The 57,671-nt window shown below is 58.4% G+C and carries 39 protein-coding genes and 2 pseudogenes (2 of these 41 cut by a window edge); 23 read left to right on the top strand and 18 right to left on the bottom strand.

Going from position 1 to position 57,671, the window contains the following annotated elements; translation table 11 throughout:
• Positions 1-85, bottom strand: partial view of a hypothetical protein gene (locus WX88_RS16795; protein WP_046245549.1) — the 5' end (the start) only. It extends 254 nt beyond the left edge of the window; 85 of the gene's 339 nt are visible here — the first part of the coding sequence; its start codon is at positions 83-85; the stop codon falls past the left edge of the window.
• 245 nt (positions 86-330) lie between these two features.
• Between WX88_RS16795 and WX88_RS27855 the strand changes: the two genes are divergently transcribed.
• From WX88_RS27855 to WX88_RS16770, 5 genes are all read left to right on the top strand, one after another.
• Complete coding sequence (locus tag WX88_RS27855; protein WP_052732782.1) at positions 331-1,494, top strand: DUF2806 domain-containing protein; 1,164 nt, start codon at positions 331-333, stop codon at positions 1,492-1,494.
• Between the two features lie 935 nt (positions 1,495-2,429).
• On the top strand, positions 2,430-5,309 hold the full coding sequence (locus WX88_RS16785) for a carbohydrate-binding protein (protein ID WP_046245548.1): 2,880 nt from the start codon (positions 2,430-2,432) through the stop codon (positions 5,307-5,309).
• Positions 5,310-5,501: 192 nt separating this feature from the next.
• Positions 5,502-7,157, top strand: a complete 1,656-nt coding sequence (locus WX88_RS16780) for an RICIN domain-containing protein (protein ID WP_156176207.1) — start codon at positions 5,502-5,504, stop codon at positions 7,155-7,157.
• Positions 7,158-7,166: 9 nt separating this feature from the next.
• Positions 7,167-7,553, top strand: a complete 387-nt coding sequence (locus WX88_RS16775) for a T9SS type A sorting domain-containing protein (RefSeq protein WP_046245547.1) — start codon at positions 7,167-7,169, stop codon at positions 7,551-7,553.
• A 119-nt stretch (positions 7,554-7,672) separates the two neighbouring features.
• Complete coding sequence (locus tag WX88_RS16770; RefSeq protein WP_197076817.1) at positions 7,673-8,395, top strand: DUF92 domain-containing protein; 723 nt, start codon at positions 7,673-7,675, stop codon at positions 8,393-8,395.
• A 413-nt stretch (positions 8,396-8,808) separates the two neighbouring features.
• Here the strand turns inward: WX88_RS16770 and WX88_RS16765 are convergent, their stop codons facing one another.
• The 3 genes from WX88_RS16765 to WX88_RS16755 all read right to left on the bottom strand — a co-directional run bounded on the left by WX88_RS16765 (position 8,809) and on the right by WX88_RS16755 (position 17,181).
• Positions 8,809-14,847: a carboxypeptidase-like regulatory domain-containing protein gene (locus WX88_RS16765; protein ID WP_046245545.1), complete on the bottom strand. Its 6,039-nt coding sequence runs from the start codon at positions 14,845-14,847 to the stop codon at positions 8,809-8,811.
• A 317-nt stretch (positions 14,848-15,164) separates the two neighbouring features.
• Positions 15,165-16,334 carry a zinc-dependent alcohol dehydrogenase gene (locus WX88_RS16760; RefSeq protein WP_046245544.1) on the bottom strand — a complete coding sequence of 390 codons (1,170 nt, stop codon included), beginning with the start codon at positions 16,332-16,334 and terminating at the stop codon, positions 15,165-15,167.
• Positions 16,335-16,410: 76 nt separating this feature from the next.
• Entirely contained in the window at positions 16,411-17,181 is a 771-nt protein-coding gene (locus tag WX88_RS16755; RefSeq protein WP_046245543.1) for an SRPBCC family protein, read from the bottom strand.
• 687 nt (positions 17,182-17,868) lie between these two features.
• Between WX88_RS16755 and WX88_RS16750 the strand changes: the two genes are divergently transcribed.
• On the top strand, positions 17,869-20,358 hold the full coding sequence (locus WX88_RS16750) for a TonB-dependent receptor (RefSeq protein ID WP_082116104.1): 2,490 nt from the start codon (positions 17,869-17,871) through the stop codon (positions 20,356-20,358).
• Between the two features lie 278 nt (positions 20,359-20,636).
• Here WX88_RS16750 and uvrA read toward each other — a convergent pair whose 3' ends face one another.
• A complete protein-coding gene (gene uvrA, locus WX88_RS16745) occupies positions 20,637-23,180 on the bottom strand; it encodes an excinuclease ABC subunit UvrA (RefSeq protein ID WP_046245542.1) in 2,544 nt (847 codons plus the stop codon).
• Positions 23,181-23,427: 247 nt separating this feature from the next.
• On the opposite strand from uvrA, the gene WX88_RS29525 reads away from it, so the two are divergent.
• The 3 genes and pseudogenes from WX88_RS29525 (at position 23,428) to WX88_RS16735 (ending at position 26,867) form a co-directional block, all read left to right on the top strand.
• Positions 23,428-23,613 carry a hypothetical protein gene (locus tag WX88_RS29525; protein ID WP_052732780.1) on the top strand — a complete coding sequence of 62 codons (186 nt, stop codon included), beginning with the start codon at positions 23,428-23,430 and terminating at the stop codon, positions 23,611-23,613.
• A gap of 9 nt (positions 23,614-23,622) precedes the next feature.
• Positions 23,623-24,705 (top strand): annotated as a pseudogene (locus WX88_RS31470) (aminotransferase class V-fold PLP-dependent enzyme).
• Positions 24,706-25,433: 728 nt separating this feature from the next.
• Positions 25,434-26,867, top strand: a complete 1,434-nt coding sequence (locus WX88_RS16735) for a hypothetical protein (RefSeq protein WP_156176205.1) — start codon at positions 25,434-25,436, stop codon at positions 26,865-26,867.
• Positions 26,868-27,027: 160 nt separating this feature from the next.
• On the opposite strand, the gene WX88_RS32125 is transcribed toward WX88_RS16735, so the two are convergent.
• Positions 27,028-27,180, bottom strand: a complete 153-nt coding sequence (locus tag WX88_RS32125; RefSeq protein ID WP_156176204.1) for a peptide-methionine (R)-S-oxide reductase — start codon at positions 27,178-27,180, stop codon at positions 27,028-27,030.
• 585 nt (positions 27,181-27,765) lie between these two features.
• On the opposite strand from WX88_RS32125, the gene WX88_RS16730 reads away from it, so the two are divergent.
• Positions 27,766-28,725, top strand: coding sequence for a T9SS type A sorting domain-containing protein (locus WX88_RS16730; RefSeq protein ID WP_156176203.1), 960 nt, complete (start codon positions 27,766-27,768; stop codon positions 28,723-28,725).
• Positions 28,726-28,867: 142 nt separating this feature from the next.
• Positions 28,868-29,773 carry a nuclear transport factor 2 family protein gene (locus WX88_RS27835; RefSeq protein ID WP_156176202.1) on the top strand — a complete coding sequence of 302 codons (906 nt, stop codon included), beginning with the start codon at positions 28,868-28,870 and terminating at the stop codon, positions 29,771-29,773.
• 155 nt (positions 29,774-29,928) lie between these two features.
• Here the strand turns inward: WX88_RS27835 and WX88_RS16720 are convergent, their stop codons facing one another.
• Complete coding sequence (locus WX88_RS16720) at positions 29,929-30,111, bottom strand: hypothetical protein (protein ID WP_046245539.1); 183 nt, start codon at positions 30,109-30,111, stop codon at positions 29,929-29,931.
• 677 nt (positions 30,112-30,788) lie between these two features.
• On the opposite strand from WX88_RS16720, the gene WX88_RS16715 reads away from it, so the two are divergent.
• The 3 genes from WX88_RS16715 to WX88_RS27830 all read left to right on the top strand — a co-directional run bounded on the left by WX88_RS16715 (position 30,789) and on the right by WX88_RS27830 (position 33,870).
• On the top strand, positions 30,789-31,883 hold the full coding sequence (locus WX88_RS16715; protein ID WP_052732776.1) for a sensor histidine kinase: 1,095 nt from the start codon (positions 30,789-30,791) through the stop codon (positions 31,881-31,883).
• Positions 31,880-32,620 (top strand): LytR/AlgR family response regulator transcription factor, encoded by a 741-nt coding sequence (locus WX88_RS16710; RefSeq protein ID WP_046245538.1) that lies wholly within the window; start codon positions 31,880-31,882, stop codon positions 32,618-32,620. The genes WX88_RS16715 and WX88_RS16710 overlap by 4 nt, the downstream gene beginning before the upstream one ends.
• Positions 32,621-33,006: 386 nt before the next feature.
• A complete protein-coding gene (locus WX88_RS27830; protein WP_197076815.1) occupies positions 33,007-33,870 on the top strand; it encodes an AraC family transcriptional regulator in 864 nt (287 codons plus the stop codon).
• A gap of 39 nt (positions 33,871-33,909) precedes the next feature.
• Here WX88_RS27830 and WX88_RS16700 read toward each other — a convergent pair whose 3' ends face one another.
• The 4 genes from WX88_RS16700 to WX88_RS32010 form a co-directional block, all read right to left on the bottom strand.
• Entirely contained in the window at positions 33,910-35,379 is a 1,470-nt protein-coding gene (locus WX88_RS16700) for an NCS1 family nucleobase:cation symporter-1 (RefSeq protein WP_046245537.1), read from the bottom strand.
• 120 nt (positions 35,380-35,499) lie between these two features.
• A complete protein-coding gene (locus WX88_RS16695; protein ID WP_046245536.1) occupies positions 35,500-36,045 on the bottom strand; it encodes a GNAT family N-acetyltransferase in 546 nt (181 codons plus the stop codon).
• A gap of 58 nt (positions 36,046-36,103) precedes the next feature.
• Positions 36,104-37,675 (bottom strand): ABC transporter permease/substrate-binding protein, encoded by a 1,572-nt coding sequence (locus tag WX88_RS16690; protein ID WP_046245535.1) that lies wholly within the window; start codon positions 37,673-37,675, stop codon positions 36,104-36,106.
• Positions 37,663-38,913 carry an ABC transporter ATP-binding protein gene (locus WX88_RS32010; protein WP_082116097.1) on the bottom strand — a complete coding sequence of 417 codons (1,251 nt, stop codon included), beginning with the start codon at positions 38,911-38,913 and terminating at the stop codon, positions 37,663-37,665. The genes WX88_RS16690 and WX88_RS32010 overlap by 13 nt, the downstream gene beginning before the upstream one ends.
• A gap of 286 nt (positions 38,914-39,199) precedes the next feature.
• Here WX88_RS32010 and WX88_RS32005 point away from each other — a divergent pair, with 286 nt between their 5' ends.
• From WX88_RS32005 to WX88_RS16675, 3 genes are all read left to right on the top strand, one after another.
• Positions 39,200-39,499 carry a DUF1028 domain-containing protein gene (locus WX88_RS32005; protein ID WP_316932334.1) on the top strand — a complete coding sequence of 100 codons (300 nt, stop codon included), beginning with the start codon at positions 39,200-39,202 and terminating at the stop codon, positions 39,497-39,499.
• 7 nt (positions 39,500-39,506) lie between these two features.
• On the top strand, positions 39,507-40,196 hold the full coding sequence (locus tag WX88_RS16680; protein ID WP_316932333.1) for a DUF1028 domain-containing protein: 690 nt from the start codon (positions 39,507-39,509) through the stop codon (positions 40,194-40,196).
• Positions 40,197-40,313: 117 nt separating this feature from the next.
• Positions 40,314-41,966: a M28 family peptidase gene (locus tag WX88_RS16675; protein ID WP_046245534.1), complete on the top strand. Its 1,653-nt coding sequence runs from the start codon at positions 40,314-40,316 to the stop codon at positions 41,964-41,966.
• A 174-nt stretch (positions 41,967-42,140) separates the two neighbouring features.
• Here the strand turns inward: WX88_RS16675 and WX88_RS16670 are convergent, their stop codons facing one another.
• Positions 42,141-43,016 (bottom strand): pirin family protein, encoded by an 876-nt coding sequence (locus WX88_RS16670; RefSeq protein ID WP_046245533.1) that lies wholly within the window; start codon positions 43,014-43,016, stop codon positions 42,141-42,143.
• Positions 43,017-43,445: 429 nt separating this feature from the next.
• Here WX88_RS16670 and WX88_RS28855 point away from each other — a divergent pair.
• Both WX88_RS28855 and WX88_RS16665 read left to right on the top strand, forming a co-directional pair.
• Positions 43,446-43,738, top strand: a pseudogene (locus WX88_RS28855) (alpha-N-arabinofuranosidase); the annotation flags it as partial.
• Positions 43,739-43,978: 240 nt separating this feature from the next.
• The gene (locus WX88_RS16665; RefSeq protein ID WP_046245532.1) at positions 43,979-44,401 is read left to right on the top strand and encodes a BrxA/BrxB family bacilliredoxin; all 423 of its coding nucleotides are present in this window, start codon (positions 43,979-43,981) and stop codon (positions 44,399-44,401) included.
• A gap of 110 nt (positions 44,402-44,511) precedes the next feature.
• Here WX88_RS16665 and WX88_RS16660 read toward each other — a convergent pair whose 3' ends face one another.
• The gene (locus WX88_RS16660; RefSeq protein ID WP_046245531.1) at positions 44,512-45,483 is read right to left on the bottom strand and encodes a hypothetical protein; all 972 of its coding nucleotides are present in this window, start codon (positions 45,481-45,483) and stop codon (positions 44,512-44,514) included.
• A 48-nt stretch (positions 45,484-45,531) separates the two neighbouring features.
• Positions 45,532-45,963, bottom strand: a complete 432-nt coding sequence (locus WX88_RS16655; RefSeq protein ID WP_046245530.1) for an EamA family transporter — start codon at positions 45,961-45,963, stop codon at positions 45,532-45,534.
• 282 nt (positions 45,964-46,245) lie between these two features.
• On the opposite strand from WX88_RS16655, the gene WX88_RS16650 reads away from it, so the two are divergent.
• Positions 46,246-48,642 (top strand): TonB-dependent receptor, encoded by a 2,397-nt coding sequence (locus tag WX88_RS16650; protein WP_072053034.1) that lies wholly within the window; start codon positions 46,246-46,248, stop codon positions 48,640-48,642.
• Positions 48,643-48,942: 300 nt separating this feature from the next.
• Here WX88_RS16650 and recQ read toward each other — a convergent pair whose 3' ends face one another.
• Entirely contained in the window at positions 48,943-51,147 is a 2,205-nt protein-coding gene (gene recQ / locus WX88_RS16640) for a DNA helicase RecQ (RefSeq protein ID WP_046245527.1), read from the bottom strand.
• Positions 51,148-51,461: 314 nt separating this feature from the next.
• On the opposite strand from recQ, the gene WX88_RS16635 reads away from it, so the two are divergent.
• On the top strand, positions 51,462-52,481 hold the full coding sequence (locus tag WX88_RS16635) for a KpsF/GutQ family sugar-phosphate isomerase (protein ID WP_046245526.1): 1,020 nt from the start codon (positions 51,462-51,464) through the stop codon (positions 52,479-52,481).
• Between the two features lie 122 nt (positions 52,482-52,603).
• Positions 52,604-53,686, top strand: coding sequence for a mannose-1-phosphate guanylyltransferase (locus tag WX88_RS16630; protein WP_046245525.1), 1,083 nt, complete (start codon positions 52,604-52,606; stop codon positions 53,684-53,686).
• 40 nt (positions 53,687-53,726) lie between these two features.
• On the opposite strand, the gene rlmB is transcribed toward WX88_RS16630, so the two are convergent.
• Together rlmB and WX88_RS27825 are read right to left on the bottom strand one after the other, a co-directional pair.
• Positions 53,727-54,779, bottom strand: a complete 1,053-nt coding sequence (gene rlmB, locus WX88_RS16625; RefSeq protein ID WP_082116096.1) for a 23S rRNA (guanosine(2251)-2'-O)-methyltransferase RlmB — start codon at positions 54,777-54,779, stop codon at positions 53,727-53,729.
• Entirely contained in the window at positions 54,716-56,020 is a 1,305-nt protein-coding gene (locus WX88_RS27825) for a GWxTD domain-containing protein (protein WP_052732774.1), read from the bottom strand. The genes rlmB and WX88_RS27825 overlap by 64 nt, the downstream gene beginning before the upstream one ends.
• A gap of 307 nt (positions 56,021-56,327) precedes the next feature.
• On the opposite strand from WX88_RS27825, the gene WX88_RS16615 reads away from it, so the two are divergent.
• Positions 56,328-56,825, top strand: a complete 498-nt coding sequence (locus WX88_RS16615) for a hypothetical protein (RefSeq protein WP_046245523.1) — start codon at positions 56,328-56,330, stop codon at positions 56,823-56,825.
• Between the two features lie 440 nt (positions 56,826-57,265).
• On the opposite strand, the gene WX88_RS16610 is transcribed toward WX88_RS16615, so the two are convergent.
• Positions 57,266-57,671, bottom strand: partial view of a glycosyltransferase family 117 protein gene (locus tag WX88_RS16610; protein WP_046245522.1) — the 3' end only. The gene runs 2,603 nt beyond the window's last position; only the last 406 of its 3,009 coding nucleotides appear in the window; its start codon lies off the right edge, out of view; it ends in the stop codon at positions 57,266-57,268.

The following is a 57,671-nucleotide window of genomic DNA, read 5'->3' as shown; positions in this document are numbered from 1 at the left end:
GAATATGCTCAGGATCAGCCTTCCATTTGGTCACCAGGTAGCGTAGAATTCGGTCTTTTGCTTCATAATCTTGTAGTTCGCTCACACTACGAAACTACACAGAAAGCACTGCTTACCAGCGACAGCAAGAACACGAGAAGGTCTCGACTAAAGCAGGCGGAGTTTTCGGCCGTGCGGATATGACCACTAAGCCAACGAGGACTTGGTGAGCAGCAAAGGTCTACTGGTGGGCCAGGGCCGGCAACGGAATTATAGTTAAAGTGTGCTATAGCCCCGGCCCACCAGTCAGAGCTTTTTCGTAGTTTGGTATCCCAATTCTCCATTTAATCCATGTCTGAGGAATCAAAACCTGCCATACTTAACGTCAAGGACTTGGCGGGTCTGAGCGCGCCGCTCACCAAACTGATTGAAACAGTAGGTGCGGGCGGCGGCCGACTTGCGGATGGAGTACGCCGTATTGTGAGTGCGTATTGGCTTGTGAGCAAAGATGCCCGTAACGAAGCAGAGCGCATCCGCTTGGTAGAAGGGGCAAAAACTCAGACGATGAGCGAGCGCGCCAAAATGCTGGGGGCTCTTGCCCGCAGCCCGCAGCGAGAACTAAAAGGCTTGGACATAAACGCGCAGGGCGAAGTGTCGGCGCAACTAGCTGGTATCCCATCGGAATTGCAGGACCTGCATGAGCGCAGCGCACGCCGTGCCGCCTACGAAAATATGGTTCAACAGTTGAACTGGGACGCCGTGACCGGGTTCGCGGCCGAAGCATTATCGCAAGAAACAACGGTTGCTCAGGAACCTGTAGACCAGGATTGGACCACGCGCTTGCGCAGCATTTCACAGGACGTTTCCAGCGAGGAAATGCAGGCCCTGTGGGGGAATATCTTGGCGGGTGAAATCAAACAGCCCGGCTCCTACTCCCTGCGCACGTTAGAGGTTCTTCAGAATTTAACCCAACGCGAAGCCGAGCTGTTCAGAATAGCCGCCAATTTTACTGTTCGTTTCGGAGGTGCTTGTCGAGTCGGTATCTCGCGCTATGGTTACCATGAAATGGTGTCAGCACGTTATGGCTTCGATTATCAAAACCTAATGGCATTGATAGACTGTGGGCTCGTTTCTTCCAATGACGGTAATATTGGTATCCATACAGGGCAGGTTGATGAGTCAACAGGAGCAGTTGACAAACAAAGCGACGAATTCCAGATTGGAAATCAAGTCCTAGTGGTTCAAAGTGACGCACCCGTCTCTACTCATTATAATGTCTACCCGTACACCAAAGCAGGGAACGAGTTGTATGGTTTAGTGGCTAGTAATGCAAAGCTTCCAATTTCTTTCCTGGTTGATTTTACGAAACCCATGCGAACTGAGGGCATGCAAACCTTCTATGCGGAATTAATCAGAGAGACTGAGGATGGGAGCTTCGTATATGCAGAGCCATTAATTGAGATTCCCAAAGAAACGCCCGATGGGGCCCGTCAAGAGGTGCTATCGCATAGCTAGAAATAAGAAGAACAGCCCCGGCCTCTGTCAAGAAGCAGGGGCTGTGTTGCTTTAATCACTCTTGCCCGAAGCCGAGCGACTAAATTTTAGTAGTGAGAACGGCTGGGTTACTGATAAAGGGCCGCCAGTGCGTTACGCCCGCCAACTCGGTAGTCTCGTTCAGTATAAGTTTCAAACCGTCCAGGATACTGTTCAATAGCTGCCCGGTAGGTCGCCACATCAGCCCGTCGACCACCGGGATACCTAAGCTGAAAAGCCAAAACTGATTTTGCTATACAGGCCGCCCCGGCCATTAACAAGCTTTATATAATCAGCGTCACCTCGACCCAGAGTCCAGCGACTCAAATCTACTCCTTTTTGGGCGGCTTGATTAAATCATTAGTACCAACTGCGGACAAGGCTAAAAGCAGTTGATTTGTTAGTGAAGAAAATTGAATTTATACAAGATATTGATGCTAATGTGTAGCAGAGACAAGTACTGATTTACGAATAAGTGGTTGCGAAGTTATTATTATCCTGGATGATAGGAAAGTATTTAAAGTGTTTCAGTTCAGGGAATAAAATTATTGATAGAGGCGACGGGCTAGTATTAAATTAAGTGAGAGAGAGAATTAATCTGCTCTATCTTGCCTAAATTCCCATTCCCAATCAAAAACAAAAGTTGTAATTTAATACGTTAGTCTAGCATGTTTGACCTCGCTGCTGCGAGCCGATGCTTGTAATGCGAATCACACGCAGATAGAAAATAGCACGGATGTGCGCGGGCCAACTCAATATCTGCGGCTGGGCCCAAAACCGGCATCTAGTGCTGAAGCTGTACTACGACTGCAAAACCAGCTGCCCGTGCTTGGTCATGTAGTAAGCTGGCGCTATCTGGACTGAATACTTAATTCCGCTTTACCCATTTACCTACTCACACTCACTTACCCCAACCTATGAAAACAAAACCAACCTTCCTCAGTAAGCTCATCGGCTTGCTTTTGCTCCGCGTGGCTCTTTGCGGCAATGTTTATGCCCAAACGGTCATGTTTGATGACTTTACTTACTCAGGCGTGAATGACAGCCAACTGTCCGCGTTTAACAAGTGGTCCATTGTTAATGGGCGAAGCGGCCCTCCGGAAGGCGCCCAGTACAGCCGCGACAACATCGCCTTTATCAACGACCCGGCCAATGCCAGCAATAAGCTGATGACGGTTAGCACTACCGTGAATGGCTCGACAAAGGCCGTTACCAATGCCAGAATCGAAAACAGTTTTGAGTACTTCACGGGCACGTACGCCGCCCGCGTTTATCTGACGGACCTGCCCAATACCTACTCCGATGGTAATGTGCAGACTTTTTTTACCATCGTAAGCTCCAGCCTGGCCGGCGACGGTAGCAAGTACAGCGAGCTGGATATCGTCGAATACCTGGCCGCTGACAAGTGGGGATTGTCGCCCAACAATCCGGTTTTATACACCACTTCTTACCATAAGTACCAGGCAGTGCCCTGGAAGGCCTATAAAACCTATTTCCACTCGAAGAGGTCGTGGGAGGGCTGGCATACATTTATCGCCTCTTGCACCGATGGCGTGAATGTCAAATACTGGATTGACAATACCTATCTGGGAGCGCACTCGGTTACTGATAACGAGAACCAGGCGGGCTTGCCGGTCTACCCGCGCTCGCCCATGCATATTGCGTTTGCCAACTGGATTATTTCGGAGGGCGGGGTTACCCAAATAGGCAACAGCTCGGCCAACCGTAAGACGACCATGCAGGTCGACTGGACCCTGTTTGTCAAAGACCAGGAAAAAAGCCTGTCGCAGATAAACACGATGGTAAATGGCTACAAAGCTCAGGGATTGCAACGGCGTAACCTAGCGGGGCAAACGGTGGTTACGACTCCTTGCACAGCCGCCACCCAGCCCGGCCCAATTTCGGGTGCTGCTACCGTGGCAGCAGGTAGCACGCAGACATATTCGGTGGCAGTCGTGCCGGGCGCCACAGCCTACACCTGGACGTTGCCGACGGGCTGGGCTGGCACGTCTACCAGCACTAGCATCACGGCTACTGCCGGCAATGCTGGCGGCACCATTTCCGTGAAAGCCAGCAATGCCTGTGGCGCCAGCATTGCTACTACCACCGCCGTAAGCGTCACTCCCTTGGGCGCAGGGAGCACGCTAGTGCAGGCCGAAGCCTATGCCAGCATGAATGCCGTGCAGGTGGAAAACACCACCGACGTAGGCGGCGGCCAGAACGTGGGCTGGATCAACGCCGGCTCCTGGATGGACTATACCGTCAACCTGCCTTCGGCGGGCAGCTATAGCGTCAGCTTCCGGGTGGCGAGTGAACCGGGGGGAGGCCAGTTGCAATTACGCACAAGTGCTGGCACGAGCCTGGCAACACTTAATATTGGGGCCACGGGTGGCTGGCAGTCCTGGACCACGGCATCGGCCACGGTGAGCCTGCCGGCGGGAGCCCAAGCTCTGCGCGTATATGCGCCAGTTGGGGGGTGGAACTTGAACTGGCTCTCGTTTACTGCCAGCCCGACAGGCCCGGCGAATACTCCGCCTACCGTGAGCTTAAGCTCGCCTACCGCTGGCACGACGGCCGTGGCTCCCGCCAGCTTCACCCTCACCGCCAATGCCGCCGATACCGATGGCACGGTGAGCAAAGTAGAATTTTACCAGGGGAGTACACTGTTGAACACGGATACCTCGGCGCCCTACAGCTACACCTGGGCCAATGTGCCGGCCGGAACCTATAGCATTACGGCAAAAGTGACCGATAACCTAGGCGTTGTTGCTACTTCTGCGGCCGTAAGTACTAGCGCTACCACACCCGGCATCAATCAAATTAAAGAGTACACCATCAACAAAACGGCCGGTCCTATCACGGTGGACGGCGTTCTGGATGAGGCTGCCTGGGTAAATACGCCTGCGACCGAGACCTTGCAAAATATGGATGGTACGACGGCGACCCAAAGCGCGAGCGCTAAAATACTGTGGAGCGACACCCACTTGTATCTCGCTTTCACCATTGAGGACAAGAGTATTTGGTCTACCCTGACGGCCCGCGAAGCGGCCCTTTGGACGCAGGATGTATTAGAGATACTGATTGATAGAGACGGCGATGGTGTGAATTATTCTGAAATCGGTTTCGCACCAAACGGCAACATCTACGACCTCGTGATGAACAAGCCGTATTCAGTGGGCGGTATCAACAACAGCGGCTGGGACATTGCCGGGTTATCGGTAAAAGCGTTGGTAACCGGACCCATTAACTCGGCTACCGGTGGGGTGCGATGGACTGTTGAAGTAGCCTTGCCCTTCGCCGGCATCCCCGCTACTCCGGCCACTTTTGGCAAACCGAATGCTGGAGATATTTGGCGGTTGAACATCGCACGAGCAGACCACAACTATAATTCTCCTGCCAGCGAGAAATTATACACCTGGACCTACACCGACGGAGTGTCGAACCACGTTCCGGCCCGATTTGGCAAGGTGATTTTTGCAGGGGCAAACGCCCCTGCCAGCGGCCGACCGACCCAGTTGACGAGCACGAGCAACAAGAGTGTAAGCAGTGCCCTGGCCGAGCCCCGTGTGTATCCCAACCCAGTTGTAGACGGCCAGGATCTGAACATTGACCTGGGGCGGCAGTACGAGGAGGTTGACCTGGTGCTCACCACCCTGACGGGTGCCAAAGTAGCGGCCCAACATTACAAGAAGGTGAACCACGCGGAGCTGTGCTTGCCCACCCTGCCGAAGGGCATATACCTGCTCCAGGTGCGCGCCGGCCAGGAACATTTCGTCAAGCGAATTACCACTAATTAAGGAGCATGCAGGTATGAGAAAAAGGTGAGCCCTACCAATAAATAGGTAGGGTTCCCCTTTTTCCAGACGGACATGACCTTGTGAGGCAGTGAAAATGAAGTAGAAATACTCAGCCTAATTCAGTCTACCATAAAAAAAATAGTTTTACCTCCGTTTATCGCTCCCTGGCGTTGTGTGCTGCTTGCGTTGCTCGTGACCCTTGCGGACACCAGCAATGCCGCTTTCGCGCAAAGCTTTTTGCGCGCTGCGGGCCCTAAAATTGTCAATGCCAGCAACCAAGAGGTTGTTTTAAATGGCATGAACCTCGGCGGATGGGCCGTGCAGGAAGGCTACATTAAGAAGGTGGGGTGGCCCGGCGTCAACGGCAAGCAGACCCAAGGCGCGGTGAAGCGAACCCTCTATAATGCGGGCATGAGTCCTGCCGCCATCGAGACGTTCTACCGGAACTACCGCAACAATTTCATTACCAGGCTCGACATCGATTACATCGCGTCGAAGGGCTTCAACTGCGTGCGCCTGCCTCTGCACTACGACCTGTTTCTGACGCCGGCGCAGCGCGCCGTGCGCGACGGCGTACTTTATGGTACCAACACCTACGCGGCCTACGTTGACTCACTCACCACCTGGTACAATAAGAACCAGCTGTTTGTAGACCCGGCCAACATGGAAGCGTGGCGCATGATTGACAATGCCTTGGCGTGGGCTCAGCCCAACAGCATGTACGTCGTGCTCGACCTGCATGCCGCGCCCGGCTCGCAGGGCACCGATGCCAATATTTCGGACTCGCTCACGCCCCTGGATTTCTTCAACCGGCCCATCTATCAGGACATCACCAACCGGCTGTGGGCCGCCATTGCCCAGCGCTACAAGAACGACGCCCGCATAGCCATGTACGACCTGCTGAATGAGCCCAACAACGTGCCCAGCAACCAGCAGATTCACGATGTATTGCAGCGCCTCATCAATACGGTGCGGGCTCAGGGCGACAACCATTTATTGCTGTTGGAAGGCAATGGCTGGGGCAACGACTACAATTACATGGAGAAGCGCACCTTCACCAACACCGCCAACCTGGTGTATAACTCGCATCGCTACAGCGGTACTGGCTATTTGCTCGACAACAATGTGAACAGTGTGGATGGCGGCAATGCCAATAACCTGCGTACCATCAGCAATCTCACACGCTTTCGCTTTGATAACGACGTGCCCATCTGGGTGGGCGAAACCGGCGAAAACACCGACGCTTGGATGGGCGAAGCGGCCCGCAACCTCAATTCCGTGGGCATTGGCTGGTGCCACTGGACCTACAAGCGCTTTGAGAACATCAGCAACCCGGCCTTTATGCATATCAATCCGCCGTACATCGTGGATGGCAACACCGACTTGAACCAAGTGCTGACCAACATTCGATTTGCCAACTGCGTGCCCAATAGCACCGTGGGAGCCATTTCGCCCAATCAGAACGGTATTGTGAATTACCCCGGCGGCAGCAATTATGATGGCATCACGGTAATTAATAACAGTGGCCCGGCTTTGAGGCGCATTTATGAAATCAGCTCCAAAAACGGTGGGAAAGCGCTGGACATTGCTGCTAACTCGCAGGCCAACGGTGGCCGCCTGCAGCAGTGGACCTGGGGCGGTAGTGCCAACCAGAAATGGCGGCTCGAAGACATGGGCGGTGGTTACGTTCGCATTGTGAACGTGAGCAGCAACAAATCGCTGGACATTCCCGGCCCATCGACGGCCAACGGAGCATTAGTGCATCAATGGGACTGGTTCGCGGGCGACAGCCAGTGCTGGCTAATTCAAGCCGTGGGCGACGGCACCTACCGCATCACGAACAAGTAAAGCAACAAGGTGCTGGATGTGCAGAATGTGTCCACTGCTGATGGGGCCGGCATTCAGCAGTGGGATTGGGTCAGTGGCGACAACCAGAAATGGTGGTTCAGTGACCAGGGAGCGGCCCGCGGCGTAGCGGCTGCAACCGGCGCTGCAACCCATACGATTGCGCCCCGCTTCTACCCTAATCCCGTAGCAAATACCCTGACTTACCAATTGCCCGCCGGCGTGAAAGCACACCGCGTGAGCATCCTCGACCTCACCGGCCGCCAGGTGCGCTCGCAGGCTTACGACAACGTGGGCGAGCAAAACACGCTTGACCTTACAACCCTGAAAAGAGGGTTGTATCTGGTTCGGCTCTCGGGCGTGGGCGTCATTTCCCAGTTCAAAATCAGTAAGCAATAATTTCTGAAGTTCTGGTATCAGTTCCCACTGGCATTTACCGAAATTAGTGGTGGCCCGCAAGATGCCCCATTGTCCTCCGCAGGCCCGTTCTTTGGGCATTTACTTCTGCACGAATACCAATGGCGATGTTGCCTCAACTGGGCTTGGTCCTGCTGCTGCTGGGCTTGGGCATGTTTTACAGCTGGCGGGCCAATAAGCTGACTCCTAATGCTGTCTGGACGGGTGGCGGGTTGGGCCTGCTCATCTACCTGGGGGCTGGGTTTACGGGGCTTGCCCTGCTTGCCTTGTTCTTTGGGCTGGGCACGGCAGCGTCCGGCTGGCGAGTGGCCGATAAGCGCCGGCTTGGCCTGGCCGAAGCCAATAAAGGCCGTCGTACGGCAGGGCAGGTCCTGGCCAATGCGGGGGTAGCTGGTCTGCTGGGGCTGCTCGGCTGGCAATACCCGCAGGTGGCGCCCATCTGCCAGCTAATGCTAGCGGGTAGTTTTGCCGCCGCCACCGCAGATACATTATCCTCCGAGCTGGGCAACGTGTACGGCCGCCGCTATTATAACATCATCACCCTCAAGCCCGATACGCGAGGCCTCGATGGGGTAATTAGTTTAGAAGGCACGCTGTTGGGCCTGGCGGGCAGCACCGTGCTGGCGAGTGCGTACTGCTTGAGCTTTGGCTGGGTGCCGGCCTTCTGGTGGCTCCTGCTGGCCGGCACCGTTGGCAATCTGAGCGATTCAATTCTGGGAGCCACACTTGAGCGGCGCCATTACCTTGCCAATGATGCCGTCAATTTTTTCAATACCCTCATTGGCGCCCTGACAATTGCCGCTTTGTATGGGCTGAGCCTGTAGTAGTCCTCAAAACGGACGAGCCAGAGTATTTTTATTTATCATCACTCTCCATCGTAGTTGTTGCGGTTGTGCGTTCGGGTTTGCAGGATACAGATGCAAAAAGACGGCGCGGTTAATTTCGCCGAATTGCAGTACACTATTCCTTTGCTGAGCGTACGCCTGAGTAAAAAGTAATGCGCGGTAATGGGAGCATTACACGCAAAAAATCCCCGGCCGCCCCACCGGGGATTTTTTTATGTCTCTGGGGTTTCCTCAGCTTTGCCAGCAGCTGGTGTTCACACTCTCAACGGCAATAACCACTGTGGCGGCCACAATAGCAAGTTGTCTTATTTTTAAGCTTTAATGACCTCAGCTTATCCAAATTAAACGATGAATCGGGCGGGGGGGGCGGCCTGTTTTGCGGGCGGCATTGCTTACTGCACAACGGCCCGTTTGCTGGCTGAGCGCCCGAACTTCGTGGGGAAATACACCAGCTCCGCTTTGGCTGGGTTCATGGTGTACACCCCCCGAAACCGGGGCTGCAATGCAATGCGAAACTGGTGTCGGCCGATGGGCAGGCGGTCGAGAAAGATGCCGGTCTGGTGGCGCAGGTACTCGCGGTGGGCTTCGAGGTGGTTGGGCGTGGCGGGCTCGCCGTAGGAGCAGCCGGCCGGGATGGGCACTTCGAGCAGCACATAGCGCGCCTCGGTTTTCACGTCGACCGTCACCAGCAGCTCGGCTGGCTGGCCAGCCCGCAGTACCACGCGGGTGCCGGTTTGCCCGGCCAGCGCGGTGCGCACCGCAAAGGCGGCCGTGACGGGTGCCGGCGCTGGGTTCCAGTGGCTTTGGTAGGCGGTGGCGTAGAGCGGCAGCAGGCCTTCCTTGCGCAGGGTGAGTGGTCCGGCGGTAGCGGCCAGTTTGGTGGTGAAGGGAAACTGCGTGACCGTTTGGTTCAGGCTGCCGCTGAGGCTGGCCCGCGCAAACGTGGCCTGGCCCAACACGAACAGGTCGGGACCGATGGTTTCAAGGATTTCGGCGGCTTCGTAGGTGCTGGTCCAGTGGCCACCCTGGCGCAGGTTGAGCAGGCCAGCACGCAGGCGGACCAGCTCGGCCTCATGGCCGCCCACAGCCCGCAGCACTCGGTATGCCAGTAGCGTGGTGCCCACTTTGTCGCGCAGCAGGTAGCCATAGTAGGAGGAGGCGTGCAGCGTGTCACCATAAAACACCCCGCCAAGCTGGGTGCGCAGCCGGTAGCGCCGCAGCGTATCAAGCTGGAAGGGCAGGCCCAGCCGCTGGCGCAGGCCCACCAGCGCCAGGTAGCGGTCAAGGGGCTGACGGCCGGTCTGGAGGCGGTCGAAGCGAGCGAGATAGGTGACAAAATCAACCGGCGCGCCCAGCTGGTGCAGCAGGTCGAGCAGGCGGATGACGTCGTCGGGCGAGCGGTAGTAGCCGTAGTAATTGTAAGAGCGGCCCTGGAGGGTGGCGGCCACGGCCGCATCGCTAAAATGGTTGTCCAACTCGCGCAGCAGATAGGTTTGAACCGGCGTTCGGTCAAATTTAACTTTATAGCCGGCTTTTTCGGCTTCCAGTAGGGCTTGCACAACGTGCGTGGTGGCCCAGGGGCTCACTTCTGATTTTGGCCAGGTGCCCCACAGCAGGTTTTCGGGCTGGTGACGGCCCGCCAGTAGCTTGCGAATAAGGAAGCTCACAGCTCGGTCGCCCTTAAACGGCTGTTGCTGAACCTCCCGAATGCGCCGTTCCAGCAACAGCGCCTTGAGCTTGGATGCGGCCTGCTCGTTGCAGAGGTAAGCATAGCGCTGCAGGTGCTCAATTTCGGATAGCAGCAGGGGCAGGGCGTCGCTCTCCAGGCGCACCGTGACTTCGCCCAGCGCCGGGTTGATGGGCAATTGCAAAGTAGTATCAGCCGCGGTGACGGTGGCGAAGGTGCCCACCTGCTCCCGCGTGCCGACCGGCAGTAGCGGGATGCTGCGCTGTTCCCCGTCCTGATAGCCGTTGGGCTGGGCCAGGGCAAAGCTGAGCGTCACGGAATCGGGCGCGGCGGCGGCCGGGGCTGCGAAGGTGAGGGTGTCCAGCGTCATCGGGCGGACTTGCCGGGCCTGCGAGCGCAGCACCTGCGTTCCTGCGCGGAAGGTGGTCGTCACCTGGGCCGTGTCGAAGCCGTAGTTCAGGCTTTTGCCCAGCAATTGGGTGCGGTCGCCGGCCAGTAGAAAGCGGGGTGTGGCCAGCTCCGCCCGCAGCTGCTTGAAGGACCGCAGGTTGCCGGTGGCGTGGCCCAGCCGGCCGTGGTCGTCAGAAGCCAGCACGAAGCTGTTCCAGCTGGTCACGTCGTCGGGTAAGGTCACGTCGGTGCTAGCCTGGCCGCGGGCGTCGGTCAGGAGCAGAGGCCGCCACCAGGCGTAGTCGCTAAAACGGTGGCGCAGGGCCAAGCGCGGGTCGTGGCCGGGCAAGTTGGCATCGGTAGTGGCCTTCGTGGTAATCAGCAGCACGCCGTTGGTCGCCAAGCTGCCGTAGAGCGCAGTAGCCTGAGCGTCTTTCACTAGGTTGATACTGAGGATAGTGGCTGGGTCAATGTCAGTGCTGAGGCCATTGAAGGGCAGCCCATCGAGGATAATCAAGGGCTGGGCACCGCCATTGGACGACGCTACACCGCGAATCATTATCCGCGTTCCCGCCTCCGGCTGGGTGCTGGTAATTCGTACGCCGGCTACCTTGCCTTGCAGGGAATTAGTCGTTACCGAGGCAACCGAGTAGGCCAGTGAAGCTCGTTCGCGTTGAATGCCATAGCCTGTCACAACCACCTCACTCAACTGCTTGGTGTCGGTATGTAAAGCAATGCTAAGCACCGCCTGTCCGCGCACCGTCACTTGCTGCGTCACGTACCCAACGCTGCTGAAAGTGAGAGTCCTGGACCCAGTGGGTGGTACCTGAAGCGAGAAGCTGCCGTCGGCATTCGTAGACGTACCCACGGTGGTTCCTTTGAGCAGCACCGTCACGCCGGGCAGGCCTTCCTCGCTTGCAAAATCGATTACTTGCCCGCGCACTGTGCGCCAGCCGGGCTGGGGAGTGCTGGGCATCTCTACCCGGGTTTCGCGCCGCGCGGGCACGCTGTTGTCCAGCATAACGGGGTTCTTGTGGGGGCGGCGGGTCCACAGCAGCTGATTGATGCGGCGGCTGAGCCGGCCCGCCGGAACCCGGTCCGTAAGGCGTAGTTGGTAATACGTCTGGCCATTGGGGTTGATGATAACGTCCTCGGCCGGGGCCAGGCAGGAACTATCGGCCAGCAGCACGGCTACGCGGTAGCGGCCGGGCGGCAGGGCGTGTACTATTCTATCGCACTGGTCCAGGCGCAGGAATTTGGGTTGGTCGGGGCGGGTGAGCAGCACGTAGCGCAAATCCGGCAGTTCCTGGTAAGCCGGCCCGGCATTGGCTGGCCGTAGTGGGCGGCGCAGCTCCAGGCGGCCCTGACCGGCGGGCGTGAGGCGGGGCGCATCGAGTGGGGCCTCGAGGTAATCTGGGGTGGCGGCAGCGGCCCACTGCGGCCGGCGCTTGAAATCAGCTTCGGTGTAAGCGAAGCCATCTAAAGCTAATGGATTGTAGCTATTGGTGCCATTGAGCTGTCCCAGTTCGCTGTCATCCATGCACTGCATCTTCAACAGGTTCTTCCCAAACGAATACCGGAACAGCGGCTCAAATAGAAACTTGCGCCGGAACCCGTAGGCATCGCGCAACAGCACCGAATCGGGCCGGAAGGGGCCACTGATGAAACTGCCAAAGTAATTCCGCTTGACGGGATGCAGCACCAAGCCTTGCCGTAGCGTACTCGTTTCCAATAGGTTGTTATCCAATACTACCAACGAGCGGCGCAGGCCGAGTAGCTCAGTGGTCGAGAGGTTGAGCGGGCGCTTCTCCACGCTGAGCTCTTTGCAGGGGTGGTTCACATCGATGCTGAGCGTGAGCTTGTGCAGCGGGCGCAGGTACACATCGCGGAGCGTGACGAGGCGTGTAGCCGTGCGTACACTCAGCGTATGAAAGCCGCTGTCCGCCACCACGCTGTAGGGGTCGCCCTGATTCACGTCGTGGATGTAGCCGGGCTGGCCGTCTACGTACACCGCTATCGGGGGCTGCACCTGGCCCGAGTCGACCACGAATACCGCGACTTGCGTCAGCCCGCCCGGTGCGGGCCGGTACTCGTGGAAAAACCCGCTCTCCGGGTACAAGAACTGGTAAAAGGTCAGCGAGTCCAGGGCCAGCACGTGGCGCCAGTGGGCCCAGCGCAAGAGGTGGCGCGTGGGGTTGTTGGTGAATTCATCCGCCAGCTTGAAGCGGCGGAGCGACTGCCGCCCCAGTACCGGCAGGGCCGTCCGCAGCACCGGCAGCACCGGCGCGGCGGGCTGGTCAAACTTGCTGGTGTAGGCGTAGCTCGTCAGGTCGGCGTTGGGCACAGGCCGGCCCTGTTCATCCGTCACAGCGAAGCGCAGGCGGATTTTCTGGCCCGGATACGCCACGGCTGGCTGCTCGGCATTGATGAGCAGCTGGGGTGCGGGCCGGGCCATGGTGAACTCGGCCGAGCGCAGCTGCTCGCCCCACCAATAGTGAAGGGAGGCAAACCATGGCTCGGGGCCGGCGTGGGGTATTGCCAGGCGCAAGGTGGTACTGTAGCCACGGTAGCGCAAGCGGCTGCCCTGGTACACGTAGTACCAGAAGGCCAGCCGCCGCGGGTTGGCCACGGCCAGCACCAGCGAGTCGGCGGGGCGATCGGAAAGTAGGGTCAGGTTGGCGTTGGTCTCATCAATTTCCAGTCGAGCCTGGTGCCCTTGCTCGTCGCACAAATCATAATAATCTGCCTGCGCTGCCACCCGCAGCGCGCAAGGCAGCTGCACCGGCCCCCGAAATAGCCCGCCGCTGCCCACCTCCCGGGCCGAGGAGATATTGAGCGTGGCGGCGTGTGCCTGAGACTTGCCCAGGTGGCGGTATTCCAGGTATACCGAGTCGTCGCGCAGTTCCAGGTGCAACTCGCTGGGGTCGTGGCGAAAGTCCACGCTGGTCGTTTGGATGCGGCGTTCGTTGTCCGACGTGAGCAGGCGGGCCAGCACCTGGTAGCTAAAGTCGACGTCGGGCAGGGCGGTTTCGGGCACGTCGAGTCGGGTTTCGCCCAGCGCCTCCAGCGGTTGGCTATGGGTCCAAAGCGTATCAGGCATGAACACCTGCCGACGCGGCAGCACGCCCGGCGTCCCGGCCGGCGTGAGGCTCAGCCGCAGCCGGGCGTCGAGCAGGTTGAGGTCGTTGGCATCAGTGCCGCGCACAAATACGGCCTGGCGCTGCCCGCGTCGCTGGGTTTTTTCGGCCACCCGCAGGGTATAGTGGCTGTTTTTGAGTTCGTAATCTTCCAGCCGAAACTGCCCGCTGGCCAGTGTGTTGTCGTGCCGGTCTTTCAGGCGGAAGCCCACGTAGGTGTCCGGCCGCAGGCCCAGCGTATCGGTCAGGGGCAGGGTGTATTGGTAGCTGCCCGGCCGGGTAGGAGGCAGCGTGGCAATGCGTTTGCCAATACCCTCGTCAAGGCCCGCCCCCAGCCACAGGGTGAGGGGCCGGCGGTAGGGCCGGCCGTTTTTCTGGCGCAGTACCCGCGCTTTCAGGCGTAGGGTGTCGCCGGTGGGGCGGTAGCGCGGCTGGCTCGTGGCCACGTAGTTGGCCCAGCGACTGGGCGGTTGGGCTTGGTTTTGGCGCCGGTTTTGGCGTTCCTCCCGCACGTCCTCGTTGAATATGGAGCGAAGCAGGCCAACCAGGCCCGTCGAGGCATAGGCCGGATGGCGCAGGTCGTTGACCAGCTGCCGCATGGGCCGCGATAGGTAGCCCAGCGGAAAGCCATAGACCACGCGCCCACTGGCCCGCCGCAGCCAGTGGCCCCGGGGCCGAATAGGTTGGTCAGGGAACGGAAACGTCTGCATCAGGGGGTGAAACGTGGTGCGCCCCTGCTGTGTGACGGCCACCAACCCCGCCCGGCCGCCCCCCGCCCGCCAGTAGCTCTGCGTAGCCGGGTCGAAGAGCAAAGGCTGACCCGCCAGCGCCACTTGCGCATCGGCCAGCAGCTGCCCCAGCGAGTCACGTACCACCAGGGTCAAATCCACCTGATTGTCTACTACCAGAACTTCACGGTCGGTTTTGGCGAGCAACTCGTACACCAAGTTTGGGCCCTGGGTATGGGCTTTCAGGTAGTAGCCCAGCGGCAAGGCGCGGGGCCGGGCCTCATCGGTGGGAAAAGAATCGACGACCTGCGTAAAGAATTCCGGCCGCGCCGACTGTAAGCCATGCTCATAAAGGTGGCGGGTCTGCTGCTCCGTCAGCCGGAACACTTTGGTGAGGTAGCTCCGTTGGCGGGCTTCCGTCAGGCGCTGCTGCGCCCGGAGGGAGTGGGAAAGGAGCGAAAAGACGAGTACGAGTAGTAACGGGCGCATAGGCAGGAGGGCATTAGGACTGATAGTCCGATGCCGCCCCCACCCGAAATGCATAACTTTTTGTCAAGTTGATGTAAAAGAACCTCTATTCAACACGCTAAGAAACCTGAGTCAGCTCCATTGCAAGGCTTAATCCACTCCAAGCATGTTTACAGCGTTTCTGAAAATAAGTCAGCCCCAGCCTGGGGAGGCTGGGGCTGACTTATTTTAAGGGAAACCCCATCCCCATCCCCTCCCCTCCGGGAGAGGGGCGCCAGACGACTGCTAACGTTGTCAGAACGCACCCCTCTCCCGGAGGGGAGGGGACGGGGGTGGGGTCACGGTGCGAACACCACCCGCACGCACTCGTCGGTTTTTTGCTTGAACATCTGGTAGCCTTCGGCGCCGCGCTCCAAGGGCCAGCGGTGGGTGAGGATGTAGGCCGGGTCGACATCGCCGTTTTGCACGTAGTCGAGCAGGCGCGGCATGTACTTCTGGGCGTGCATCTGGCCCATCTTGAAGGTAAGACCTTTGTTCATGGCCGCGCCCATCGGGAATTTGTCGATGAAGCCGCCGTACACACCCACGATGGAAAGCGTGCCGCCTTTCCGACACGCCATGATGGCCTGGCGCAACACGGCCGGCCGGTCGGTTTCGAGCTTGATTTGCTGCTTAATCAAATCATAGTAATGTTCGAGGCCGGGCGTGTGGGCCTCCATGCCCACGGCGTCGATGCAGCGGTCAGGGCCCCGGCCGCCGGTCATTTCCTTCAGCGCCTCCAGAATGTCGACTTCTTCGTAGTTGAGCGTTTCGGCTCGGCCGTGGGTGCGGGCCATGGCCAGCCGTTCCGGGAAGCGGTCGATGGCAATAACGCGGCTGGCCCCCAGCAAAAAAGCACTGCGGATAGCCATTTGCCCAACCCCGCCGCAGCCCCACACGGCCACCACGTCGCCGGGCGCGATGTCGGCCATGTCGGCCGCCATGAAACCGGTCGGGAAGGCGTCCGACACAAAAAGCGCCGCCTCATCCTTCACGCCTTCGGGAATCTTAAACATGCCGTTATCGGCAAAGGGCACGCGGATAAAATCGGCGTGGCTGCCGGCGTAGCCCCCGAAAGCGTGCGAGTAGCCAAAAATACCCGCTGTGGGGTAGCCATAGGCTTTCTCCGCCAGCGCGGCGTGGGCATTGCTGTTGTCGCAGTGCGACCAAGCCTGGTTCTCGCAGAACCAACAGCCCCCGCACCCCAGCACCGACCCGACAACCACCCGGTCGCCCTTCCGAAACTTCTTCACCTCTCGCCCAACTTCCACCACTTCGCCCATAAACTCGTGGCCAATAATGTCGCCCTCGCGCATGCTGGGCACATAGCCGTCAAGCAAGTGCAAATCGGAGCCGCAGACGGAGGAGAGCACCACGCGCACAATGGCGTCGCGCGGATTAATAATTTCAGGGTCGGGTACTTTTTCGACATTCAGGTGGTTGGTTCCCACCCAGCATAATGCTTTCATAGATTCTGATTATTAGAAGTTTGAAACTGTATTGAGGAGAGGGGTCCGGGGAGAGGTGCCCCCGTCGGGACGATGTCTACCCTTTGTCGCGGCCGCGGCCCGAAGGCTGGCCGGCGATGGTGGTAATCTCGCCGGCCTCCATCAACTGCTTGAAGCGGCGTAAGTCAGAACGCACCATTTCTTCCAGGGCCGGATTGAGTAGCTGGGCCACGCCGTGGCCCAGCGCACCAGCCGGTGCGCGGTAATGGATAACGGCCTGTACCTCGGTGCCTTTGTCGCCCGGGGCCTCCAGAAAACGGACTTCACCAGCGTTATCTACCTCCGAGCCGGGTAGCGACTGCCAAGCGAGCAAAAGGTTGGGTTCGTCGTTGACGATTTCGGCTTCCCACTCCACGTTGAGCAGACCGCCGGGGATATTGGCCTTCCAGTGCGAGCGGCGCTCGTCGAGCTGCTCCACGCTTTCGATGTGCTGCATGAACTGAGGCAGGTTCTCCAGGCGCCGCCAGAAGCCGTACACCTCCGCCACAGGACGGTTGATGGTGAACGTCTGCACGATTTTGATGGCTTTAGAAGGGGAGTGTTGTGCCGAATCACGCCCCACGAGCTGGTTGACGGGGCAATAACCGCTGGCCCCGCGCAAAATCAGGCAGGTTCCCAACGCTGCCAATCCCAGGCCGAGCGGCTTCGAGGCCTGACGCTCACGCAGGCCATAGTACGTCAGGAGCGCGCCACCAGCAGCCGATATAATTCGTTCGGTAGTGCCCACATTCACGTTGGCAAAACCGGTGGCGGGCGTGTGGGCATCACCGTATAAACCGGCGGCCACATGCGATTTTTTTGTTGCCATAAATAAGGTTGGAAAAAGGGTGGAAAGGGTTGTTGGTGTTTGGCTTGATATCTGGCTTTGTAGCTATAAGCTCATCAATACTATATTGGGTAGCAGATGGTTAACCATACGGCCTGATAGGTAAAGCGTTGTTCGTACGGACGCCGTAAATCTCTAATTCCCTCGTAATTATCAATTTGTTTTGCCCGCATTGCTGAGCCAAAAGCACCCGCAACAAGGACTACTAAGGCGTGCGGATAATAGCCACAGTTGGGCCCAATAGAACACGTCCCCGCAGCGTTTCATCATGCAGTAGCAATCACCGTAGAGCTGCTTATCCAAGTCGTAGAACTGGCTTAGATACCTCACGAGGACGCTTCAGGACACCGACTTCGGGATTGCTGTGAGAGGTCTAAACTGCTGCTGACGAAAAAAAATCGCGTCGGCTGTAACGTTCCGAAAGTCGCGAAGTATTCCCGTTCAAATAGACTGCTCGCTCCTTGTACGTCACTCAGATTCGGTGACCGGTGGTGGCCTCCCGCAAGAGGCTCGCCGCTGGTCGGTCACCGGCCGAGGAATCGACATTTTATTCCCCGATTTTTCTCTACTGCTCTCCTTTATCGCTATGGCTATGAGGCCAGACTGGGCTTTGCCATGCCCACTGGCCAAGCCAATAAAACCATCGTCGCACCGCTATTACCGTTTCTTATGACCCTCAACTACACTATCAAAAACCTGAATTTTACCTACAGCAAGGCGAGCTTGGGGGCCGCGTTGGTGGTAATAAACCTGTTGATTTCTTTGGGTGCTCATGCTCAAACGGTTGCTAATGTGAGTGGTAGCGTGCGTAGCGGGGCCGGCGCTCCCGTTGAATTTGCAACCGTGACGCTGCACCGGGCTGCCGATTCCGTGGTGGTGAAAACGGAATTCAGCGATGCGCAAGGAGCCTTTCGTATGGAACAATCCGCCGGCGGACGCTACCGGATTTCGGCATCGCAGGTGGGCTACGTGCGCTACTGGAGCGAGCCGTTTGAATTGCCTGCCGCGGGCCTGGTAATGCCCGCTTTGGTACTGCAAACCAGCGCCGCCACTGCCCTGAAGGAAGTAACCGTAGTCGGCCAGAAGCCGCTGTTCGAGCGCCTCGCCGACCGTACAGTGGTGAATGTGGAGGGCTCGACGCTGGCCGCCGGCAATTCCTCGCTCGACGTGCTGGCGCGCTCGCCCGGCGTAACTGTAGATGCCAACGACAACCTGGCCCTGCGGGGCCGCCAGGGCTTGCTGGTGCTGATAGACGGCAAGCGCCAGCCAATGACCGGCGCCGAGCTGGCCGACTACCTGCGCGCATTACCCGCCGATCAGCTCAAGAGCATCGAGCTGATTACTAACCCACCAGCCAAATACGATGCTCAGGGCGGAGCTGGCATCATCGCCATCAACCTCAAAAAAGACCAGCGCCTGGGCACCAATGGCAGCACCAACCTGAGCTACGGCCGCGGCGAGTACGGCAAGTTTACGGGCAGCTTCTCGGGCAACCACCGCCGCAAAGGCCTCAACTTTTTTACTTCGGCCACCTATACCAACCGGAAAGGTTTTGGGGTGCGCAATACCTACCGGTCGTTCTACGAATCGGAAGGTGCGGCCTCGGTGCTGAAAGGTACCAGCGACCAGCGCAACCGGGTGGTATCCACCGACCACTTTCTCATTTACAAAGCTGGGGCTGATATCAATTTGTCGAAGAATACCGTGCTGGGCGCCGTGGTGGCGGGCTTCGCGGTGCCCCGACCGCTGCCGAACAGCACCGGCTCTAATACCAGTACTTTCTATGATGCGGCGGGGCAGGTGAGCGACTACTACACCGCCCCGAGTACTAGCCAGGGCAATAATCCGAACGTCACGGCCAACGTTAATTTCAAGCACACGTTTGGCGCGGGCACGGCGGGCAGCCCCGAGCTGACTGCCGACGTGGACTACGCCCGCTACTCCACGCACCGTATTCAAAGCCAGACGACGCTCTTTGAGTTGTCGGGCCAGCCGGCCTCCACTCTGGCCAGCGACCAGACCAGTGAGCTGACCATTCAGGCGATGAAGGCCGATTATACCCAGTCGCTGAGCCCGAAAACCCGCCTCGAAGCCGGCGCCAAAGCCAGCCGTGTCTACGCCGACAATGACGTGCTATTTGAGAATACCCAGGCTGGCGTAACCACGGCCAACCTCAACCTCTCCAACCGCTTCCGCTACGACGAGGTAATTTCGGCGGCTTACTTCAACCTGAACCATACCCTCAATAAGCTGAACGTGCAGGCGGGCCTGCGTGGCGAGCAAACCCACGCCACCGGCCGGCAAGTGGTGAAAGACGAAAATTTCCAGCGCGACTACTACCAGCTATTTCCCAGCGCGGCGCTGAAGTACAGCCTCAGCGAGCAGCACGAAGTGGCGCTGTCCATGAGTCGGCGCATCAACCGGCCCTCGTACCGCCAGCTCAACCCCTTCCGCTACATCATCGACCCGGCCACCTCCGGCAAAGGCAACCCCAACCTGCGCCCCGAAACCAGCTACAACCTGGAACTGAATTATACCTTTAAGCAGAAGTTTACCGCTGGCTTCAGCTACAGCGTCACCCAGGACCCCATCACCGACGTGGCCTACCCCGAAACCGACAGCACGACGGTTTCGACCGACGTCAACCTGAATAGGCAGCAGTACGCGGGCCTCACGCTCACAGCACCCATTACCGTAGGCAAGTGGTTGACCGTCTACAATAACGCGGTGCTCTACTACATCCATTTCGATGGCAACCTGGCCGGTACCGACCTGCGGGCGGGCCGTCCGGCCTACAATATCAGCAGCAACAGCACCCTCACTTTAGGCAAGGGTTGGAGCGCGGAAATCAATGGCCGCTACGACTCGCGGCAGCGGGTGGGGTTCTTCGAATTTCAGTCCTTCGGCCAGCTGGGAGTCGGCATAAAAAAGGAGGTATGGGACCGCAAAGCCACGCTGAAACTGGCCGCTACTGACATCTTATACACCACGCCCCTGCGGGCTACCTCCATCTACAACAACTACCGGCAGGAGCTATTCCTGCGCCGCGACTCACGGGTAGTCACCCTTTCCTTCGGCTGGCGCTTCGGCAACGACAAGGTGGCTGCCGCCACCCGCCGCAACAGCGGCGCCGAAGACGAGCGCCGCCGCGCTCAATAGCGCCTTTGCTCTTACTGTGTAGTTCTAGGAAGCTGTTAGTGTTCTGGGCGGGCTCTAGCGGGTATGACCCCGGTTCGCTCCATGCGCGAAGCCAGAAGAGGGCAAAGCCTAAGAGCCGACTTATGTGAGGTAAACTAGCCGCTAGTACGGTGTAGAGACGTAATACTTTGCGTCTCGTCGTGGAACGATAAAAGGCGAGCGATGAGCGTTTAACGGCGCAAATGTAGAGACGCAAAGTGTTGCGTCTCTACATCGTTTCGGCACGCTGAGAAATTAACTTAAAAAGCTAGAAAGCGGGCCAAATACGGTGCGGTGCGGCTCTGCCTGTTCTTCGCGACTTCTTGAGGCGGGCCGGCGGCTACTACGCGGCCACCTTCTTCGCCCGCGCCGGGACCGATGTCAATCACCCAATCGGAACCAGCTACCACGCGCATGTCGTGCTCGACTACCACGACTGTGTTGCCGGCTTCGACCAAGCCGTCGAGCTGCACCAGTAGCTTTTCCACGTCGGCCGGGTGCAGGCCGGTGGTGGGCTCGTCGAGAATGTAGAGCGTGTTGCCCCGGCCCACGCGTTGCAGCTCGGTGGCGAGCTTGATGCGTTGGGCTTCACCGCCCGACAGCTCGGTGGCCGGCTGGCCCAGGCGCAGGTAGCCCAGGCCTACTTCGCGCAGCACCGTGAGGGCCCGATGCACCGGCGGCTCCTCCGCGAAAAACTCCCAGGCGTCGTCCACGGTCAGGCCCAGCACTTCGGCAATGTTCTTGTCGTGGTACTTCACCTCCAGGGTCTTGGCGTTGTAGCGGGCGCCGTGGCACACGGGGCAGGGCGCGTACACGCTGGGCAGAAACAGCAGCTCGACCATCACGAAGCCTTCGCCCTGGCAGGTTGAGCACCGGCCCTTGGCCACGTTGAAGGAAAACCGGCCGGCATCGTAGCGCCGTTGGCGGGCGGCTGGAGTGGCTGCAAATAGCTTGCGCACGTGGTCGAACAGGCCGGTATAAGTCGCCATGTTGGAGCGCGGCGTGCGGCCAATGGGCTTCTGGTCGACGCGCACCAGCCGCTTGATATTTTCCATGCCGGCCGTAACCCGGCCACCAAGCGTGACCGGGGCGGGCTGGTCCAGGACGTCGGCTTCCTCTTCTTCCGCGGGGATTTCCTGGCCCAAATGTTCGGCGACTAACTCTACCAAAACCTGACTTACCAGACTCGACTTGCCCGAGCCCGACACGCCAGTGACGGTAGTGAACACGCCCAGCGGAAAGGCGGTATCGAGCTGGTTCAGGTTGTTGCGCGTGACGCCGGTCAGCTTTAGCCAGCCGGTGGGTGTGCGTGGTGTCCGGCCGGCTACTGCCGCTTCAGCGCGACCAAAAAGGTGCCGACGCGTCTGCGATTCCACCACTTGTTCCAGCCCCTCGGGCGGGCCGCTGTAGAGGATGTGGCCGCCTTTTTCACCAGCGGCGGGCCCTACGTCCACCAGCCAGTCGGCCTGCCGAATGACGTTCATATCGTGTTCCACCACGAACAGGGAATTGCCCGCCGCCTTCAATCCGGCCAGAGCCGCGAGCAGCGCTTCGGTATCGGCCGGATGCAGGCCGGCGGAGGGCTCGTCGAGCACGTATACCACACCGAAGAGGTTGGAATACAGTTGGGTGGCTAGTCGCAGTCGTTGCAGCTCGCCGGGGGAGAGCGTGGGCGTGCTGCGTTCCAGAGAGAGGTAGCCGAGCCCCAAATCGAGTAGCACCGCCAGGCGGGCGGCCAGGTCCTCGGCAATGCGCCGGGCCACAATTGCCTGCTCGGGGTGCTCGGCATCGTGCCGCTGTTTGCCCGCTTTGCCTTGGGCGTACGGCTGCAAAAGGCCCGCCAGCCGCTTCAGGGGCAGCCGCGACATCTCAGCGATATCGAGGCCGGCAAATGTTACCGCCAGCGACTCCGGCCGCAGGCGCTTGCCCTGGCAGGTGGGGCAGTCGCTGCTGAGCATGTACTGCGCCACTCGCTTTTTCATGAGCGGGCTGTGGGTGGTGGCGAAGGTGTGCAGCACGTGCCGTCGCACACCCGTGAAGGTGCCCATGTAGCTGGGTTCCAGCTTGCGCTTCAGAGCCTGCCGCGTCTGCTCGGGCGTGAAGCCGGCGTACACCGGCACCACCGGCTGCTCATCGGTGAATAGTATCCAGTCCCGGTCCTTTTGCGGGAGGTCGCGCCAGGGTGTGTCCACATCATAGCCCATCGTTACGAGGATGTCGCGCTGGTTTTGCCCGCCCCAGGCCTGCGGCCACGCCGCAATGGCCCGCTCGCGGATGGTGAGCGACGGGTCTGGCACCATCGACTGCTCCGTGACTTCGTACACGCGGCCCAAGCCGTGGCAGGTGGGGCAGGCCCCCTCGGGCGTATTGGGCGAAAAGGCTTCGGCGTAGATAATGCCCTGACCAGCTGGGTACTCACCGGCTCGCGAGTACAGCATCCGGAGCAAATTGGAAAGCGTGGTGACGCTGCCCACCGACGAGCGCGTGCTGGGCGCGCCGCGCTGCTGCTGCAGGGCCACCGCTGGCGGCAGCCCATCAATGGAGTCAACTTCGGGCACGGCCATTTGGTGAAACAGCCGGCGCGCATACGGTGACACCGACTCCAGGTAGCGCCGCTGGGCCTCCGCATACAGCGTGCCGAATGCCAACGAGGACTTCCCCGAGCCAGATACGCCTGTGAACACTACCAAGGCATCACGTGGTAGGTCAACATCGACGTTTTTAAGGTTGTGCTCGCGGGCCCCGCGCACGCGGACGAAGCCGCTCTGGCCTTGGGGTAGTTGCTGGGCAGGTTGTTTCGCCATATAGAAAATACGGGAAATAGGAGGTAGGATGCTATTGCCGTGACTCCGCTACCGGGGAAGGCGTGAGGATAAAAGCACGACTACGTAGCCAGTAGCCCCAATGGCCAGCTTCCGGCCGAAATCCCAGAAGCCGGCAATCGGTATTTCACCGGTGTCAAACGGGTATTTGTTCGGATATAAAGTGGGTAGATGAACCGTATAAGTGCTACTGGTAAGCATCCTCCGTTCCTTCATTCTACTACTATCTATGCCGACTGCCCAAGCATTCAGTGTTGCCAACGAAGTGAATCACCCCATTCCTGATGGCTATAATGTGGCCCGCATCCGCGAAGATTTTCCGGCCCTACACCAGCAAGTCAATGGCCAGCCGCTTATCTACTTCGATACTGCGGCTTCCTGCCACAAGCCGTGCATTCTCGTCGAGCGGATTTAGCAGCTCTACCTGGAGCAGTATGCTAAGCCCCATGAGAACCACCCCTTGAGCGTAGCCATGACCGAGCAACTTGAGCATACCAGGCAGCAGGTAGCCACGATGATTAACGCCTCAAAAAACGAAATCGTATTCGTGCGTGGCTGCACCGAAGGCATCAACCTAGTGGCCACCGGCTTCGAACGGGCGCTGCTCAAGGAGGGCGATGAAGTCATCATCACGATGATGGCCCATCACTCCAACTACCTGCCCTGGGAAATGGCCTGCCACCAAACCAAGGCATTGCTGAAGGTGCTGCCCATCACCCCCAGCGGCGAAATTGACTTCAATCAGCTGCAAGAGGCCATTACCGACAAAACCAGGCTCATCGCCATCGAGCACTCTTCGCATGTGCTGGGCACCATCAATCCGGTCAAAATAATTGTGAATATGGCCCACCAGCGCGGCGTTCCGGTGCTGGTCGATGGCGCGCAGGCAGCCCCGCACATGCCGGTCGACATGCGCGAGCTGGGCTGCGACTTCTACACCTTCTCGGCTCGCAGGATGGGCGGCCCCAGCGGCGTGGGCGTGCTCTATGTCAGCAGCAAATCGCTGCAACGGCTGCCACCTTAGCAGTTGGGTGAAGACATGGTGGACATCGTGAGCAGTGCTCGTTTAGTTTCGTCGTTCAAGTCGGACTATCAGAAATTTAAGGGTGGTACCCACGCCTTCGTCGAGATTATCGGCTTTAGCTCCGTGATAGATTATCCGAACAATATTGGCCGCCAAAAGATATCCGACTACGAAGAGGGCCTGCTGCACTACGCGGCTGCTAAATTCCTGGCCATGGACCGAGTACGCATCATTGGCAGCGCTCCGCAAAAAGAGCCGTTGATTTCCTTTGCCCTGGACAGCATCTCAGCCAAAAAAGCCGAAACCTGGTTCAATGAACATACTGGCATCGTGCTCCGGGCCGGCCAGTTGAGCGCCCAGCCACTGATGAAATCCCTCGCGCTGGAACGCGTGCTGCGCATTTCGTTCGGATATTTCAATACTCACCACGAAGTCGACCAGTTTATAGAGGCTTTGCAAGAGTGCATTCGCGCTAAAGGATAAGCAGGTGAATAGAGCGTAATTATTATTGTTTTGGGGTTGCTTTTAGCTATTAGAATACAATAAGGCGTTTTATTCAAGCTGAGCCCCCTGCCCCAGGGCACGTACGAGGCTACGCTGCTTGACTTCGCTGACCGTCTGGTGGCTTACCATTCGGTGGAAGGCGGCGCGAATCAAAATGTGAATGTGGAGGCCCTGCAATCCGGTGCCTACCTTATTCTAGTATGTGGCAATGGACTGAATCTGATGCAGTAACTAACGAAAGAATAACCTCTTTCTCTGCAAAAAAAGTAAAAGCCTCCGTCCAGCTTGGGCGGGGGCTTTTTTGTGCGAATGTGGTTACACCAATCACTCACGCTATTATTCGCGCTTGGCTCGCTTGCTCCCTCGGAGCTGTACTCCGGATGCTACCTGCTGCGTAGTTACACTCCACCCGTACGCCAATTACAGCTCAATTGGCGGGGACTAGTAGTCTCCGCTAAGACGGCTTTCGAAGTTGTACTCTGAAAGAGCTTGGGCATAGTCGTCAGTGCAAGGCTCCGCTGAGTTAGAGCGGAGCTATTTCCTGCATACGCAGCGTGCGGACGGACATTCGGCTTACTTCTTAAAAAACGATTCGGCTTAGGTCTGGCTGTCAGTCAGCTTCGCCATGAATATTCATCATTTAACGGGGTAATCAATAGATTTTCTGCTCGATTATGACCATCTTTGGCCGCAAACTGTGCTGCTTAATGAAATATTTTTTACTGGTATTCTTGATGGTTTGGGGTAGTATGAGTACCCAGGCCCAAATCTTTTACCTCGACCTTACTTACCAGGTCCTGACCGTGCCCCTTCGGGTGGTGACTGTGGAGCAGGTGGTAGATGGACGCGCTGGCAATCCACCCATCGGCATTGCCTACCGGGGCTTGGGTGGCAAGTCGGTCGCCATCCAGTTTCAGCAGGGCCTGGGGCCTGAGTTGACTGCGTTCGTCCAGAGCCAATTACCCGCCCGGCCCACCGACCATGTTGTGGTGCTGTGCCTGCGCCGCCTGCAGCTGACTGAAACTCTGGGCGGCAATAAAGAGCTGGCCCTTGCCGACATGACTGCTGACGTGTACGAGCGCCTGCCCGACGGCTACCATTTTGTGCAGTCCGTGGCCGCGCAGGCCAGCAGTCGAGGAAGCGAAGTCACGTACCAGCACGCGGCCCACATGGCCCAGATGCTGAGTCGGTGCCTGGGTCAGCTAACCCAGGCCGACTGGTCGGCTGTGGCCGCGCGCCCTGTTCGCACCCTGGCCGCTCTGCCAGTTGATGTGCCAGCTAGCCTAGCCAGCGGTCGGCGAGGCACTAGCGTGGCCGTGTTGCGCGAGGCTCCGCGACGGGGCTTGTATTACCGCTTCGAGCAGTTTCTGGCCAACCGGCCCGATACCAGCCAGGCCTTTCTCCTTGACACTATAAAGCGGCGCACTTACCACAGCTGGCTGGCCACAGTGCAATGGAAAAATGTGGCGCGCGTGCGGCCCTTAGTGCGCACACGTGCCGGGGGCCGCATGCGCGCTATACCTCCCGACTTGTGGGGCTTTAGCGATGGACAGCAGGTCTTCGTGAAATATGAGAAGCAATTTTATCCGCTGATGCGCCAGGGAAATTTCTTCACCTTCGTGGGCGAGGCGCCCTTGGACCTATTTTTTGAGCAGGCCCAGAGCCAGGCCGCGGGCCGCGCCGGCCTAGTGGCCGGTGCTGTGGGCGCGGCCCTAGCCCGCACCAACGTGCCCGACCACACCGCGGAACCCATGGCCTATGGCCTCGACATGAGCACCGGCGCAGTTGTCTCTTACCCCAGCCTGCGCACGCCGCTCCGGCCCGACACGGCCTACGTGTACATTTATCGTCCGGCCCAGGCTGTGGGCGCCGAAGAGGTACAAGTGCTGGTGAACGGCCAAGAAATAGGCGCCCTACGTGCCGGGCAGTACCTAGAAGTACCCTGGGCTCGTTTCGGAAGTCCCCTGCAACTGTGTTTGAACGGCGTAGCGGTAAATAATCCGTGTCAGCACGTGGTGCCCAATGCATGGCGGCTCAACTACTTGAAAATAAATACTTCCAAGAATGCTCATGTCTGGCAGTGGATGCCTCCGGCCAAAGGCTCTGCTGATTTAGACGAACTGGACCGCCGCACTAAATAGCCCTGCTACTGGTCATTGGCAGTTTGCGCCACCAGTGTATAGAGAGGCCCGGATCCCGCGCCGATACGTTCAACAGCTTCCTGCTATAACTGCTACCCCACATCAGGCAGCCTTCCACGCTCACGCTGTTGAACTCGTGGCCCGATAGCGTGGCAGTCCATCAGGCGTATTGCTCTGGCGTGGTAGTATTGACTTGAAATGAGTCACGTTGAACTAATGCGCGGTAGCGTAGACTGTCGGGCGCCGGCTCGTTGGCAAACACATGGCCAAGGTGGTCATCGCACTTGGCGCAGGTGTATTTGCCCGGCTCCAACGAGCGGCGATAGGCGTTGTCTCGCTCTTTTTAAATTGGACTCTGAATGCTACCGGCTGCCTGCTGCCGGGGTATAACTCGGTACGCCAATTACAACTCAACGGGTAGCGATTACAAGTCCCCCGCAGCCAGCTTTTGGAGTACAGGTCCGAAAGAGCTCAGTAGTTAGGTGAGAGTGACGATGGGCGCCCACCTTTAGTAGCTTATTAAGCTCGTTACGCGAAGGGCCGTCAAAACAGGCCAAATTCCCTGGCCTCAACTCCAGCAGGGTGACTGGTCTGTCGCCGCTCCAATGCTGGCCGTAATTCCGCGATTAGGACTATCATTCCCCGCATTCGACCTATCACTGCATCGGGGTTCCCCGCTTGCTTTGCATAACAACTCAACCGTCGTGTAATACAACCTCCTACGGCAGGCCGGCCGGAAGGAATGCCAAGTAATGGAGCTTGCTTATAGCATGAGGTGGCGCAATAAAACGGCATCAGTCGAGCACAGATGCAGCATCAATTTAAAGACACTATTTCTACCATTCTCTTCCAACTTTCCCCACTTTTTTAAATCCTTTTTTTAACCAATCAAACCATCATGAAAACACTTGCAAAACTTTACCCCGTAGCATTAGCACTAGGTTTGGCATATGCTACCCCGGCGCTTACTAACGCCCAGTCTACAACGGCATCTGGGGGTGTGGCCACCTTCTATAAGGATATCAATTATGGTGGCAAGGCCGTGACCCTGGCGCCGGGTGATTATACCACTGCCCAATTAGCGGCCAAAGGCATCACCAAAAATGACATCTCTTCGCTCAAGGTCAGCAGCGGCTACAAGGTCATCCTCTACGATGGGGATGAGTTCCGGGACGGACGGCCGCTTGTGGTGCGGGCCGATGCCTCTTCCCTGACAAATAATTTCATTCTAAACATACCCCCGGTAGCCGTAATCACCTGGAACGACGCTATCGAATCCTTGCGTGTACTGCCAGCCTCGGCCTCAGAAACTGCTCCAATCGCTGATATTCTCAGCCCGACTGCCGGTGCGGCTTTCTCGGCTCCATCTACCATCGACATCCAGGTGCTGACAGGTGCAGGTTCAGGGGCACCCGAGCGGTTCCAAAACAAAGTCGAATTATACAGCGGTACGACCCTATTGGGCACCATTTCCAACACCATCGAACCCGGCACGTACCTATACACCTGGAAAAACGTGCCCGCTGGTACATATGTACTGACAGCCAAGATATATGACTTCTCAGGAGAGTCTGCCGTCTCTGCCCCCGTGACGGTTCGGGTAACTGCGCCGGGCACCCCCCAAGCGGGCTTTACGGTATCGGCTAATACGGCCATCAACAAACTTGACGTGGTGAGCAGCACCCCGGCTGCCGTTAGCGCCGTGCACCTGTATGCCAAGTCTGGCCGTCCGGTTGCCTCCACCACTAACATCAATGGTCAGGTAGATATCAGCCACCTGACCGATGGCTTGTACTTCGTCGTCATCCAAGGCAGTGATGGCACAGTGGAGAAGAAGAAAATTCTGATTCAGCGCTAACCAGTTTTCAATTGAGTTTAAAAAATCCCGGACAGCACAGTCCGGGATTTTTAATTAAACGATTGTCAGCACCGAATGCCGCGGGCGCTGCTTTCAATTCCGAACTGCGCGGCGCATTTATCATTTCATTTCAATTTGCCTCATGTCAATTGCTTTGGTATCCGCCCGGAAAATGCTGCTCACAGCACACACTCCCGCACTAATTAGCTGTTTGTGGCTCGGCCTCGGCCTGCTGTTGGTCACAGCCTGTTCCGATAAATCGTCTGCCCCAACTCCGCTCGTGAAAGAAGCGCTGCGGCAGAAGGCCACGGCCTTTTACCAGGCTTTGTACAGCTCCGATCAAACAGCGGTAGACCGGTACGTGGACGCGGCCTATACCGAGCACCAAATCGGAAGTGATTTTACGTTGGCGGGGCTCAAAGCTTACGCGCAGGGGCGTAGAGAGGGTACAGCCACCAATCCGTTAATTATTCATCGCACGTTAGTGCAGAATAATTTGGTGGGCTTGCACATTGAAGAGCAAATTAGACCGGACAGTTCGGTAGCACGAATTGCGCTGCTGCGTTTCAATAACAACGGGAAAATTGTTGAACATTGGGCGGCCGTGCAAGGGCAGCCCCGGCGGCGCGCCAACCCCAATACCATGTTCGATGGAGCAGCAGTCAATTATCAATCGGCTATCGGTGTTCGCGGCCGTGACGCTGTAGTTGCCGCCGACCTGCAAGCATTTAATAATCACGATACGCTCGTTGTTCGGCAGAGCCGCGCGCTTACCTACACGCAGCATAATCCGTCGCTGGCTGATGGCGTGGATGCGTTCATTCAACTGTTGCTCCGGCTGAAAAGTCTGGGTGCTAAAGTGACCCGAACCAATTATCAGAAACTAGCCGAGGGTGACTTTGTAATGACCCTGAGTAATTCTCAAAGTCCCCCCGCGTCCGATGTAATTGTCTTTGACATACTCAGGCTGGATGAAGCAGGCAAAGCCATTGAGCACTGGGATGTTCTACAACCAATTAATGGGGTCGATAAAAGCAAGGTTTTCTAGGCAATGAACCAGTATCTTCGGGGGCACTCCGCCAAAGCACTGGTTCACTCGGCCCTATAGCGGGCTGAATAAAAATTAGGGCAGTTGCTAAGGCCCGGTATAGTCGTTCGTAACGCAACTATGCCGGGCCTTAGCAACTGCCCTAATTTGTGTTTTTAACCCGTGCTTTTTCTGCGTTCAACGTCCCGGTTTTCTGCGGCTTTGAACTGGCCGTTACCGAAGTTATAGCTGGAATTCAGACGAGCCATGCGGGTGTCGCGGGGCTGCCGCACGCGAAAATCGTTGGTTTGGTAAGTGGTGCCGGAGTATGTACGCTTGGTAGCCAGTATGTCGCTCACCGCAAATCACCACCTCGAATGACTCACTATTTACTTGATTAAAGCCTAATGCCATAACCTTGATTCTGTAGGTGCCGGCTTTAAGTTGGGTGAACTCGAACAAGCCCGCTTCGAAGCTGAGGGTTGAATTGACGACGGCTGAGTCCTTCGCTTACACAAGAACCACAGTGGCAAATTCCCAAGGCCTGGCAGCTTCACTCAGCAGCGAGCCTTTCACCGTTATAATTCCTGCGGTTTGAGCTGTTGCAAAGCGCGAGTTTCGCATGAATAACAGGAAGAATATTCAGAAACAGTAAATATTTAAATACGAGTAGTTAAAAAAGATGTGTTACAAATAAGTTGGCCGGTTTGGAAGCTATTTTTGTTCATGGGAGTAAACGTTTTCCCCAAATCAAAAGCCCGATTTACGAGTCCGAAAGCTTGTTTGCTAAACAGTAGTCTGTGATTGACAAGGACCTATTTGGGCGAAATTGCTGGTAAGCGCTTCCTCCTGTTCGTTTGTAGCCGGCAAACTGTCGTTCAGCGAAAAAAAGAGGTGTTCACATCAGCTACTTCCCAATTTACTGCTCTATTCAGGCTTCGCCTCTTATTTGAAGAAGTGTTCCAGTGCTTGTTTGAGAGATAAGGTTTCTATCATTTTGCGTCCTTTTTTCTGTATTAACTAATCTGAAAAAAATATGACTCCCGCCGCCCTTAAGCAGCCTGCTGCTCCTGCTGATTACCAGTCGGGCACCCGGCCAGCCTGGATTCAGCAGCTGGTATCCAAGCGGATAACCTCTCATCTAATACTCTGGACTTTACTGTATGTAATCAACGCCATATCGATTGGATATTTGTCAGGAGCGCTGCATGAAAATATTGCCTGCTTCACGCTTCGGGTGCCCTTTATTATTGCAGCTTGCTACCTCAATCTCTATTTTTTACTGCCGAATTATTATTATAAAAGACGCCTATTAAGCTATTTGTCAGTTGTGTTTTTAACTGCGATGGTGTTCAACGTGCTCAATCTATTGCTATTTATAACCCTGCTACTGAACAAGTGGATACCCGTAAACTTTGAACCAAGTGCCCGGGTCACGGCGGCTAGTTTTGTGTACAAAGGGTTTTTTATGATGGCAATGATTGGGCTCACTTCCGGTATCAAGCTATCAAAGGACCATTTTGTACAAAAGCAAAAAGCCGAAGCAATAGAAAAGGAAAAGCTAGCAACGGAACTCTCTCTACTAAAATCACAGATTCAGCCGCACTTCTTTTTTAATACGCTCAACAACCTATATGCCCTCACCATCAAGAAGTCGGACCTGGCGCCCGAGGTAGTACTGAAACTATCAGAATTAATGAGCTACGTGCTCTACGAGACCGAACACGAGCGCACATCACTGCTAAAAGAAATTGCTTACATCAAAAGCTACATTGATTTGGAGTCTCTTCGCTTCGGCCGGCAGCTGGACGTAGATTTTGAAATAAACGGCGATTGCGACCAGGTGATGCTGCCGCCCTTATTGCTGCTGCCCTTTATTGAAAACAGCTTCAAACACAGCATGCAAAGCATCGGGCCTATGGTAAGAATTGCCATCAGCTTAACACTTACCGGTAACGGACTTAGCCTACTCGTCGCCAATCCCTGCGGTGAAACGCCCCCGAATACCAAAGGAATAGGACTTCGCAACGTAAGACGCCGGCTCGAGCTGATTTACGATACCAATTACTCCCTGACTCAGGAGCGGACTCATAATCGATTTACTACTCACTTATATCTTGTACTGAGTTGATTACTTGTGCTATTATTGATGATGAGCCATTGGCCATCGAAGTGTTGCAAGCGCATCTAAGCCGGTTTGCAGGCTTTGCGCCCGCTAGTACATTCATCGACCCAGTAGAGGGCCTGTGCTTCGTGCAGCGCAATCAGGTTGACCTGATTCTTTTAGACATTGAAATGCCATTGTTTAATGGGCTGAATTTTATAAAAACACTGACTTACAAACCGGCTGTCATCATCGTGACTGCTTATCGTAATTATGCGGTGGAAAGCTTTGAGCTAGAGGCAGTCGACTATCTGGTGAAGCCAGTGTCTTTCCACCGTTTTGTGAAAGCAATGAGCAAAGTGACCAGCCTGATAACTCGCAAGCAGCCCGTTATTATTGGGGATAGCATGAGCACCGGCACTGCGGATGCCGACACCGATAATGATTTATGGTTGAAGGTGGACAAAAAACTGGTTCGTATATCGCTCGGCGACATACTGTATGTTGAAAGCCTGAAAGACTACATTCGCATAAAGATGAGCTCTGGGGAATTGATAGCGCACCAGACGCTAAACGCTATTCTGGAGAGACTGCCAACCGATAAGTTTGTGCGCATTCACAAATCCTACGTGGTAGCATTTCAGAAGATTGATGTTATCGAGGGGAACATGGTAAAGTCAGCAGGACAGACCCTGCCTCTTGGTCGCAGTTTCCGGCAGGAATTGCTGGACCGGGTGTTCAAATCTAATAAACAGCAGACGTAGGAGACATTAGTTTCAGCACCTGCGGCACAGGCATCTACGCTTGTCCGTAGCCTGATTATGCGTTGGCTTTATAATTAAGTGTCAGATAGACAGTAATTAATAATTTTAATTGCCATCAATGTGTAAGTCCACTTCGAGCCAGAAGGGGCTCGGAGCTTCCTTTCGCTAACCTTCAACCATACCAACATAATGCAAGAACTATGTGGCGCTCACGCCCCATGGTTTTAGGTTGTGCCCAACAGTATCACACTTTTTTACCTCGCCCCAGAGCAATTTCAGCACCTTATTCCTGGTCGGAATTAGCGCCAGAAAATAGCTTCCGCTGCCAGCGATTAGCAGCGGTTATTAGCAACTCAAACACACCTCTCACTTATCTATCAAGAGCCTTGAAAACGCAACTACAATACCTACCCGAGTCCGCGCTTTCGCCTTTGGCGAGAGCAGGCGTGCTCATTAAAAATTTGAAGAACCTGACTAGTGAGAACGACTGCAATAGTTCGGGCCCGCACCGGGATGCGCATTATTTGCTGGTGCTAGCCACGCAGGGCTGGTTCAACCTGACCCTCGACTTTGAAGAGATAGTCGTGACGGCTCCGGCCTTACTCGTCATTCTGCCCGGGCAAGTGCATCAAATCCTCCAGGTTACTGACCCCCAAGGATGGACCATCAGCTTCGACTCCTCGCTAATGGACAAAGAGGTTGAAATGGTATTGGCAAAGGGCATGCGGGGACCATTGCTCCTGACTGCGCAAACAGCTTTTTATGAGCAAGTCCTAGCGTTGCTGCACCTGCTGTCGGACCTGCATTCGGGGAAGGCAGAGGCCTACACGGGCCGAACGACCCAATCCCTGTTGGGAGCCCTGCTCAGCCTAGTGGCTGGCCAACTAGTGAACCACCCTCCGATTTCGAAAAAACCGAAGCGTTGTGCGACTTTCATCGAGCAAACATTTACTCAACTGCTACACCGCCACTATAGCACGTGGAAAAAACCGTCTCAGTATGCGGCTGCGCTAGCGCTGTCAGTGGCCCACTTGAACGATACAATCAAAGGGATAACCGGGGCGTCGGTTTCGAGCCATATCCAGCAGCGCGCCATCCTCGAAGCCAAGCGGCTGCTGTACTTCACCGAACGCAGCGTGAAGGATATTGGCTACGAAGTTGGCTACGACGAAGCCGTGTATTTCGGTAAGCTGTTCAAAAAGGTAACTGGCTTAACGCCGCTCCAGTTTCGGCAGCAATTCCGTAATTAAAAATTTGATTTGGAAGAATTTACACCTTGCTGCGAACAATCAGTGGCTGGGCTGCCTGCGCATGAGCCCCAGGTACACGCCGCCCGATACGAGGAAGCCCACAAACCACGCGTAGTTGTACACGGCTACGAGGCCCGGCCACACCGCGCCCTTGTCTAGCGCGCCGATGGCGGTGAGGAAGCCCGGCACGTTGGGCAGGATGCCCACCACGAGGGCCGCCAAGGCGGCGGAGTTGACGCCGTTGCGGTAGGCGTAGCGGCCGTGGTATTGGTAGAGGGCGGGCACGTCGAGCTGCTGCTTGCGGAGCACGTAGTAGTCGGCAATCATGATGCCGCCGATGGGGCCCAGCAGGCCCGAATACCCCACCAGCCAGGTGAAAATGTAGCCCGACGGGTCGGCGATGAGCTTCCAGGGGAAGATGAGTACGCCGAGCACGCCGGTGATGTAGCCGCCGGTTTTGAAACTGATGCGGGTGGGCGAGAAGTTGGCGAAGTCGTTGGCCGGACTCACGATGTTGGCCGCGATATTGGTGGCCAGCGTGGACAGGGCCACCGCCAGCATGGCCACGCTCACCAGCAGCTTGCTCTCGAATTTGGCCGCCAGCACCACCGGGTCCCAAATGGTGTGGCCGTAGATGACCAGCGTGGCCGAAGTCACGACTACACCCACGAACGAAAACAGCGTCATGGAAGCGGGTAGGGCCAGGGCTTGGCCCAGCTGTTGGGCGCGCTGGCTGGTGGCGTAGCGGGTGAAGTCGGGAATGTTGAGCGAGAGTGTGGCCCAGAAACCTACCATGCCCGTGAGCGAGGGGAAGAAGAAGGCCCAGAAAGCCGCACTGGAGCCAAACTTGCTCGGTTGCGCCAGAATGGGCCCCAGTCCGTGGCCGGCACCAATGGCCCACCACAGCAGCGCCAGAGCCGCAATCGGCAGGAAAAACGCTTTAAAGACCAGGAGCTTCCGAATGCTCTCGACGCCCAGGTACACCACGTACATATTCAGAGCCCAAAACAACAGGAACACCAGCGCTGGCCCCGTTGCCAGCGCCCAGCTGGCCGGAAACACGGCTGGCAAGCTGCCCAGCGTGGGCACCCACAGCACCGCCATCTGATAGAGCGCGTAGCCGCCAATCCAGGTTTGGATGCCGAACCAGCCGCAGGCGATAATGGCCCGGAGCAGCGCCGGCACATTGGCCCCGCGCACGCCGAAGCTGGCCCGGGCAAACACCGGAAATGGAATGCCGTACTGCGCACCAGCCCGGCCATTGAGCAGCATGGGCACTAGCACGATGGTGTTGCCCAGGAAGATGGTCAGCAGTGCCTGCCACCAGTTCATGCCGCCCTCAATCAGCGAGCTGGCCAGCATGTAGGTCGGGATGCACAGGCTCATGCTGATCCAGAGGGCGGCGTAGTTACCGGTGCCCCAGGTACGGCTGGCCGGGGGCACGGGGGCCAGGTCGGTACTGGTGAGGCCGGGGGCGGGCGCGGCGGTAATCTCCTGTGTGGGACTCATGACGTTTTCGCTGAAGGGAATCCGGCTAATTTAGGGGCGCATCCTTCCCCATCCAATGCAGCGGGTTACTGTCATTTCGGAGTCGTGTAGCGTGCGCCTTATAGTTCGCGCTACTGCTGGTTAAGTCAGCGGTTTTTCGAGGACCAGCAGGTGGAGGGGCTGTCTGGGAATGCTGTAACGCGGGTCGGCGGGGAAGGGCTCGGTGGCGCCGGTGGGATGGTAGCCTTGCCGCCCGTAGTAGGCAATGAGTTCCGACCGCACCGAAATGACAGTCATTCGGCTCACTGCGCAGCCGTGTTGGCGGCCGTAGTCTTCGGCGGACCGGAGGAGAAATTTGCCAACGCCCTGGCCCTGCTGGGTGGGGGCTACGGCCAGCATGGAGAGGTAGAGCAGCGCCCCGTTGGCTTGCACGTGGAAGCAGCCCAATAATTCGTTCTCATCGCTCAGACAGAGCAGCATGGCGGCCTTGGGCAGCGCCAGCATCTCGCGCAGTCCGGCTTCGTCGATGCGGATGCCATCGAGGAGGTCAGCTTCCGAAGTCCAGCCTTGGCGGGCGGTTTCGCCGCGGTAGGCGCGGTTGACAAAGAGCGTGAGGTGGGCCGCGTCGGCGGGAGTGGCGGTGGTCAGGCGGAAATCGGTTGTCGTGGAGGGAAGTAGATTTTCCATGGCGTTGGGGAAGGAAGTTGGAGAGAAGGCCGCTTTGGTTTACATCACCGTCTGGAAATCATTGCTGCAAATACTGCCCCAGCTCCGATACCGACGCAATGCCCAGCTGCTGCGCCTGTTGCTGCCGCATGAGCAGGGCGTAAGTGTTGTTGAAGCCCAGCGGGGCCAGCCACTCCAGGTTGTAGCGCCGCCGGAACTCGGCTCGCACGTAGTTCAGTACCGCCGCCGGCCGGCCACCCAGCGAATCGACTACGGCTGGGGTGGGCTGCAACAGCACCAGCAGGCCGGTGCCGGTGTATTCGGGATATAGGTCGATGGCGCCGTCGCGTAGGGCCTCAAAGCAGATGGTGGTGCCGCCGAGGCCGGTTTTGGTTTGCACGGCCAGGTTGGTATTGCCGCGGATGAGGGCGGCGTACAGCTCGGCGAGGATGTATTGCTCGGCAAAAATCTTGGAGCCCAGTCGCACTACCGGCGCGCCTGCCACGGCCGGGCGCGGGGCGCGCCACAGCCCGCGCCGCCGCAGAAAAGCTTCGGCAATAGCTTTGGGGTCTTGGTGCAGGTAGTCGGCGCGGTAGTTCAGGTTAGTCATCGCCGAATCGGAAATTTGACCGTTGAGCTGGGCCAGCACGGGGGCAAGCTCCGGGTGGTCGAGTAGCAGGGCGGGGCGGACCACGGGCACGGCGTAGTAGGGCGGAAATACGCGGCGGTCGTCGTGGAGCACGCGCAGGCCGTAGGCCCGGATGCGGCCGTCGGTGGAGTAGCCATCGATAACGTCTACGTCGGCGTGGCGGGCGGCTTCGTATACCAGCGCGGGCGCCAGCACCACGCTGGGCAGGCGCGTGAGGCCATATACTTTGGTGAGGCTGGGCAGGCCGTCGGCCCGGCCCACAAACTCCGGGCTGAAACCGGCCTGGAGCTTGCCCGTGGCGCGGGGCAGCAGGTAGAGAGCGCCCAGCAGCGGCAGCACCACCAGCAGGCCGGTGCCTACCTGGGCCAAGCGCCGGGTGCTCAGCTTTTGCACGCCGCCCAGGGCCGCATCGAAGGCCAGCGCCAGCCCGGCGGCGGGCAGGGCGCCCGCCAAAATCATGGCGGGGTTGTTGAGCGCGATGCCGCCGAAGATGAATTCGCCGAGCCCGCCCGCTGCTACGTAGGCCGCCAGCGTGGCTACGCCCACGTTGATGACGGTGGCAGTGCGGATGCCGGCCATGAGCACGGGCAGGGCCAGCGGTAATTCTACCCGGCGCAGCACCTGGCCGTCGGTGAGACCGAGGCCGCGGGCGGCTTCTACCACGGCCGGGGGTACGCCCTGAATGCCGGCCAGGGTGTTGCGGATAATGGGCAGCAGCGAATACAGAAACAGGGCGAAAATTGCCGGCTTCGGCCCAATGCCCAGCAGCGGAATCAGGAAGCCGAGCAGGGCGATGCTGGGCACCGTTTGCAGCACGCCGGCCAGGCCCAGCACGGCGGGTGCCCAACGTGGCCGGCGCGACAAAAACAGTCCCAGCGGCACGCCCAGCAGCGACGCCAGCAGCAGCGAGGCCGCGGTGAGGCCAATGTGTTGCAGGGTTTGCTCGGCCAGCTTGCCGGCCTGCTCGTGCCAGAAAGTGAACAGCGCCGTTAGCGTTTCCATGCGGTCTCCTCTCGTTGTAGGGCGGCACCGAAAGCAGCCATAAGCTGGGGCAGCGTGAAGCCGACCGTCGTTGGGCCGGGGGCGGAGCCAGTGAGGGTTTCTAAGGCGTCGTGCACGGTGGTGTTGGTGGTGAACACCGGGTGCTCACCTGCTACGTCGGGCATTTTACCGGTGATACCAGACTTAGTTTCTTTGATACCAGGCTTAACATTCTCGATACCAAGCTTAGTATTCTCAATATCGGGCATTAAATGTCCAATACCAGGCGTGTGTTTATTAATATCCGGCGTACTATCCTTAACTACAAGCAATGCCTTATTGGTACCAGGCTTATGTGTGTTATCTACAAGCTTATTATCGATTATTTCAGGCGTTTTACTTTTGATACTAGGCATTAGTAGGCCGATATCAGGCTTTACTGACCTGATTCCGAGCTTAGCTAATTCATCAGCTGAAAAGATGTCGCCGAGCGTGAGGGTGCGGAGCTGCAAGGCCAAGCGTTCGGCGGCGAAAAAATCGCGCACAAACGCATTGGCGGGCTGGAAGAGCAGCTCGCGTGGAGTACCGAGCTGTTGAATCTGCCCGGCGTCGAGCAGCATAATCCGGTCGGCTAGCTCGAAGGCTTCGGTCACGTCGTGGGTGACGAGGACCACCGTTTTGCTGCGTAATTCCTCCAGTTCCCGAAACTCGCGGCGGATGCTGGCGCGGGTGAGTGGGTCGAGGGCGCCGAAGGGCTCATCGAGCAGGATGATGGGCGGGTCGGCGGCCAGGGCGCGGGCCAGGCCCACGCGCTGCTGCTGCCCACCCGAGAGCTGGTGCGGATACTGCCCGGCGTAGCGGGCCGGCGGCAGGTGCAGCCGCGTGAGCAGCGCCGTGGTGCGGGCCGCGATGGCGGCCGGCGCGTGGCCGAGCAGGCGGGGCACCACGGCTACGTTTTCGGCCACGGTGTAGTGGGGGAGGAGCCCTACTTGTTGGATGACGTAGCCGATGCCGCGCCGCAGCGTTTCGGGGCGTTGGGTGCGCACGTTTTCGCCGTTGATTTCCACGGTGCCGCCGTCGGGCTCAATCAGTCGGTTGAGCATTTTGAGGAGGGTGGTTTTGCCGCAGCCGCTGGGGCCGAGGAGCACCAGGGTTTCGCCGGCCGCCAGGTCGAAGGAGATGTCCCGCACCACGGCGTGGTTCCCGAACTGCTTGCTGAGGCGGGAGGCGCGAATAATGGGCGGTTGGGCGTTGGGCATGGCGGAAGGAATGGGGCAAAGTAAACCCGGCCGCAGGGTTTGGGTTTGGCGGGGCGGAGATAGGGCCGCAAAAACGTCGCGGCGTAGCGGCCGTAGTCCGTCCGACCTTTGCCGTTTGCGTTATTACTACTTTCCCAATTCTTTTCTCAGAGCGGTTTCAACGTAGCGCGAACTTTGTAGTTCGCGTGCCCGGCGGATACCCGAACGACGGCCACACGGCACGGGGACGCGAACTACAAAGTTCGCGCTACGACGTGCGACGATGAAACTGCTCTACCTTCCGCCGATGCTACTCAAATACCTGCTGTTGCTTTTGTTTTTTGGGCTGATGCGCCTGCCATTGGCCGCCCAGGTGTACTCGGCCACCGACCCGTTGGCTCACACGTTCAGTATAGTAGCGCGCGACCCGGCTACCGGCGAAATGGCCGTGGCGGTTCAGAGCCACTGGTTTTCGGTGGGTACTTCCGTGAGCTGGGGCGAGGCCGGGGTGGGCGTGGTGGCTACGCAGTCGTTCACCAATAAGTCGTTTGGCCTGCGCGGGTTGGCGCTGCTGAAAAGCGGGAAAACCGCGCAGCAGGCTTCTTGATGAGCTGTTGGCCAACGACGAGGGCCGCGACGTGCGCCAGGTAGCCATCCTCGACAATCAGGGCCGGGTGGCGGCGCACACGGGTAAGAAGTGCGTCGATATGGCGGGCCACCTCACGGGCAGCCAGTTTTCGGTGCAGGCCAACATGATGCTGTCCGATAAGGTGTGGCCGGCCATGGCTCAGGCTTTCGAGCAAAACGCCCGGCTGCCCCTGGCCGAGCGGGTGCTGGCCGCTCTGGATGCGGCGCAGGCCGCGGGCGGCGACATCCGGGGCCGGCAATCGGCGGCCCTGCTCGTGGTGCGCGGCCAGGCCACCGAAGGCCCCTGGGCCGACCGCCTCGTGGACCTGCGTGTGGACGACAGCGTCGCCCCGCTGCCTGAGCTGCGCCGCTTACTCCGCCTGCACCGGGTCTACGACCACATGAATGCCGGCGACCTGGCCGTGGAGAAAAACGACATGCCCAAGGCCATTGAGGAATATCAGGCTGCCGAAAAGATGTTCCCGCAGAACCTGGAAATGAAGTACTGGCACGCCATCACGCTGGCCAATAAGCAGCAGCTACCGGCCGCGCTGGCCCTGCTGCGCCCCATTTTCAAGCAAGACCCCAATTGGCGCACTCTCACCGAGCGCCTGCCCAAAGTCGGCCTGCTGACCGTAACCGACGCGGAACTGAAGCAGATTTTGTCGTTGAAATAGCCCCGTCCTGCCGCAGCGGCCCATATTTGCGTTTCGTCGTTGAACAATATCAGGCCGGACCATCGGTTTTTGGGCTCTTAAAGCAAAGCTGTCAATAGCCGGCTTTCCAATCATTCTATGAAATATTCCCTTCTCGCAAGCCTTCTCGCGGCCCCGTTGCTGAGCAACTACACCCAAGCTCAGACGCCGCTGACGGTGTCCAAGCCCGTAGCCGCCGCCCTGGAACAGGTGCAGCCCGAGGCTATCAAAGCCCACATTGCCTACCTGGCCGATGACCGCCTCAAGGGCCGGCAGCCGGGTAAGGAGGGCTACCAAATGGCCGTTGACTATGTCACGAAGCAGCTCACGAGCCTGGGCGTGCAGCCGGCCGGCGAGGGGGGCGCGTTCGTGCAGAAAGTACGCCTGCGCCGCACGTTTCTAAAGCCTGGTGCCACCTTCGCCACGCGCGATGCCCAAGGCGGGGCCCTGCCACTAACGGCCGGCCAGGACTACGCCATTTATCCCAGTCCCGAGCTGCCGACTACCACCGTCACGGATGCGCCGCTGGCTTTTGCCGGCTTCGGTATCAGCGCGCCCGAGCTGGGGTATGACGACTATGCCGGCCTTGATGTGAAGGGTAAGGTGGTGCTGATTGTGCGCGGGGCGCCGCGCACGTTCACGTCCACGGTGGCGTCGGCCAGTCAGGATTTGTCGGGGTTGCTGCAGGCGGCGGCCCGGCACGGCGCCGTAGGGCTGATAGTCGCTGCCACCCACGCCACGCCGCTGCCCGACCTGAAGCGCGGCACCTACAGCGTCCTCGGTGCCGATGGCAAATTGGCCGCCTCCCGCTCGTTTGCCGTGGGGAGTCGTCAGCAGCTCTACGCAGCCGTGAGTGCCGCCACGCTCAGCCACTTCCTGCAAACGGCCGCGCTCGATACCACTCAGGTTTTTGCGGCTATCCGGAGTGGCAAGCCGGCCTCGGCGGCCTTACGCACCACGATTAGCGCCAGTGCGCAGTCTACTTTTCAGGATATTGAGAGCTATAACGTGGTGGGCAAAATTCCCGGCTCGGATGCCAAGCTGCGTGAGGAATACGTGGTGCATTCGGCCCATCTTGACCACCTGGGTATCGGCGCGCCGGTAAAGGGCGACTCCATCTACAACGGCGCCCATGACAATGCCTCGGGCGTGGCCTGCGTGCTGGAAATTGCCAAAATCTACTCCAAGCTCAAGGAAAAGCCTAAGCGGTCCATGCTCTTCGTATTCGTGACGGGCGAGGAACTGGGCCTGCTGGGCTCCTCGGCCTTCGCCGCCAACCCCACCGTGCCCAAAGCCCGCATCGCCGCCGATATCAATATGGATATGCCCACGCTTATTGCCCCGCTGCTGTCGGTGGTGGCGCTCGGCGGGCAGCACTCCTCCCTACTTGAGCCCGTGACCCGCGCCTGTGCCTACATGGCCATTGATCTGGAGCAGGACCCCGAACCCGAGCAAAACCGCTTCATCCGTAGCGACCAGTACAGCTTTGTGACCGCCGGAATCCCCGCCCTGCACATTAAATACGGCAACAAAACCGCCGACGGCCGCAACAACCTCAACCAGCAAGTGCAGGAGTGGCGCGCCGTAACCTACCACAAGCCCCAAGACGACATCAACGGCCGCTTCGACTTCGAAGCGGGCCGCAAATACGTGCAGCTCTGCTTCCTCATCGGCTACCAGGTAGCGCAAAGCCCCGCCCGGCCGGCCTGGAATAAGGGCGACTTTTTCGGCCAGCGCTACGGCGTGCGGTGAACCTTACCCCCTGACCCCCTCTCCAAAAAAGAGGGGGCACCGAAAATGCTCAAATAACATTTGCTCATATACCGAGAACAAAAAAGCCCGCTTTTCAGTGGGCTTTTTTTTTAACTGACACTTGGTGCAAGACCGGTGCCCCCTCTTTTTTGGAGGGGGGGGCAGGGGGTGAGGTCAGTTGTCCTCAAACTTGCCCATCGCGCCGCTTTCAAAATCGGCAATAGCTTGCACCAACTCCTGGTTCGTGTTCATCACGAAGGGGCCGTAAGTAGCCAGCGGTTCTTCAATGGGTTCGCCGGCCAGCACGAGGATGACGCTGTCCTCGGTGGCGGTAATCTGGGTATTGGGTGAATCCCAGCCCAGCACCACGAGCTGCTTGGTGGTGGCGGGACGGTTGCCGTTTATCAGCACGTCGCCCTTCACGATGTAGAGGCCCACGTTGTAGGCGGCGGGCAGGCTCAGTGTTACTTCGCCGCCTTGGGCGAGGTGTACGTCGAGCATGGTCAGGGGCGAGAAGGTGGTGGCGGGGCCGCTGGTGCCTTCGTAGCTACCCGCAATCACGCGGATGGTGCCTTTGCCGTCGGGCGTGGGCAGCGTTTTGATGGCGGCCGACCGGATATCCTGATAGTTAGGTGGAGCTAGCTTATCCTTTTTAGGCATGTTCACCCATAGCTGTACTACTTCCAAGGTGCCGCCCTGACGGGTGAATTCTTTCTCGTAGAGCTCTTCGTGCATGAGGCCGGCGCCGGCGGTCATCCACTGCACGTCGCCGGGGCCGATGTTGCCCTGGTGGCCGGCCGTGTCGCGGTGCGCAAGTACGCCCTGGTACATCACCGTCACGGTTTCGAAGCCGCGATGCGGGTGCGGCGGCGAGCCGAGCGGCTGGTCGCTCGGGGCAATAGTCATCGGGCCAATGTGGTCGATGAGCAAGAACGGGCTGAGCTGCCGGATGCGCGGTCCGGGCATGGGGCTGGTCACCTCGAAACCGTCGCCAACGGCCTTTTTATTGCCGTCGATAACCTGAAAGATTCTTCTGAAAGTAGTGTCCATAAGTAGTGGAGTAAAAGATAGCAACTGATGCGGGGCTGCCGTTTAATAAAAGCATCAGCGGCATAAATAGTTATCTGCTTTGCCTGCGACGGCCCACATTCTGCCCGGGTGCTTCACGGCGACTATCGCAATTGGTTTCGGTAGTTATGGTTCAGAAGTGATTATTAATCAAATAATTGCTCGCGTAAATAGCCGCTCTATATTTACGCAGTATTACCGAAAACACGTCGCACTGGTCACCAATTGCCGGTACCCAATCCCGCACCCAGCCCCTTATTCCCCCCAATGATTAACCACCTAAAAATGAAAGTCACTGCTTCGGTGTTTGTGGCCTCTTTCGCCTTGTTGGGCGCATACTAAAATAACAATTCTGAGCAGAAAGCTACGACTGCGACCGCGCCGGCTACTACCGATTCGACGGCGAGCAAGCCGCTGTCCGAGCCTCTGGTTCGGGATATTTATACGGCGGACCCTTCGGCGCATGTCTTCAACGGTAAGATTTACATCTACCCTTCGCACGACATCGGGTCCAGTATTCCAGAGAATGACAAGGGCGACCATTTCGATATGAAGGATTACCACATCCTGTCCCTGGACAGCATCAACGGCAAGGTGACCGACCACAGCGTGGGGCTCGACATTAAGAACATTCCCTGGGCCGGCAGCTGTGGGCCCCCGACGCCGCTTTTAAAAACGGCACTTATTTCCTGTACTTCCCGGTAACGACCCTGAAAGAACGACGCGCTGAGCGCCGTCGAAGCATCTTTACCAAGCAGCTAATTCCTTTCTTCGAACGATTGGAAGTACTGTTGATGTAGAGCAGTTTCGGCGGCGCTCAGCACGTTGTTGTCATTAGAATCGGGTGGGTTCGGTTCGAAACTTTCCCAGCCCCCTAATGCTTTAGGCCTTCGTACTTTTGCCCCATTCGCGGCCCCGCCGCTTTTTATTTTTACCTTACTACAATGGCAGTTTATCCTGAATACATGGTGGCGCCTATCCGGCAAGACCTTACTGAAGCTGGTTTTGAGCAGTTGATGACCCCCGAGGAAGTAGATTCCGCCCTCGCCTCCAACGAAGGCACCGTGCTGGTTGCCGTGAACTCAGTGTGCGGCTGCGCCGCCGCTAAAGCCCGCCCGGCCTTGAAAATGGCCCTGGCCAGTGCCGACAAAAAGCCCGGCAAGCTCGTAACCGTATTCGCCGGCATGGAAACCGACGCCGTGGCCAAAATGCGTGAGCACCTGCTCCCGTATCCTCCCTCATCCCCCTGTATCGCCCTGTTTAAAGACGGCGAGCTGGTGCACATGATTGAGCGCTACCACATCGAAGGCTCTGATGCCATGCGCATCGTCAACAACCTGCAAGGCGCGTTTGAAGAGTACTGCTAACCAGCAACCTTTCGGCGCGACCTGACCACGTTGGTTATGATTTTGCTGCTACATGCAAAAGCCCCCGCCTCGGGTGAGACGGGGGCTTTTGCGTGTAGCAATGAGCTGGGTTAGCGGGCGGTGGGCTGTTTCATCATGAAGCAACCGACCGCAGCGAATAGCCCTACTGCCAGGGCTATCCAGCGGCGGCTACTGCTGGGCAAAACGGGCCGGCCGCCAGCTACTTCGCTGTCATCGAGCATGTAGTAGGGCGTAGCAAGGGTTAGCCGTTGGCCAGCATAGTGCTGGCTCACGTAGGTAGGCAGGTCGTTGCGGCTCAGGCGGCCGTCGTAAGTTGCAGGGAAGGCTTGGGCGCTGTCGAGAAAAAAAACGCGGCCGGTAGTGAAGTTTTGATAAACCGGCACCTTGGTTTTAACCACGAAACGCACGGGCTGGCCAGGCTTCCAGTTGGCAGGCAGCAGGGGCGCGTAGGTAGTGCGGCTTTTGGTGCTGCCGGATTTCGTTTCCTCCAGCACAAAGCCGTAGTTGGCGGCCAAGACGCCGTGCACGGTTGCCAGCTCTGCCTCGGCGGGCAAAGTTGCCTTTGTGTTCAGGTCGAGCGAGTACACGGATTGCGCCGCCAAATGCGCCTCGGCTAGGGTCAGATAAAGGAACGCTGCCCCGCTCACGGCCACGCACACCAGCGCCGCTATCGTGCGGCCGCGTCGGGAGTAGAGCGCATTTTGTTGGTCCTGATACGTGCGAACGGGAGTGGCCATTCCTCTCATAGCCGCTGGTGCCCCCGCCGCGGGCTGCTGGCCCGGAAAAGTCGGCGTAAAGCCTTCGGATCGGTTCAGGCGCACCAGCCCGTAGAACATGGGCACCAGGCTCAGCACCCACGCCAGTACGCAGCCTACCAGCGTCAGGCTGTTGTCGGCCTCGTCGAAGTGCTGCATCTGCCAGTTAATCAGCCAGCCGCTCAGGCCCGTGTGGGTGGCGAAACCATAGGCGAGGTAAGCCGCGCCGCCTAACAGGTACACCATGGCGAAGGCGGTAAAAGCGATGCGCACTGGCGTTTGGGGAGGAGTAGGGGTTGGGGTCATAGAGGGAAATTAAAAGTTTCAGGCAAGCTACAGCGCCGCGTTCAACCTTTACTTCCCCGCCGGCTTGGCGAAGGCAATCAGCAGTGCCCCACCTGCCATCAGCACGGCGCCTAGCACAACTTGCCAGGTTAGCTTTTCCTTCAGAAATACCGCTGCTAAAGTCACCGAAAATACCAGCGCTATGTTGGTCAGCGGCGACACCCGCGAAGCGTCGCCTATCGACAAGGCTCGGAACGACAGCAGCGACGACGTAGCCGTGAGCACCCCCGCCGTCACCAGGAATATCCAGCTCCGGCGTTCAATTTTACCGATTTCGGGTAGTAAGCCCTGCCATAATACAGTTCCCCACGATACTATTATGATCAGCACGGCTTGCACGGCGAAAGCCAGGCTAGGTGGTACGTTTTTGATGCCCGCCTTCGACAACGTGACCACGGTAGCGGATACCAAGGCCGCCATCAAAGCAAAAGCAATCCACATGAGTTGGTTGGAAGAAGTACGCGGTGCGGCCGGATTGCTTGCCAGTACGCCCCTGCTTCGGTAGGGTTCGGTGCGGCGGTAGGATGTTAGTTCCTAAGAACCTATCCGACTAGCCAAATCATGGCGCCTTAAACTGGAATTAGCTAAGCGGCCCGTGGAAAACCAGGCTCGCTCTGGATGCACGCATGTTATATTATTTAGATTCATTCTAAATAAGCTTGCCTGGCTGGCGGCGATACAATACTTTTGTATCTGTTTAGAATTAATCTAAATATTCTTGCAATGCTCAGTATACTCTTTCGAACCGGCATTCTGCTGGTGGCCGGGCTTCTAATTAGTCATCTTGGCGCGGCTCAGTCTTCAGAGCGCGGCAGTTTGACAGTACTCATTCGTACCGCTTCTGATAGTAAGCCAGTTCCCTACGTCAGCGTCAGCTTGAAAAGCACGGGGTTTGGCGGCGTGAGTGGGCCCGATGGGCGCCTGCTGCTTCGGGCGCCGGCCGGGGCGTATACCCTCATCATCCAGGGGGTGGGTTTCGCTGAACAACAAAAGGCCGTGGAAATAACCGCGGGTCAAACCACGTCTGCTGAGGTGCAACTCGTGGCTGGTGGCACCGATCTGGCCGAGGTGCAGATAACCGCCCGCAGCTATACTGCTTACCGGCGCGATGCCACCAACATAGCTACCCGCTCAGAAACGCCGCTGCGCGACATTCCGCAGAGCGTGCAGGTGCTGCCCGAGGCAGTGCTGCGCGACCAGCAGGTACAGCTCTTGCAGGAAAGCATCCGCAACTTCGCGGGCATCAGTCAGTTTGGGGGCTACAATGATTTTAACATGCGGGGTTTCCGGTCGGGCACGGGTAATTTTGCCCTCAATGGGCAGCGACTCGGGGGCTCGTCGTACACGCCCCAGCCTACTTACAACCTCGAAAGCGTGGAGGCCATCAAGGGGCCGGCGTCGGTGCTCTACGGGTTTGCGGCGCCGGGTGGCATCATCAACCAGACCACCAAGCTGCCCGAAGCCACACCCCGGCGCGAAGTGCGCCTCACCTACGGCAGCTACAACCAGCTGCGCGGCGTGGCCGACGCCACCGGCCCACTCGCCCAGAATGGTAAGTGGCTCTACCGCCTGCTACTGGGCGCCGAACGCACCGACCACCAGATGCGCGACTGGAAAACCCGGAATGTGTTCATCAACCCCTCGCTCACCTTCCGTCCTTCGGAGCGCACCGACCTTACGCTGACTACCTCCTACTTTCATCAGAATGAGGACGGCGGTACCTGGTATAATCGCGGCATAATGGCCGTGGAGGGCGACCTGAGTGTGCTGCCCCGCAACTGGACCCACCATGACAGTAATGACCGGGGCCGCGACCGGATTGGAAACGTGCAGCTTCTGGGCCGGCACCGCCTCTCCGATCAGCTGACGGTGAATTTACTGGCCCGCTACAGCTACTACCACTCGCGTCAGCAGTACCACCACATCACGCGTCGCAGCTACGACCCGGCTACTGGCACCATTGAGCGCCACTTCCGCGACTTCGACAACATCACGCAGGATGCCTTTGTGAATGGCTACCTGACCTGGAAACCTACCACCGGGTCGGTGCAGCACACCATTTTGGCGGGCGTGGATTATGGCCACTCTGCCAACGGCTACGACTACGCCCAGAGCTACGACGGAGTGCCGGGCCTGAACATCTTCAATCCTCAGTACGGCCAAATCAACCGCGAAAATTACCGCGGCGAGGGCTACAACGACCGGTTCGACAATCCCACCACTTTCATTGGAAGCTACGTGCAAGACCAGCTCACCCTCACGCCCCAACTGAAAGCCGTACTAGGCCTGCGCTATGACCGCTACCGCAGCACCAGCCTCGACCAAGACCGTACCGAACAGGTTTCGGACCCGACTGCGGCCGTCGTGCTCACGCGGGACACATCCAAGGCGTCGGCCTTCGTTCCGCGTGCCGGGCTGGTATACCAGCCGCTGCCCGAGCTGAGCTTGTATGGCTCCTACAGCCAGAGCTTCGAGCCGCAATATTCTAACTTACCCCGCGCCGGTGGGCCCTTCGACCCCGAAACCGGCCGGCAGTGGGAGGTGGGCGTCCGCGCCGAGTTGTTGGGCCGTCGCCTGGTAGGCTCAATGGCCGTGTACCGCATCCGCAAGGTGAATATTCTGACCACCGACCCCACTGACCCGGATGCCCAACGGCAGATTGCCGGCAACGAGGCCACCAGTCGCGGGGTTGAGCTCACCCTGACCGGCCGCGTGCTGCCGGGCCTCAACCTCATCAGCAACTACGCCTATAACGAGGCGCGCATCACCAAAAACGGTAACCCGAGCCAGCCCTACGGCGCGCCTTGGTTTGAAAATGCGCCAAACCACTCCGGTAACCTGTGGGCGGTGTACACGGTGCCCACAGGCGGACTGGCTGGCCTGGGCTTCGGGGGTGGCGCGTACTACGTGGGTAAGCGCTACAGCTTCGACTCGGGCTTCTCCACTCCGGGCTACAAAACGTTCGATGCGGTGGTGAATTATCAGTTTAAGCAAGTTTCGCTGGCTCTCAACGCCTACAACCTGGCCGATACGCGCTACTACTCGGGCGTGTTCTTTCGGGACATTGTGTGGGTGGGCAACGGCCGCTCGTTCCGTCTCACGGCCGGCTATTCTTTCTGATTAAAAGCCCTTTCGCTTATGGCCCGCTCTGCCCTCTCCCGCCGCCTGTTCACGCTGCACAGCTGACTGGGCCTGGCCACCGGCCTGCTACTACGCCGTGGGCGGGCTCTCGCCGGCCCTGCTCAGCCTCACCGGTTTCGCCTTGTGGTGGTGCCGACGCCAGCTGGTTTCGCATGCGAAGCGGCCCGCAACCGGGCGGCGGGCCGCTTCGCATGCCGTCTAGCGGTTAAGCTTTTGCGTTTGCAGCATGCCCGACAGCCAGTTCCTGGAATGGAATCAACAGCTCCCGGGCACTCGAAACTAGTTGGCTACCTCACTGATGAATTTAATCCGCACCAGTCGTAATTCTTCCTCGGTAAACTCATCACCTAGCTCCCGCATGGCCACCGCAATATTGTCTGTGCTGGCTGACATGAAGTAGTCGTAAATCTCTTCCTGACGCTCTTCTTCCACCATCTCATTGAGATAATAGTCGATGTTGAGCCGGGTGCCCGAGTAGCAAATATGCTCGATTTCCTCCATCAGCTCGGTCATGCCGATGCCTTTGGACGAGGCGATATCCTCCAGCATCATCTTTTTGTCGATTTGCTGAATGATATAAATCTTGATTTTCGAGCGGTTTACCGCTGACTTCACCACCACGTCTTCGGCAGTCTCGATGTCGTTATCTTCCACGTACTTCTTAATGGCGGCCACGAATGGCGCGCCAAACTTCTGGGCCTTGCCCTGGCCCACGCCCGATACGTGCGTGAGGTCGTGCAGTGAAGTGGGGTAGGTGGTGGCCATTTCCTTCAAGCTCGGGTCCTGAAAGAGCACGTAAGGCGGTAGGTTTTTCTGCTTGGCTACCTGCTTGCGCAGTTCCTTGAGCTGGCTGAACAGGGCTTCGTCGTGGCCAGCAGCTTGCTGCACTTCTTCCTTTTCCTCGTCGGCCTTCTGCTCAGCGTCGAAGTTATGGTCCTTAGTGAGCGTGATGGACCGTGGGTTTTCAATAAAATCGATGCCTTTATCGGTAATGCGCACCAGCCCCAGGCTATCAATGTCCTTCTCCAGAAAGCCATTGAGCAGGCATTGGCGCAGCACCGAATGCCAGAATTGCGCATCGCCCAGCTCCTTGCCTTGGCCGTACACTGGCAGCGCGTTGTGGTCGTAGCTCTCAATGTGGGGGTTACTCAGCCCCAGCAGCACCTGCCCAATGTGCGTCAGGTTGAAGCGAGCCTCCGTTTGCACCACGGCGCGCAGAGCCATCCCCACGGCCTCCTCGCCCTCAAACCGTTCTTTCGGATGCTTGCAGTTGTCGCAGAAGCCGCAATCCGTATCCAGCGTTTCGCCGAAATAGTGCAGCAGCTGCCGCCGCCGGCACACCGCGCTTTCGGCGTAGTTGGTCATTTCCGACAGCAACTGATGGGCATTGTCACGCTCGGTTACCGGCTTGTCCTTGCTGAATTTTTCCAGCTTTAGAATATCGTCGTAGCTGTAGAACATCAGGCAGTTACCTTCCAGGCCGTCGCGGCCGCCCCGGCCGGTTTCCTGGTAGTAGCCTTCAATACTCTTGGGGGCATCGTAGTGTACCACGAAGCGGACGTCGGGTTTGTCGATGCCCATACCGAACGCAATGGTAGCCACGATGACGTCACATTCTTCATTAAGAAACGCATCCTGGTTGTCGATGCGCACTTGTTGATCGAGGCCGGCGTGGTAGGGGCGGGCGCGCACGTCGTTTACGCGCAGCAGCTCCGCAATTTCTTCCACTTTTTTGCGGCTCAGGCAGTAGATGATGCCCGCTTTGCCTTTGTGCTGCTTCACGTACTGAATCAGCTGCTTTTTGGTGTTGTGCTTGGCTCGTACTTCATAGTACAGATTGGTACGGTTGAAGCTCGTTTTGAACACCGATGCGTCATCCATCTGCAGGTTTTTCTGGATGTCCAGCTGCACTTTGGGCGTGGCCGTGGCCGTGAGGGCAATAATGGGTACGTTGCCGCCCAGGTTGTCGATGATGCCACGAATCTTGCGGTACTCGGGCCGGAAGTCGTGGCCCCATTCCGAAATACAATGGGCCTCATCAATGGCGACGAAGCTGATGGTCGACTTCAGCAAAAACTCAATGGTGTCGTCTTTGGTCAGGCTTTCGGGAGCCACATACAGCAGCCGGACGTCGCCATTCATGACGTCTTTTTTTACCCGGTTCATTTCGGTTTTAGTCAGCGTCGAATTATAAACCTGGGCATTAACCCCAAAGGCACCCAACTGGTCAACCTGGTTTTTCATCAGGGCGATAAGGGGCGAAATAACGATAGCCGTACCCGGTACTACCAGCGCTGGTAATTGGTAGCACAGGCTCTTGCCAGCCCCCGTGGGCATGATGACAAAGGTGTTGTGCCCCGCTAGTACATTCTGAATGACAGCTTCTTGGGTGCCCCGGAACTGACCGTAGCCAAATACTTTCTTAAGTGTGTGTTTCAAATCGGCAACGGGGGCCGGAGATTCCTGAAGGGCAACTGGTAACATAAGGCGAAAACTCAGTGTAGGATGAGTGCAGAAGCGAGGTTCTTAACGAAGATAAGCACGGGCATAGTTTTTTAACATGAAAATGGTGTTTTTTATGAGTTGTAGGGAACAATTTTATCAGATAAAATCTCAGCTATTGGATTTCGAAAAAATAAACCTCAGTTAAGGGAAGTTTTTTTATTATAAAACTGATTTTGAAGCTCATCAGCTAGCCTACTCTGCTTGCTTTTTTATTCGATTAGCGTGCGGTACTGCTTCTACCGACGGTTTAGCTTCTTTCCCCCAATTTTGCATCGCCGTTTTCCGCTCCGCTCATGTCCGTTTCCGCTCAATCCGCCGATTTATCTGCCGCTGGTGTCGCTCCGGTGGCCATTGATGTATTGGCTATTGCCCGCCAAGTACTCTATGAAGAAGCAGCCGCCCTGCACGATGTGGCCGCGGCCCTCTCCGCTACGCCCGATTTTGTGAGTTGCGTGCAGGCTATTCTACGGTTGAAGGGCCGCGTGGTGGTTACGGGCATTGGCAAAAGCGCCCATATTGCGGGCAAAATCGTGGCCACGCTCAATAGCACCGGCACGCCAGCCCTATTCATGCATGCCGCCGATGCTATTCACGGCGACCTGGGCATGATTCAGCCCGAGGACTTCGTGGTGGCCATCAGTAAAAGCGGCGACACGCCCGAAATCAAGGTGCTGGTGCCGCTGCTGCGCCGCAAGGGCGTGCCCCTAGCCGCGCTGGTCAGCAACGCCGATTCGTACCTAGGGCAGCAGGCTAATTTCATTCTCCATGCCCCCGTGCGCAAGGAGGCGTGCCCCAATAACTTAGCGCCCACCACCAGCACTACGGCCGCCCTCGCTCTGGGCGATGCCCTGGCCGTGTGCCTACTCGAAAGCCGCCAGTTCACCGCCGCCGATTTTGCCCGCCTGCACCCCGGCGGCACCCTCGGCAAGCGCCTCTACCTGAAAGTGGGCGACCTGAGCCGCCAGAACCAGCGTCCGCAAGTAGTCGAAGACGCCCCTTTAAAAGAGGTATTGTTGGAAATATCCGGCAAGCGCCTCGGGGCCACCGCCGTACTCGATGCTGCCGGCCAACTCGCTGGCATCATCACCGACGGCGATTTGCGGCGCATGCTGGGGAGCTTCTCCGACCTGGAAAAACTAAAAGCGCGTGACATCCTAACGCCCCGCCCCGCTACCATTGACGTGGAGGATTTCGCGGCCGAAGCATTGGTCCGGATGCAGCAACGCAATATCACCCAGCTGGTAGTGACCGAGGACGGGCATTTTGCCGGTTTCATTCATTTACATGACTTGCTGCGCGAGGGCCTGGTATAATGTCCGAGGCCCTGAGTAATTTCAATACTTTAGTTAGAGAATCGTCCGCGCAAGCAGAACCTTTCTGCCACAACCATCCCGGAGGCTCCAATTAGAAGTTGGAGTTACGGTACCTTTGCTTCATGAACTCCACCTATCTCGTCGTAATGGCTGGCGGTATTGGCAGCCGCTTTTGGCCCTTCAGCCGCACCAACCATCCCAAGCAGTTTCATGACGTTCTGGGCTTAGGCCGTTCCATGCTGCAGCTTACCGTGGACCGATTTGCTGGCCTTTGCCCGCCCGAAAACGTGTTCGTGGTTACCAACCGTGATTACGCGGCCCTGGTCCAGGAGCACCTTCCCGACCTGCCGGCCGACCAAATTCTGGGTGAGCCCATCGGCCGCAACACGGCTCCCTGCATTGCCTACGCCAGCTACCGCATTGCCCAGCGCGACCCGCAGGCCACTATTATCGTAACGCCAGCTGACCACGCCGTCCTCCGCGAAGAGGAGTTCCGGCGCCTAATGAGGCTGGCCGTAGAAGCCGCCCGCGCCAGCGATGTGCTTATTACCCTGGGTATTCAGCCCTCGCGCCCCGATACCGGCTACGGCTACATCCAATACATGGACGAGCACTCGCTGCCCGGCGGCCAGCTGCACAAGGTGAAGACCTTCACCGAGAAGCCGAATCTGGAGTTGGCCCGGATGTTTATGGAGAGCGGCGACTTCCTCTGGAATTCCGGCCTGTTCATATGGCGCGCCGATGTTATCATTTCCGCCTTCCATCAGTACCTGGGCGACATCGCTGAAGTGTTCGACGAAGGCATCGGAGCCTTGGGTACGCCCGATGAAACTGCTTTTATCAGCGAAGCTTACTCCCGCTGCCGTAACATCAGTATCGACTACGGTGTGATGGAGAAGGCTGATAACGTGTACGTCTTGCCTGCTGATTTTGGCTGGAGCGACGTGGGCACCTGGGACTCGCTGCACCGCATCGGGAAGCACGACGAAAACGGCAACATGGTAAACGGCGACGTGCTGCTCTACGATACCACCGGTTGCGTCATCAAAACTCCCTCCGAGCGCTTGGTGGTAGTACAAGGCCTGGAAGATTACATTGTAGCCGAGTACGACAACGTGCTGCTGATTTGCAAGCGCAGCGAGGAGCAGCGCGTAAAGGAATTTGTAGCCGACGTGAAGGCCAAGAAAGGCGTTGGATATAACTAGAACGACACTCCCCTCCTCGGCTGAGGAGGGGAGTGTCGTTCTACTGCACCCGCTGCCGGGCCACCTCAAAGAGCATGATGCCGGCGGCCACGCCTACGTTGAGCGACTGAATCTGGCCGGTCATGGGCACTTTCAGCTTCACGTCGGCCAGGTTCAGCAGGTCGGGCGAGATGCCGTCTTCTTCCGAACCCATGAGCACGGCCACGGGGCCGCTGAAATCCACCTGGGCAGAGCCTACGGCTTCTTCGGCTTTTTCGGTACAGGCTACTACCGTGATGCCCGACTGCTTGAGGAAACGGATGGTTTCGTGCAGGCTCACTTCGCGGCACACAGGCAGGATGTTGAGGGCACCGGCCGAAGTTTTCAGGGCGTCGCCGTTGATTTGGGCGGCGCCGCGGCTGGGAACTACGATGGCCTGCACCCCCAAGCACTCGGCCGTGCGGGCAATGGCCCCGAAGTTGCGCACGTCCGTAATGCGGTCGAGCAGCAGCAGAAAGGGTACTTTGCCCTCCTCAAACAGCCCAGACACAATGTTGTCGAGCGGGGCGTAGTCGATGGGCGACACGAAAGCCACGGCGCCTTGGTGGTTTTTGCGGGTCAGGTTGTCGAGCTTCTCCACGGGCACCATTTGCACCTGAATGCCAGCCTCGCGGGCGGCCGTCGAGATGTCCGTTACGAGGCTGTTTTTGGTGCCGCGTAGCAGGAAGATTTTTTCCAGCGTGCGGCCGGCACTCAGCGCTTCCAGGATGGGGCGCAGGCCAAACAGCATGTCGATGCTTGGCGCCTGAGCCGGGCGGTTGTCGTAGCGCGGCCGGCTGTTGCCGCGCTCGGCGCCTTCGCTGCGCTCGCGGTAGGGCGGGCGGCTCTCGACACGGTCGGAACGGCTGCCGGCGGCTTCGTCGCGGTTGTCGCTGCCGCCGCGGCCACGGGGGCGGGCGGGGCGGTCGTCAAACTCGCTGCCGCCGCGGTCGGGGCGGAACTGTTTGGGGGTGACGGGCCGGTTGGCGCTGTCGTAGAAGCGGCGGCCAGCTACCGGCCGCGCAGGTCGGTTGGGACGTTCGGGCCGGTCAGGGCGGTCGGTGGGGTTCTCCATGTTTCAACGGCGGCATACCAGAGCAATTCGTACTCGGGCCGGCGCACCAATTCGTAGTAATCAGGTGCAAAGGTACTCGGCCGGGGGCGGAAGGTGTAGGTAATGGGCCCGCCGTTCAGCCCACCCTCGGAATAAAACCACCGTTCCTCGCCGTTGAAGAGGCGCCGCACGCTCGGCGGAGGGCCCAGCACCACGTATAGCAAGCCCCTGTCGGTCAGCCAGCCGGCTTTGTGGGCGGCGAAGAGCCGGTTGGCCGCCGTTACTCGCCCGTAGTAGCGCCGAATCAGGTCTTTGCCCAGCGTTTGGTTGCCCTTCGCAATGTCGAGCCAGAACTTATCTACGGCCCGTTTGGGGTCGGGCGCGTCGGTGAGGCGCTTGCGCTCCTGGCTGGTGGTGAGGTAGCGCAGCGGCTCAATCAGCTCGGCGGCCGTGGTGAGGGCGGGGTATTTATTATCCGTCACCATCACGGCCAGCGGGCGGGCCGCGCTGCCGCTGCTGCCACCCACGCGCAGGGCGTACAGGCCGGACTCGGCAAAACGCAGGGGCTCGCCGGGCCGGGTGGTGGCCGAGTCGAGCACAGGCAGCACCCGTGGGCCGGCGGGCATGGCGGCCGGGTTGGTCATGGGCGGCAGGGCGGCGATGGGGTTCACCGCGTAGCGCTTCCAGCGCACCGGTTGGTAGAGGCCGTAGCTATCCACCCCAAAGGTTTCGCCGGCCTGCACGTAGCGGCGCAACAAGGGCAGCCCGGCCGAATCGGTGAGCACAAACGGCCGGGTCAGGTGCGCTTCGGTCAGGCGCAGCCAGGCCGTGGTGGTGGGTTCTTGGTAGTCTTCCTTGGTATTGACGGGGTTGGTGTTCAGCTCCAGCACGGCGCCAGCCGGGAGGCGGGCCGCGGCTACGCAAAAAGTGAGGCGGGTGCCGTCGGGCCCGGGGCGCGGGTGCTGCTGGCGGCGCGGCACGCTGTCCTGCCACAGCGGCTGCTTGGCTTCGTAGCTGGGCCACACCACCAGGCGCAGGGCGTGGCCGGGGCCCAGGCGGGCGGGAGCGGGTAGGCGCAGGTAGAGGCGTAGGCTGTCGCCCTCACGGCGGGTATCCACGTTTAGGTGCGGGCCGTCGCGATAGAGGCCGGCGTAGTCGGGGCGCGGGGCCAGGGGGGCGCGGAACGGTTCTTTGCGGGCGAAGCTGCTAACAGCCAGTACCAGTAAGCCACCTAATCCGCTCAGGTTGATTATGCGTTTCATCTATTGGGTGAGGCATTAGAAGCCGTGCCTTTCGCTAACGCAACGGGCAGCCTGCTTCGTTTACGTAAAGCTCGTGGGAAGTATGATTTCCTACGCGACCAACCCGGGTGGGATAAGTTGGAGCCGGTTACTAGTGCAGCCTCAGCTGGCCCGACCTCATTCGTTCAGGAATATTAATTTGCTGTTGAATTGAGCAATAAGGCATTAAGAATAAAGACGCAAAGCAGGAGCCAAATCGGCTGGAAAAAAGGGGCGAGCCACTGAATTACGCCTATATTTCGCCCTCACTTAACTCCCTTTCCCATTTATGGCTACCAACCCTACCAACAACCGCCTGTCGACCACGCTCACCCCCGCGAAGCTGGCGAAAATCAACCAACTGCTCACCGAGCTTACGCAGGAGCTGGACTTTACCGTGGGCCTCACCACCGCCGAGCGGCAGGCGCTGCCCAAGATGAACGATGGCAGCCAGCCCTTCGTGAACGATGCCCTCGTTGGCGCCCAGCAAAACCCTGACTTGTTTCCGGGCTACGTGAAGCTGGAGGAGCTGGAAAAGGACACCACCCTCTACTTCCAGCTCGGCCCCCTCGTGGCCCGGCTGGCCCAGCTGGGCGAGCGGCTGCTCGATACCCAAATCCTGGCCGGGAGCGAAGCCTACGTTACCGCCCTGATGATATACCGCCTCGCCGAAGCCGCCAGCAAAGCCGGCCTGCCCGGCGCTGATACCCTGTACCAAACCTTGCGGCAGCGTTTCGTGAACCAGGGCACCATTACCGTCACGGTGCCGCCCGTTACCAACGCCTAGCTTTGCACCACGCCGGGTCGGCTTTGAAGGGGAGGGGGGTACTTCGGAAGTACCCCCCTCCCCTTCAAAGCCGACCCGGCGCGGCTTTTACCCAACCCGGCTCACCTGCGAACCGGCCGCGCCCGGCTATGCAGCGGCCGGGGCCGGCTACAAACCGCGCCAGCGCGGCTTTTAGCTGGCCGCTGCTCGCTTCGGGGCGGGCCCTCCTGGCTAAAAGCCGCGCCGGCCCGGCTCTCGACCGGCCCCGGTTGCTGCATAGCCGGGCGCGGTCGGTTTGGAAGTAGAATGGGGCTCTTCCCTTGGTGGTAGCAGCTTGGCTTGGCCGTACGCCACCGCGCCGCCAATGCAAATACAAGGTTGCCCCTTGCCAGGCTCATGGCACAAAAAAGGCTGGCCCGTAGTACACGGGCCAGCCTTGTTGCATAATTACTACCGCTGGTTTACCGCGGGTAGTACTGGTTCATGAGCCCCAGCGCCTTCTGGCTGCGCACGGAATCGCCACTCAGCTCGGCGGCGCGGTACACGCTTTGCAGACTAACCAGGTAGCCGCGCTGGTCATCTTCGAAGAGGCTGCCATCGGGGCGGGTGGCGTAGTACGCCAGCATTTGCTCGCAGCGGCGGGCCATGGTGTCCAGGATTTCGTCGGCCTTCTTTTTCTCGCCGCCGGCTACCAGGGCGGGCACCAGCTGGGGTGAGTAGTAGTCATATGGAACGGCTTTGTCGGGCATCAGGTCGAGGCATTTGTTGGCCACTTCCTTGGCCTTGGCCACGTTGCCATCGGAGAGGTAGGCCTGCGAGAGGCGGGCGAACTTATCGCGGTAGTTAGCCGGGAAGCGCAGATTGTTC

This window comes from Hymenobacter terrenus (assembly GCF_000972495.1).
GTDB lineage: Bacteria > Bacteroidota > Bacteroidia > Cytophagales > Hymenobacteraceae > Hymenobacter > Hymenobacter terrenus.
This window is presented reverse-complemented; position numbering and strand designations above follow the sequence as displayed.

What these genes read in the sequence shown, in the direction of transcription:
- WX88_RS27855 (WP_052732782.1), top strand. Translation starts at nt 331, where the DNA reads ATGTCTGAGGAATCAAAACCTGCCATACTTAACGTCAAGGACTTGGCG.
- WX88_RS16665 (WP_046245532.1), top strand. Translation starts at nt 43,979, where the DNA reads ATGGCAGTTTATCCTGAATACATGGTGGCGCCTATCCGGCAAGACCTT.
- rlmB (WP_082116096.1), bottom strand. Translation starts at nt 54,779, where the DNA reads ATGGAGAACCCCACCGACCGCCCTGACCGGCCCGAACGTCCCAACCGA.
- WX88_RS16715 (WP_052732776.1), top strand. Translation starts at nt 30,789, where the DNA reads ATGACTCCCGCCGCCCTTAAGCAGCCTGCTGCTCCTGCTGATTACCAG.
- WX88_RS32005 (WP_316932334.1), top strand. Translation starts at nt 39,200, where the DNA reads ATGCTACTCAAATACCTGCTGTTGCTTTTGTTTTTTGGGCTGATGCGC.
- WX88_RS16700 (WP_046245537.1), bottom strand. Translation starts at nt 35,379, where the DNA reads ATGAGTCCCACACAGGAGATTACCGCCGCGCCCGCCCCCGGCCTCACC.
- WX88_RS16650 (WP_072053034.1), top strand. Translation starts at nt 46,246, where the DNA reads ATGCTCAGTATACTCTTTCGAACCGGCATTCTGCTGGTGGCCGGGCTT.
- WX88_RS16690 (WP_046245535.1), bottom strand. Translation starts at nt 37,675, where the DNA reads ATGGAAACGCTAACGGCGCTGTTCACTTTCTGGCACGAGCAGGCCGGC.
- WX88_RS16730 (WP_156176203.1), top strand. Translation starts at nt 27,766, where the DNA reads ATGAAAACACTTGCAAAACTTTACCCCGTAGCATTAGCACTAGGTTTG.
- uvrA (WP_046245542.1), bottom strand. Translation starts at nt 23,180, where the DNA reads ATGGCGAAACAACCTGCCCAGCAACTACCCCAAGGCCAGAGCGGCTTC.
- WX88_RS16760 (WP_046245544.1), bottom strand. Translation starts at nt 16,334, where the DNA reads ATGAAAGCATTATGCTGGGTGGGAACCAACCACCTGAATGTCGAAAAA.
- WX88_RS16660 (WP_046245531.1), bottom strand. Translation starts at nt 45,483, where the DNA reads ATGACCCCAACCCCTACTCCTCCCCAAACGCCAGTGCGCATCGCTTTT.
- WX88_RS16615 (WP_046245523.1), top strand. Translation starts at nt 56,328, where the DNA reads ATGGCTACCAACCCTACCAACAACCGCCTGTCGACCACGCTCACCCCC.
- WX88_RS27835 (WP_156176202.1), top strand. Translation starts at nt 28,868, where the DNA reads ATGTCAATTGCTTTGGTATCCGCCCGGAAAATGCTGCTCACAGCACAC.
- recQ (WP_046245527.1), bottom strand. Translation starts at nt 51,147, where the DNA reads ATGTTACCAGTTGCCCTTCAGGAATCTCCGGCCCCCGTTGCCGATTTG.
- WX88_RS16785 (WP_046245548.1), top strand. Translation starts at nt 2,430, where the DNA reads ATGAAAACAAAACCAACCTTCCTCAGTAAGCTCATCGGCTTGCTTTTG.
- WX88_RS16735 (WP_156176205.1), top strand. Translation starts at nt 25,434, where the DNA reads ATGAAATATTTTTTACTGGTATTCTTGATGGTTTGGGGTAGTATGAGT.
- WX88_RS16770 (WP_197076817.1), top strand. Translation starts at nt 7,673, where the DNA reads ATGGCGATGTTGCCTCAACTGGGCTTGGTCCTGCTGCTGCTGGGCTTG.
- WX88_RS16630 (WP_046245525.1), top strand. Translation starts at nt 52,604, where the DNA reads ATGAACTCCACCTATCTCGTCGTAATGGCTGGCGGTATTGGCAGCCGC.
- WX88_RS27825 (WP_052732774.1), bottom strand. Translation starts at nt 56,020, where the DNA reads ATGAAACGCATAATCAACCTGAGCGGATTAGGTGGCTTACTGGTACTG.
- WX88_RS16750 (WP_082116104.1), top strand. Translation starts at nt 17,869, where the DNA reads ATGACCCTCAACTACACTATCAAAAACCTGAATTTTACCTACAGCAAG.
- WX88_RS16655 (WP_046245530.1), bottom strand. Translation starts at nt 45,963, where the DNA reads ATGTGGATTGCTTTTGCTTTGATGGCGGCCTTGGTATCCGCTACCGTG.
- WX88_RS16635 (WP_046245526.1), top strand. Translation starts at nt 51,462, where the DNA reads ATGTCCGTTTCCGCTCAATCCGCCGATTTATCTGCCGCTGGTGTCGCT.
- WX88_RS16765 (WP_046245545.1), bottom strand. Translation starts at nt 14,847, where the DNA reads ATGCGCCCGTTACTACTCGTACTCGTCTTTTCGCTCCTTTCCCACTCC.
- WX88_RS32010 (WP_082116097.1), bottom strand. Translation starts at nt 38,913, where the DNA reads ATGCCCAACGCCCAACCGCCCATTATTCGCGCCTCCCGCCTCAGCAAG.
- WX88_RS16755 (WP_046245543.1), bottom strand. Translation starts at nt 17,181, where the DNA reads ATGGCAACAAAAAAATCGCATGTGGCCGCCGGTTTATACGGTGATGCC.
- WX88_RS16670 (WP_046245533.1), bottom strand. Translation starts at nt 43,016, where the DNA reads ATGGACACTACTTTCAGAAGAATCTTTCAGGTTATCGACGGCAATAAA.
- WX88_RS29525 (WP_052732780.1), top strand. Translation starts at nt 23,428, where the DNA reads ATGCCGACTGCCCAAGCATTCAGTGTTGCCAACGAAGTGAATCACCCC.
- WX88_RS16695 (WP_046245536.1), bottom strand. Translation starts at nt 36,045, where the DNA reads ATGGAAAATCTACTTCCCTCCACGACAACCGATTTCCGCCTGACCACC.
- WX88_RS16675 (WP_046245534.1), top strand. Translation starts at nt 40,314, where the DNA reads ATGAAATATTCCCTTCTCGCAAGCCTTCTCGCGGCCCCGTTGCTGAGC.